Source organism: Micromonospora sp. B11E3, assembly GCF_039871625.1.
In the GTDB taxonomy this organism is placed as follows: Bacteria; Actinomycetota; Actinomycetes; order Mycobacteriales; family Micromonosporaceae; genus Micromonospora.
On the sequence record NZ_JBDPMC010000006.1, the window covers coordinates 56,365 to 114,035 of the forward strand.

At 74.6% G+C, this 57,671-nt stretch carries 45 protein-coding genes and 6 pseudogenes (2 of these 51 only partly in view); 24 read left to right on the forward strand and 27 right to left on the reverse strand.

Annotation, left to right across the window (positions count from 1 at the left end; translation table 11 throughout):
• The 5 genes from ABGB16_RS05190 to folP all read right to left on the reverse strand — a co-directional run.
• On the reverse strand, window positions 1-812 hold the 5' portion of the coding sequence (locus tag ABGB16_RS05190; protein WP_347666799.1) for an ABC transporter permease. 406 nt of this gene lie to the left of the window's left edge; the window shows 812 of its 1,218 coding nt (coding positions 1-812); its start codon is at window positions 810-812; its stop codon lies beyond the left edge, outside the window.
• Between the two features lie 120 nt (window positions 813-932).
• A complete protein-coding gene (locus tag ABGB16_RS05195; protein WP_347666800.1) occupies window positions 933-1,463 on the reverse strand; it encodes a DUF3180 domain-containing protein in 531 nt (176 codons plus the stop codon).
• A gap of 19 nt (window positions 1,464-1,482) precedes the next feature.
• Entirely contained in the window at window positions 1,483-2,010 is a 528-nt protein-coding gene (folK, locus tag ABGB16_RS05200; protein ID WP_347666801.1) for a 2-amino-4-hydroxy-6-hydroxymethyldihydropteridine diphosphokinase, read from the reverse strand.
• Window positions 2,007-2,429 carry a dihydroneopterin aldolase gene (gene folB / locus ABGB16_RS05205; RefSeq protein ID WP_347666802.1) on the reverse strand — a complete coding sequence of 141 codons (423 nt, stop codon included), beginning with the start codon at window positions 2,427-2,429 and terminating at the stop codon, window positions 2,007-2,009. The genes folK and folB overlap by 4 nt, the downstream gene beginning before the upstream one ends.
• Window positions 2,426-3,298: a dihydropteroate synthase gene (gene folP, locus ABGB16_RS05210; protein ID WP_347666803.1), complete on the reverse strand. Its 873-nt coding sequence runs from the start codon at window positions 3,296-3,298 to the stop codon at window positions 2,426-2,428. Before folP ends, folB begins: the two co-directional genes overlap by 4 nt.
• Window positions 3,299-3,651: 353 nt before the next feature.
• Here folP and ABGB16_RS05215 point away from each other — a divergent pair, with 353 nt between their 5' ends.
• From ABGB16_RS05215 to ABGB16_RS05245, 7 genes are read left to right on the forward strand one after another with little or no spacing between them, the layout of a single operon-like run.
• Window positions 3,652-3,966, forward strand: coding sequence for a hypothetical protein (locus tag ABGB16_RS05215; protein WP_347666804.1), 315 nt, complete (start codon window positions 3,652-3,654; stop codon window positions 3,964-3,966).
• A 12-nt stretch (window positions 3,967-3,978) separates the two neighbouring features.
• On the forward strand, window positions 3,979-4,341 hold the full coding sequence (locus ABGB16_RS05220) for a hypothetical protein (RefSeq protein ID WP_347666805.1): 363 nt from the start codon (window positions 3,979-3,981) through the stop codon (window positions 4,339-4,341).
• A gap of 52 nt (window positions 4,342-4,393) precedes the next feature.
• Entirely contained in the window at window positions 4,394-7,717 is a 3,324-nt protein-coding gene (locus ABGB16_RS05225; protein WP_347666806.1) for an ATP-binding protein, read from the forward strand.
• 1 nt (window position 7,718) lies between these two features.
• On the forward strand, window positions 7,719-9,677 hold the full coding sequence (locus ABGB16_RS05230) for an MFS transporter (RefSeq protein WP_347666807.1): 1,959 nt from the start codon (window positions 7,719-7,721) through the stop codon (window positions 9,675-9,677).
• Between the two features lie 6 nt (window positions 9,678-9,683).
• A complete protein-coding gene (locus tag ABGB16_RS05235; RefSeq protein WP_347666808.1) occupies window positions 9,684-10,232 on the forward strand; it encodes a hypothetical protein in 549 nt (182 codons plus the stop codon).
• Entirely contained in the window at window positions 10,229-11,386 is a 1,158-nt protein-coding gene (locus ABGB16_RS05240; RefSeq protein WP_347666809.1) for a M23 family metallopeptidase, read from the forward strand. Before ABGB16_RS05235 ends, ABGB16_RS05240 begins: the two co-directional genes overlap by 4 nt.
• A 13-nt stretch (window positions 11,387-11,399) precedes the next feature.
• Window positions 11,400-11,999, forward strand: coding sequence for a hypothetical protein (locus ABGB16_RS05245; RefSeq protein ID WP_347666810.1), 600 nt, complete (start codon window positions 11,400-11,402; stop codon window positions 11,997-11,999).
• A 4-nt stretch (window positions 12,000-12,003) separates the two neighbouring features.
• Here the strand turns inward: ABGB16_RS05245 and ABGB16_RS05250 are convergent, their stop codons facing one another.
• From ABGB16_RS05250 to ABGB16_RS05260, 3 genes and pseudogenes are all read right to left on the reverse strand, one after another.
• Window positions 12,004-12,564, reverse strand: coding sequence for a hypothetical protein (locus ABGB16_RS05250; RefSeq protein ID WP_347666891.1), 561 nt, complete (start codon window positions 12,562-12,564; stop codon window positions 12,004-12,006).
• 42 nt (window positions 12,565-12,606) lie between these two features.
• Window positions 12,607-13,983: an IS607 family element RNA-guided endonuclease TnpB gene (tnpB, locus tag ABGB16_RS05255; RefSeq protein ID WP_347666811.1), complete on the reverse strand. Its 1,377-nt coding sequence runs from the start codon at window positions 13,981-13,983 to the stop codon at window positions 12,607-12,609.
• Between the two features lie 8 nt (window positions 13,984-13,991).
• A pseudogene (locus ABGB16_RS05260) lies at window positions 13,992-14,455 on the reverse strand (IS607 family transposase); the annotation flags it as partial.
• Between the two features lie 238 nt (window positions 14,456-14,693).
• Between ABGB16_RS05260 and ABGB16_RS05265 the strand changes: the two are divergent.
• Both ABGB16_RS05265 and ABGB16_RS05270 read left to right on the forward strand, forming a co-directional pair.
• Complete coding sequence (locus ABGB16_RS05265; RefSeq protein WP_347666812.1) at window positions 14,694-17,333, forward strand: FtsK/SpoIIIE domain-containing protein; 2,640 nt, start codon at window positions 14,694-14,696, stop codon at window positions 17,331-17,333.
• Window positions 17,334-17,530: 197 nt separating this feature from the next.
• Window positions 17,531-18,040 (forward strand): annotated as a pseudogene (locus ABGB16_RS05270) (hypothetical protein); the annotation flags it as partial.
• Between the two features lie 646 nt (window positions 18,041-18,686).
• On the opposite strand, the gene folE reads toward ABGB16_RS05270, so the two are convergent.
• The 4 genes from folE to ABGB16_RS05290 all read right to left on the reverse strand — a co-directional run bounded on the left by folE (window position 18,687) and on the right by ABGB16_RS05290 (window position 22,627).
• Window positions 18,687-19,349, reverse strand: coding sequence for a GTP cyclohydrolase I FolE (folE, locus tag ABGB16_RS05275; protein WP_347666892.1), 663 nt, complete (start codon window positions 19,347-19,349; stop codon window positions 18,687-18,689).
• Between the two features lie 35 nt (window positions 19,350-19,384).
• Window positions 19,385-21,394, reverse strand: coding sequence for an ATP-dependent zinc metalloprotease FtsH (ftsH, locus tag ABGB16_RS05280; protein WP_347666813.1), 2,010 nt, complete (start codon window positions 21,392-21,394; stop codon window positions 19,385-19,387).
• Window positions 21,395-21,812: 418 nt separating this feature from the next.
• Window positions 21,813-22,388 carry a hypoxanthine phosphoribosyltransferase gene (gene hpt / locus ABGB16_RS05285; RefSeq protein WP_347666814.1) on the reverse strand — a complete coding sequence of 192 codons (576 nt, stop codon included), beginning with the start codon at window positions 22,386-22,388 and terminating at the stop codon, window positions 21,813-21,815.
• A gap of 101 nt (window positions 22,389-22,489) precedes the next feature.
• Window positions 22,490-22,627 carry a hypothetical protein gene (locus ABGB16_RS05290; protein WP_347666815.1) on the reverse strand — a complete coding sequence of 46 codons (138 nt, stop codon included), beginning with the start codon at window positions 22,625-22,627 and terminating at the stop codon, window positions 22,490-22,492.
• A 150-nt stretch (window positions 22,628-22,777) separates the two neighbouring features.
• On the opposite strand from ABGB16_RS05290, the gene ABGB16_RS05295 reads away from it, so the two are divergent.
• Window positions 22,778-23,743 (forward strand): helix-turn-helix domain-containing protein, encoded by a 966-nt coding sequence (locus ABGB16_RS05295; RefSeq protein WP_347666816.1) that lies wholly within the window; start codon window positions 22,778-22,780, stop codon window positions 23,741-23,743.
• A gap of 371 nt (window positions 23,744-24,114) precedes the next feature.
• On the opposite strand, the gene ABGB16_RS05300 is transcribed toward ABGB16_RS05295, so the two are convergent.
• The 5 genes and pseudogenes from ABGB16_RS05300 to dacB all read right to left on the reverse strand — a co-directional run bounded on the left by ABGB16_RS05300 (window position 24,115) and on the right by dacB (window position 29,898).
• Window positions 24,115-25,749: a gamma-glutamyltransferase family protein gene (locus ABGB16_RS05300; protein WP_347666817.1), complete on the reverse strand. Its 1,635-nt coding sequence runs from the start codon at window positions 25,747-25,749 to the stop codon at window positions 24,115-24,117.
• Window positions 25,750-25,925: 176 nt separating this feature from the next.
• Window positions 25,926-26,174 (reverse strand): annotated as a pseudogene (locus tag ABGB16_RS05305) (TilS substrate-binding domain-containing protein); the annotation flags it as partial.
• A 474-nt stretch (window positions 26,175-26,648) separates the two neighbouring features.
• Window positions 26,649-27,221: pseudogene (gene tilS / locus ABGB16_RS05310) on the reverse strand (tRNA lysidine(34) synthetase TilS); the annotation flags it as partial.
• Window positions 27,222-27,231: 10 nt separating this feature from the next.
• Window positions 27,232-28,299, reverse strand: coding sequence for a zinc-dependent metalloprotease (locus tag ABGB16_RS05315; RefSeq protein WP_347666818.1), 1,068 nt, complete (start codon window positions 28,297-28,299; stop codon window positions 27,232-27,234).
• 90 nt (window positions 28,300-28,389) lie between these two features.
• Window positions 28,390-29,898 (reverse strand): D-alanyl-D-alanine carboxypeptidase/D-alanyl-D-alanine-endopeptidase, encoded by a 1,509-nt coding sequence (gene dacB / locus ABGB16_RS05320; RefSeq protein WP_347666893.1) that lies wholly within the window; start codon window positions 29,896-29,898, stop codon window positions 28,390-28,392.
• A gap of 428 nt (window positions 29,899-30,326) precedes the next feature.
• Between dacB and ABGB16_RS05325 the strand changes: the two genes are divergently transcribed.
• Window positions 30,327-30,833 carry an inorganic diphosphatase gene (locus tag ABGB16_RS05325; protein ID WP_347666819.1) on the forward strand — a complete coding sequence of 169 codons (507 nt, stop codon included), beginning with the start codon at window positions 30,327-30,329 and terminating at the stop codon, window positions 30,831-30,833.
• Window positions 30,834-30,925: 92 nt separating this feature from the next.
• On the opposite strand, the gene eccD is transcribed toward ABGB16_RS05325, so the two are convergent.
• Complete coding sequence (eccD, locus tag ABGB16_RS05330; protein ID WP_347666820.1) at window positions 30,926-32,326, reverse strand: type VII secretion integral membrane protein EccD; 1,401 nt, start codon at window positions 32,324-32,326, stop codon at window positions 30,926-30,928.
• A 102-nt stretch (window positions 32,327-32,428) separates the two neighbouring features.
• Between eccD and eccCa the strand changes: the two genes are divergently transcribed.
• From eccCa to ABGB16_RS05350, 4 genes are all read left to right on the forward strand, one after another.
• Window positions 32,429-36,412: a type VII secretion protein EccCa gene (eccCa, locus tag ABGB16_RS05335; protein WP_347666821.1), complete on the forward strand. Its 3,984-nt coding sequence runs from the start codon at window positions 32,429-32,431 to the stop codon at window positions 36,410-36,412.
• 74 nt (window positions 36,413-36,486) lie between these two features.
• Window positions 36,487-37,875, forward strand: a complete 1,389-nt coding sequence (mycP, locus tag ABGB16_RS05340) for a type VII secretion-associated serine protease mycosin (protein ID WP_347666822.1) — start codon at window positions 36,487-36,489, stop codon at window positions 37,873-37,875.
• A 68-nt stretch (window positions 37,876-37,943) separates the two neighbouring features.
• Window positions 37,944-38,753 (forward strand): phosphatase PAP2 family protein, encoded by an 810-nt coding sequence (locus ABGB16_RS05345; RefSeq protein ID WP_347666823.1) that lies wholly within the window; start codon window positions 37,944-37,946, stop codon window positions 38,751-38,753.
• Between the two features lie 30 nt (window positions 38,754-38,783).
• Window positions 38,784-39,509 (forward strand): phosphatase PAP2 family protein, encoded by a 726-nt coding sequence (locus ABGB16_RS05350; protein ID WP_347666824.1) that lies wholly within the window; start codon window positions 38,784-38,786, stop codon window positions 39,507-39,509.
• Between the two features lie 18 nt (window positions 39,510-39,527).
• Here the strand turns inward: ABGB16_RS05350 and ABGB16_RS05355 are convergent, their stop codons facing one another.
• The 6 genes from ABGB16_RS05355 to ABGB16_RS05380 form a co-directional block, all read right to left on the reverse strand.
• Window positions 39,528-40,706 carry a MarP family serine protease gene (locus ABGB16_RS05355; RefSeq protein WP_347666825.1) on the reverse strand — a complete coding sequence of 393 codons (1,179 nt, stop codon included), beginning with the start codon at window positions 40,704-40,706 and terminating at the stop codon, window positions 39,528-39,530.
• A 55-nt stretch (window positions 40,707-40,761) separates the two neighbouring features.
• Window positions 40,762-41,460: a CoA pyrophosphatase gene (locus tag ABGB16_RS05360; RefSeq protein ID WP_347666826.1), complete on the reverse strand. Its 699-nt coding sequence runs from the start codon at window positions 41,458-41,460 to the stop codon at window positions 40,762-40,764.
• 55 nt (window positions 41,461-41,515) lie between these two features.
• Window positions 41,516-42,214: a TlpA disulfide reductase family protein gene (locus ABGB16_RS05365; protein ID WP_347666827.1), complete on the reverse strand. Its 699-nt coding sequence runs from the start codon at window positions 42,212-42,214 to the stop codon at window positions 41,516-41,518.
• Window positions 42,211-42,999, reverse strand: coding sequence for an endonuclease III (gene nth / locus ABGB16_RS05370; RefSeq protein WP_347666828.1), 789 nt, complete (start codon window positions 42,997-42,999; stop codon window positions 42,211-42,213). The genes ABGB16_RS05365 and nth overlap by 4 nt, the downstream gene beginning before the upstream one ends.
• Window positions 43,000-43,083: 84 nt before the next feature.
• Window positions 43,084-44,250 carry a CapA family protein gene (locus ABGB16_RS05375; RefSeq protein WP_347666829.1) on the reverse strand — a complete coding sequence of 389 codons (1,167 nt, stop codon included), beginning with the start codon at window positions 44,248-44,250 and terminating at the stop codon, window positions 43,084-43,086.
• A gap of 56 nt (window positions 44,251-44,306) precedes the next feature.
• On the reverse strand, window positions 44,307-44,978 hold the full coding sequence (locus tag ABGB16_RS05380; protein ID WP_347666830.1) for an adenosylcobinamide amidohydrolase: 672 nt from the start codon (window positions 44,976-44,978) through the stop codon (window positions 44,307-44,309).
• Window positions 44,979-45,145: 167 nt separating this feature from the next.
• Here ABGB16_RS05380 and ABGB16_RS05385 point away from each other — a divergent pair, with 167 nt between their 5' ends.
• The 6 genes and pseudogenes from ABGB16_RS05385 to ABGB16_RS05410 form a co-directional block, all read left to right on the forward strand.
• The gene (locus tag ABGB16_RS05385; RefSeq protein ID WP_347666831.1) at window positions 45,146-45,823 is read left to right on the forward strand and encodes a Crp/Fnr family transcriptional regulator; all 678 of its coding nucleotides are present in this window, start codon (window positions 45,146-45,148) and stop codon (window positions 45,821-45,823) included.
• Window positions 45,824-45,929: 106 nt separating this feature from the next.
• Window positions 45,930-46,673, forward strand: a complete 744-nt coding sequence (locus ABGB16_RS05390; protein WP_347666832.1) for a metallophosphoesterase family protein — start codon at window positions 45,930-45,932, stop codon at window positions 46,671-46,673.
• Window positions 46,674-47,088: 415 nt separating this feature from the next.
• Window positions 47,089-47,694 (forward strand): helix-turn-helix domain-containing protein, encoded by a 606-nt coding sequence (locus tag ABGB16_RS05395; RefSeq protein ID WP_347666833.1) that lies wholly within the window; start codon window positions 47,089-47,091, stop codon window positions 47,692-47,694.
• A gap of 21 nt (window positions 47,695-47,715) precedes the next feature.
• A pseudogene (locus tag ABGB16_RS05400) lies at window positions 47,716-48,012 on the forward strand (maleylpyruvate isomerase family mycothiol-dependent enzyme); the annotation flags it as partial.
• Between the two features lie 23 nt (window positions 48,013-48,035).
• On the forward strand, window positions 48,036-49,724 hold the full coding sequence (locus ABGB16_RS05405) for an acyclic terpene utilization AtuA family protein (protein ID WP_347666834.1): 1,689 nt from the start codon (window positions 48,036-48,038) through the stop codon (window positions 49,722-49,724).
• A pseudogene (locus ABGB16_RS05410) lies at window positions 49,721-49,912 on the forward strand (acyl-CoA dehydrogenase family protein); the annotation flags it as partial. The gene ABGB16_RS05405 and the pseudogene ABGB16_RS05410, both read left to right, overlap by 4 nt.
• A gap of 67 nt (window positions 49,913-49,979) precedes the next feature.
• Here ABGB16_RS05410 and ABGB16_RS05415 read toward each other — a convergent pair.
• Complete coding sequence (locus ABGB16_RS05415; protein WP_347666835.1) at window positions 49,980-50,873, reverse strand: transposase; 894 nt, start codon at window positions 50,871-50,873, stop codon at window positions 49,980-49,982.
• 114 nt (window positions 50,874-50,987) lie between these two features.
• On the opposite strand from ABGB16_RS05415, the gene ABGB16_RS05420 reads away from it, so the two are divergent.
• The 3 genes from ABGB16_RS05420 (at window position 50,988) to ABGB16_RS05430 (ending at window position 55,813) form a co-directional block, all read left to right on the forward strand.
• On the forward strand, window positions 50,988-52,589 hold the full coding sequence (locus ABGB16_RS05420) for a carboxyl transferase domain-containing protein (RefSeq protein ID WP_347666836.1): 1,602 nt from the start codon (window positions 50,988-50,990) through the stop codon (window positions 52,587-52,589).
• Window positions 52,590-52,658: 69 nt separating this feature from the next.
• Window positions 52,659-54,632, forward strand: coding sequence for a biotin carboxylase N-terminal domain-containing protein (locus ABGB16_RS05425; protein ID WP_347666837.1), 1,974 nt, complete (start codon window positions 52,659-52,661; stop codon window positions 54,630-54,632).
• Window positions 54,629-55,813 (forward strand): acyl-CoA dehydrogenase, encoded by a 1,185-nt coding sequence (locus tag ABGB16_RS05430; protein ID WP_347666838.1) that lies wholly within the window; start codon window positions 54,629-54,631, stop codon window positions 55,811-55,813. The genes ABGB16_RS05425 and ABGB16_RS05430 overlap by 4 nt, the downstream gene beginning before the upstream one ends.
• Here ABGB16_RS05430 and ABGB16_RS05435 read toward each other — a convergent pair.
• Both ABGB16_RS05435 and ABGB16_RS05440 read right to left on the reverse strand, forming a co-directional pair.
• The gene (locus ABGB16_RS05435; protein ID WP_347666839.1) at window positions 55,810-56,856 is read right to left on the reverse strand and encodes a hypothetical protein; all 1,047 of its coding nucleotides are present in this window, start codon (window positions 56,854-56,856) and stop codon (window positions 55,810-55,812) included. The genes ABGB16_RS05430 and ABGB16_RS05435 overlap by 4 nt on opposite strands.
• Window positions 56,853-57,671, reverse strand: the 3' portion of a protein-coding gene (locus ABGB16_RS05440) for a transporter substrate-binding domain-containing protein (protein WP_347666840.1). It continues 123 nt past the right edge of the window; only the last 819 of its 942 coding nucleotides appear in the window; the start codon falls outside the window, past its right edge — the gene reads right to left on this strand; the stop codon is at window positions 56,853-56,855. The genes ABGB16_RS05435 and ABGB16_RS05440 overlap by 4 nt, the downstream gene beginning before the upstream one ends.

Here is a 57,671-nt window from a genome sequence, read left to right on the forward strand (position 1 = left end):
AGCACCGTCCAGTCCAGGCCGTCGCCGGGGCCGACCGTGTCCCTGCCGTTGGTGGCGACGAGGATGCCGGCCAGCGCGGCGAGCACGGTGGACACGACGCAGGCGAGCGTGGTCACCGTCGCCGCCACCGCGCCCCGCCGGCGTGCCGGGTCGGCCACCGGCCGGAACCGGCCGACCAGCCGACGTACCGGCCGGATCGCCCCGAACAGCCCGCCGAGGACCGCCACGGCGGCGAAGCCCGCGAAGAGGTAGAACGCGCTGCCCCGCGGGTCGTACCCGCTCTGCACCAGGACCGGCTCGGAGCGGGGCCCGATGTACACCACGACCCCGGCCGCCCCGGCCAGGCTGGCCGCCCAGCCCGGCACGTGCAGGACGGTCACCGCGAGCCCCAGGGCCAGGCCCCCCACGGCGGCCACCGCGGCGGCCTGGCCGAGCGCCAGCGCCACGCCCCGGTCGCCCTGCTCGGCGCAGTGCAGCGCGGCGGCGACCATCACCGGTCCGATCGCCAGGTTCACCGCGGCGGTCCGCAGGCTCAGCCCGGCGGCCAGGGCGAGCAGCCCCAGCGCCACCACGTCCACCAGCAGAACCCGCAGGCCGGGATCGCCCAGGACGGCCGGGTCCGCCCGCCAGAGCAGCCAGATCAGCACGGCCAGGCCGGCAGCCAGCACCATTTCCCAGGCCACGTGCACGGCCAGCCGGTCCCGCCCAGGCTCGCCGTGGGCCGGGTCGTCGAAGACGTTCTCCAGTACCGCCGCGGGCACCCCCGACGAGGGCTCCACCGGGGCGTGCCGGCCCGGATCGTCGTACCCCATGACGCGCGCCCTCCCCAGGTACGGCCGCGACCGGTCCGCCCGGGGCGGACCGGTCGGGGCCGTTGGTCACCGGTCGCCAGGCACGGTACCCCCGCGCCGCGATCGGCGTAACCCCCGTGATCAACGCTGGCCGGGTCGGCTCTCCCGGTGGTCGGGCTCGCGCTCGTCCTCCGGCCGCTCCGGCACCCGGCAGGACCGCTCCAGCCACAGCGCGGCGGCCACCAGCGCGAGGGAGGCGAGCAGGCTCGCCCCGGCGGCCGGGCGGTCCGTCGCCGCGGCCTGGGTGGGCTCGATAAGCAGCCAGCCGGTCAGCCCGGCGGAGAAGCCGGCGAAGATCGCGCCGGCCAGGGCGGACGCCTTGGCCAGCACCACGAACCGGGCCACCATCAGCGGGTTGACCGGGTCGCGACCCGGCCGGCGCTCGATCCGGCCCCGCGTGTTGACCGCGGCGTACCCCTCGAGCACGGCCAGCACGGCGAGGGTGATCACCGGCAGCCAGGGCAGCCGGGGGAACTCCCGGTACGTGCTGCTGATGAGCAGCCAGGCCACGGCGGCGGCGGCCAGGCCGGCGACGACCAGCGTGGAGATCCGGGTGGGGCCCATCCTGAACCGGTCGGGGTCCGTTCCGCGTGGGGACTGCGCCTGGGTCATGCCGGCCGGCTCCACTGGCTCATGCCGACGACTCTAACGCCAGATCGGGCCGCGGGCTCAGTTCCAGCGCGTCGCCGGCCACCGGTTCGGCGTTCAGCAGATCGGTCAGCCAGCCGTGGCCGGGCAGCCGCCCGTACGGCTGGATGTCGATCCACGGCCGCAGCACGAAGGCCCGTAGGTGGGCCCGGGGGTGCGGCAGGGTCAGCTCGGGGTCGTCGCGGAGCACCGGCTCCCCGGCGTCGTCCCAGACCGCGACGACGTCGACGTCCAGGGTGCGGGGGCCGAACCGGCGGGCCGGGTCGCGCTCGCGTCCGGCCCGGCGTTCGGCGGCCCGGGCCCGCTCCAGCCAGTCCTCGGGCGCCGCCGCCGGGTCCTCGACCAGCGCCACCGCGTTCAGGTACGCGGGCTGGTCGGCGTCGCCCCAGGGCGGGGTCTCGTAGACGCCGGAGACGAGCAGGACGGCGTCGCCGAGCCCGGCCACGGCCGTCCGGAGGTGGGCGTGCCGGTCCCCGAGGTTGCTGCCGAGGGAGAGCAGGGCGCGGGTCACCAGGCGCCCCCGTTCCCGGGGGTCTGCTGCCTGGGGCCGGCCGCGCGCTCGCCGGTCTCGGCCCGGCTGCGGGTCATGGTGACCGCCACGTCGGTGAAGGCGTGCGGGACCGGGGCCTCGGGCTTGTGCACGGTGATCGTCGCGCGTGCCACCCGCGGGTCGGCCAGGCAGACCGCCAGGAGCCGGTCGGCGAGCGTCTCGATGAGGTTGACCGGTTCCCCGGTCACCACCGCCACCAGCCGCTCCGCCAGTTCCCCGTAGTGCACGGTGTCGGTCACCTCGTCGGAGCGGGCGGCCGGCGTGAGGTCCAGTTCGAGGGCGGCGTCGACCACGAACTCCTGGCCCCGCTCGCGCTCGAAGTCGTAGACGCCGTGCCGGCCGTGCGCCCGCAGGCCGGTCAGCGTGATCCGGTCGGTCATCGATTCTGCTCCTTTCCCACCAGCTGGGTGGCGACCAGTCGCGGGCTGCCGCTGGCCCGCCAGACGGCCAGCGCGTCGACGGTGTCGAGGACGTCGTGCACGCGTACCCCCCAGGCGCCCGCCGCCACCGCGAGCAGACTCGTGGCGGCGGTGGCCGCCTCCCGGCCGCCGGCCGGCCGGGGGTGCCCGTCCGCGTCGGCCAGCAGCTGGCCGAGGTACGACTTGCGGCTGGCGGCGAACAGCAGCGGGAAGCCGAGTTCCAGCAGCTCGGGCAGACGCGTGCTGAGCTGCCAGTTGTGCTCGGCGGTCTTGGCGAAGCCGAGGCCGGGGTCGATCACGATCCGGTCGGGGGCCACCCCGGCTGCCAGGGCCGCCTCGACCCGCTGGGCCAGCTCGGCCTTCACGTCGGCGACCACGTCGGTGTAGGTGGCCAGCTCGCGCATCCCGCGCGAATGCCCCCGCCAGTGCATCAGCACCCAGGGGCAGCCGGCGTCGCGGACCACCCGGGCCATGTCCGGGTCGGCCAGGCCGCCGGAGACGTCGTTGACCACGGCGGCACCGGCCGCGAGGGCCGCCTCCGCCACCCGCGCCCGGGTGGTGTCGATGCTGACGGTGACGTCGGCGGCGGCCAGCTCCCGGATCACCGGCAGCACCCGGGCCGCCTCGGTCTCCGCGTCCACCCGGTCCGCGCCGGGACGGGTCGACTCGCCCCCGACGTCGACCAGGTGCGCGCCCTCCGCCCGGAGTCGCACCCCGTGTGCGACGGCCGCGTCGAGATCGGCGTACCGACCGCCGTCGGAGAACGAGTCGGGCGTGACGTTGAGGATGCCCATCACCACCGGGCCCTGCGCCCGTACCAGATCGGTCACGACTGCACCGTACCGGTCCGACGGGCGGCTCTCGGCGGCCCGGTCGCAACGTCCCGCAGCAACGCTGACATGCGCATTGGAACAGGTGTACGATCGGTCGCCGGGGTCGTTCCCGGTCGACTCTTCGCGGCTTGTCGCAAAGGAGGGCGGCCCGTACCCTTTGGAATTGCCCAGCAGCGAGACGGCGAAGCCTGGAGGGAGGGCCGAAGCGGGAAAAATCCCCCCAAAGCTCACCACCCTCCGTGGTGGGCACCGAACGCAGCGTTGCGTACCTTGCGCAGAGTGAGCACCATCCCGCCAGGCTTGCCTACTGCACCGCCGCGGCTCCGCCGGCCGCGATTGGGGAGGTTCCAGTGATCGCCATCGAGCTCATGGAGGCGGCGTCGTCCGGCGCCATCCACGCGCTCCACGCCCTGGCGTCGACTCCACTCGCCGAGCCCGCGCCCAAGGGCATCGACACCAGCGGGGTCGTCACGTTCTTCGCGAGCAAGATCGCCCCGATCCTGCTCGCCGTACTCGGCGTCATCTTCATCGGCCGGGCCAGCCGGGGCGAGATCTCCAAGGTGCTGACCAGTTCCGCGATCGCGATCGTCGGGCTGGCCTTCATCGCGGGGGCGGCCACGCTCTTCTTCGTCGGCGACTACCTGATCAACCTGATCTTCGAGTAGGCACGGGCAGAGATGCGGCTGCGGACCGACGACGACATCTACCGGGCCCGCCTGGTCTATCTCGGGCCGCCCGGCTACACCCTGCCCGTCCACCTGCCGTACGCCCAGTACGGCCTGTTCATGCTGCTCGTGCCCCTCTACATGTTCATCCACTGGCTGTTCACGCTGAAGGTCGAGCTGTTCCCGGCCTGGGAGATCGCGCTCGCCATCGTGAGCACCTCGTTCATCTTCCGGCACGTCGACCCGGACCGGCCCGCGCGCATGGTGATCCGCACCGCGCTGACCGACTGGCGACGGACCCGGGAGCCGGCCGCCGAGCTGCGCGATCCGCGCCTGGTGGCGAGCCGGATCAGGATCCGGGAGGAACTGGCATGACCGGGCGTACCCCGACCGGGCGGCAACGACGGCACTCGGGCGAGGCGATGGCATGAGTCGCTCTTCCACGCCGGGTTCCCCGGCCGGACGTCACGCCGCGCCGCACGGTAACCGTGCGCGTTCGTTCGACTACCCGTCGAGCGAGGAGCTGGACGAGGCCGCCGTCGATCCCGCGCTGGCCACCACGCCCGGGCACGGCCGGGTCGGGGTCTTCCAGGCACCGCGGCCCGCTCCCGGGCGCGGCGCACCGAACGCCGACGCCCCCGCCCCGGTGATCCCCGACGGCGCCGACATCGACTCCCCGTTCCTCGACCTGTTCGGGGGCGCCCACCCCGGCGCGTCCCGGCCGGCGCTGCCCGCGCCGCCGCGGCGGGAGCATCCCGCGATCCCGCACCAGCAGCCGCCGGCCGCGCAGCCGCCGGCCGTCGAGCGGCCCGCCCCGTCCGCGGCCCGGACCCGGGTCCCGCAGCAGGCGGGCGACCGGTTGCCGGTGGTGCGCCCGCCAGCCCAGCCGAAGCTGCCGCCCCCGCCGGTGATCCCCCCGCCCGCCGCCGACGACGACGAGACGTACGGCTGGCGCGACGTGGAGCCGCCCGCGTCCTGGGAGTCCGGACGGTCCCCCCGCCGGGATCCCGAGCCGGGCCGGGGGTCCGGGCGCCCCGCGCCCGGGGCCGCCGCGCAGCCCCCGGCGGCCCGCGAGGTCACGCCGCCGCGGCAGCGGACCGTCGACCGGCAGGAACGGCCGGTTAAGCCGGCGAAGTCGGCGAAGGCGGCGAAGGCGACGAAGCCCGCCAGGCCCGTGCGCCCGCCGAAGATCAAGTTCGGGGACCGGGACCCGTCGGTCGAGCTGGCCATCACCGAGATCGCCGGGCACCTCACCTTCACCCCGAACACCGTCACCGCCTGGTACTGGCTGCCGGAGGTGCGCTGGGCGTTCCGGCCGGACGCCGAGCGGGAGGCCCTGCTCTCCGCGATCTCCGAGCAGTACGCCGGCCTCGCCGGCTTCCGGCTGCACCTGCGCCGCACCACCCGGCCCTTCCCGGCCGACGAGTGGGCCCGCACCATCGACGCGCACACCCCGGCCCCGCTGCCCGACGTGGCGGGCACCCCCGGCTGGGGCGACCACCTGGTGGCCGCCCAGCGGCACCTGCTCTCGGTGAACCACGCGGAGGGGCAGACGTACCTCGGGGTCACCTTCGCCCGGCGCTCGCTCGGCGACACGCTCACCGAGCGGCTGCTGCGCACCTTCGGCCGGGGCGTCGCCGGGGGCGAGCGCCGCAAGCTCGGCCGTACCGTCGAGCAGTTCGACGAGGTGCTGGGCGCCTTCGGCATGCGCGGCCGGCGGGTGACCGCGCAGGAGTTGGAGTGGCTGCTGTACCGCTCCGTCGCGCTCTGCATGGCGCCGCCCGGCACCCTCTCGCCGGTCACCAACGGCCGGTGGGAGCGCGGCGACCTGCTCGCCCTCACCGAGCAGGTCGAGCGGTACCGCACCCCGTACGGGTCGACGGTCAAGCTGGTCAACCGGATGACCGGCGAGGAGCGGCACGTGGCCGTCCTCGCGGTCGGCCGCATGGAGCCGCTGGAGATCCCTGAACGGCACGAGCCGTGGCTGCACTTCCACGAGCGGCTGCCCTGGCCGATGGAGATCTCCACCCGGGTCGACATCCTCGGCTCCGGCGACTCCTTCCGGAACCTCGAGCACCGGCTGCGGATGATCCGCTCCCAGCAGCTCGACTACGCCGAGCACGGCATCGACGCCCCGCCGGAGCTGGAGCGGCTGGCCAAGCGGGCCCTGGTGATCGGCGACGAGATGACCACCGGGCTGCCGGTGGACTCCGCCCGCGCGCACGGCTGGCACCGGATCGCCGTCGGCGGCCGTACCCGGGAGGAGTGCCTGGAGCGGGCCCGGCGGCTGATCCAGCTCTACTCCCGCGAGCTGCGCATCTCGCTGCAGCACCCGAAGAACCAGGACTGGCTGGCCCGGGAGTTCATCCCCGGCGAGCCGGTCGCCAACACCGGCTACGTCCGGCGGATGCCCGTCCACCTGCTCGCCGCCGCGCTGCCACAGGCGGCGTCGACGGTCGGCGACCGCCGCGGTGACCTCATCGGGCGCACCGCCGGCACCTGCCGCCGGCCCGTCTTCCTCGACCTGCACTTCCCGATGGAGGTACGGGAGCGGTCCGGCCTGGCGGTCTTCGTCGCCGAGCCCGGCGGCGGCAAGTCCACCCTGCTGGGCGCGCTCGGCTACCTGGCCGCGCGACGCGGGGTGCAGGTGACCCTGCTCGACCCGTCCGGCCCGCTCGCCCGGCTGTGCGACATGCCGGAGCTGCGACCGTACGCGCGGGTGCTCAACCTGACCGGCTCGGAGCAGGGGACGCTGGCCCCGTACGCGCTGATCCCGACCCCGCTGCGCAGCGAGTTCGGCGCCGGCGCGGCGGGCGACCGGGAGTTCGAGATCGCGGTCTCCAACGCCCGGGCCGAGCGGCGGATGCTGGTCCAGGACATCTGCATGATGCTGGTGCCGCCGCAGGTCGCCCGGGAGGCGTCCACCGCGACCCTGTTCCGGCACGCCGTACGCCAGGTGCCGGCGGAGGAGACGTCCACCCTGGACGACGTGGTCGCCTGCCTCCAGGGGTTGGACGACGACGCCGGCAGGGAACTGGCCAACCTGCTGCTGGACACGGCCGAGATGCCGCTGGCGATGCTCTTCTTCGGCCGGCCGCCGGAGGGGCTGCTCGGCGCGGACGCGGCACTCACCGTGATCACCATGGCCGGCCTGCGGCTGCCCGACCTAAAGATCGAACGCGAGTACTGGTCGGCCGAGGAGGCCCTCGCGCTGCCCATGCTGCACACGGCCCACCGGCTCGCGGTGCGCCGCTGCTACGGCGGTTCGATGTCGTCGCGCAAGCTCGTCGGCCTGGACGAGGCGCACTTCATGGAGGGCTGGCGCTCCGGCCGGTCGTTCCTGGTCCGGCTCGCCCGCGACTCCCGCAAGTGGAACCTCGCCGCCCTCGTCGCCTCGCAGAACCCCCGCGACATCCTCGGCCTCGACGTGCAGAACCTGGTCTCCACCGTCTTCGTCGGCCGGATCGCCGAGGACAGCGAGATCGCCTCCGAGGCGCTACGGCTGCTCCGGGTACCGGTCGACGACGGGTACGAGGCCACGCTGGCCTCGCTGTCCATGGCGGACGCCACCTCCGCCACCCGGCTCGGTTTCCGCGAGTTCGTCATGCGGGACGTCGACGGACGGGTGCAGAAGGTCCGGGTCGACGTGTCGTACGTGGACGGACTGCTGGAGCATCTCGACACCACCCCCGCCGCGGTCGCCTCGGCCGCCGGGCAGCTGCCGACCATCCTGCCGGATCTGGAGGCGTGACATGGCGAGGGCCCGGGCACGGATAACGGCGTTCCTGCTCGCGCTCGGCGTACTCGCCGGGGCCACCGTCGCCTGGCCGGCGGTGGGCGGGGGGAGCGCGTACGCGGCGACGCCGGTGGCGCGGGTGCAGGCACGGGCGGATCTGTGCAGCACCCAGGAGTGGCAAGCCGACTTCCGCGCCTGCCTCAAGAAGCTAAAGGAGGTCAGCCAGAACGAAATCGCGTGCCGCAACGCGCCCGTCCCCGGCGCGCCCGATTCGGGCCTGGCTGGCTGGTTCGCCTCCCGCCCCGATTCAGCCAAGCTTCCAGGCCCCCAAGGGCTCTACAGCGACTACGGCTACGCCGGGTACAGCTACACAACGTATGACGTCGACGGCGGCTGCGCCTCGTCCGTGCTCCACCCGGACTACAAGTTCACCACCACAGTCGCCAATGGCGAGTTTATGTTTGCCAACGCCGTCATCGGTGCATCTAACGCCTTGCGCGAACGGGCCTGGGACCCTCGCTCGATGTGGGCTTGGGCAGACCCGCTTGTGGAGCAGGCCACCAAGGCCGTCTACCAGAAGGTGTTCAGCGTCTTCGGCATCATCACGCTCTGCGTGGTTGGTCTCTACCTGCTCTGGCGCTCCCGTCAGTCGGACATGAGCAACGCCATGACCACGGCAAGCTGGGCGTTGCTGGTAATGGTAGTGGTGACCGCCTTGGCCGCCTGGCCGGTAAAGTCGGCGAGCGTCGCCGACAACACCCTGATCACCACGCTCGGCGTGGTACACGACGCCGTCGGCCCGCAGTCCAAGGACATCCCGGCGGACAAGTGCCCATTGCCGAATCCGGACGCCTGCGTCGACAAACGGCCCCCCGCGGTACGGGCTAGCGACACCGCGACGGAGACGATGCTCTACCGGAACTGGCTGAGGGGCTTGCTCGGCTCGGCCGACAGTGAGACTGCCAAGAAGTACGGTCCCGCCCTCTACGATGCCAAGTCGCTTACCTGGGGAGAAGCACAATCGATCCGCGCCAACCCTGCAACTCGTGACGTGGTCATCAAGGCCAAGCAGCAGCAATGGATGACGGTCGCCCAGCAAATCAAGACCGAGGACCCAGAAGCGTACGAGTACCTCAAGGGCGTCCGTGACATGGACCGGATCGGGGCTGGGTTTATCGCGGTACTGGCCGCGCTGCTGTTCGCGATGTTTGATCTCACCGCTTCCCTGCTGGTCCTGCTGGGCTTCCTGATCTTCCGGTGGGCGGTGATCGCGGCACCGATTCTGGGCACGGTCGGCCTGCTGCGGCCGGCGAGCGCAGGGCTCCGGCGGCTCGCCAACGCCGTCGTCGCGGCGGTCTTCAACATCGCGATCTTCGGCACCGGCGCCGCCATCTACCTCTTCGCGGTCGACCTGATCATGAGCACCACCACCCTGCCCGGGTGGCTGCAGGTGGTGCTGGTTTGGCTGTGCGGAGTGGTCGGCTGGCTGCTGCTGCGCCCGTACCGGCGGATCACGCAGCTCGGTGGCAAGGACAGCAGCGAGGCGGTCAGCTCGGCCGGTTCGTGGCACCGCCGGTTCTTCCGCGACATGCGCACGGCCGCACGGCTCGACCTGGCCGAGCCCGGTGGCACCGCCGAGCCGGCCCTGAGCCGGCGCAGGGGCGCCACGCTGGCGCCGAGCAGCCTGCGGCCCGAAGCCCGGGGCGAGGATCCCAGCCAGTCCGGCGTAGCCGCCGCCCAGGCGAGCGAACGGCAGCGGCCCGACGGCCGGGAGCGTCCGGACGAGGCGACCGTGCCGGAGCAGAGCACGGCCGCACGTCCCACCGCGCCGAAGCCGCGTCGCCGCCAGCCGGCGACGTGGACCGAACCGGACGTACCCGAGGAGAGCCCCTCCTTCGTCATCTACCGCCCCGGCACGGCCGAGCCGGCGGCGCCTCGTCCCGCGGCGCCCCGGATCCGCACCGAGGCCCGGTGACAGGCGATGCGGCGGGCGGTGGAGTTCCTGGTCACCAGGTTGTTGCGGTCCCGGCTGGGCGTTGCCCTGGCGATCGCCGTCCTGGTGCTCGGCGTGATCGGCGCGGCCCGACTGGTCTCCGGCCCCGTGGACCCCGGGACCGGTCTGAGCAGCCGGCCGAGCCAGCCGATCACCACCGTCGACCCGGAGGCCGGTGACGACGGCGTGGTCGGCAGCACGGCGCCCCCGCCGCCCAGGACGCGGGCCGGCGCGCTGACGCCGGAGCAGACCGCCGACAGATTCACCGCCGCCTGGCTGGAAGGTCGCGGTGACAGCGCCGAGGAGTGGCACGCCAAGCTGCGACCGCTGTCCACGCCAGAGCTGACCGAGAAGCTGTCCGGCGCCGACCCGGCGGGCGTCCCGGCGCAGCGGACGACCGGTGAACCGAGCGTCCGCCCACGGACAGAGAAATTTGTCGAGGTGCTGATCCCGCTCGACTCGGGGCAGCTCCGCCTCGAACTCGTGGCCCCTGACGGGCAGTGGCTGGTCGACGCGGTGGACTGGGAGCGGACATGAGCAATCACGTACGGGAAGCGGGCGCTCCGCCCCGTCGCCGGCAGCTGCGCCTCGGTGCCCTGGCCACGGCGCTGACCGCCGCCCTGACCCTGCTCTGCTGCACCGGCGGCACGGCCGCGTTCTTCCTCACCGAGCTCAGCGGCGGGGCGGACGACCTGTCCCCCGAGTCCCGGTCCGCCTGCGGTACGAGACACGAGGTGAACATCACCGGAGCCATGCCGCGATTCGCCCAGTACGGCGACAGCCAGATCCGCAACGCCGCGGTGATCATCAAGGTCGGCTCGGACATGAAGGTCCCGCCCCGCGGCTGGGTGATCGCCGTCGCCACCGCCATGCAGGAGTCCGCCCTGCGCAACCTTCCCCACCTCGGGAGCCGCAACGACCACGACTCGGTCGGCCTGTTCCAGCAACGGCCGAGCCAGGGCTGGGGCTCGCCGGAGCAACTGCAGGACCCGGCCTACTCCTCACGGAAGTTCTACGAGAAGCTGGTCAAGGTCCCCGACTGGGAGCGGATGCCACTGACCAGGGCCGCCCAGCGGGTGCAGGTCAGCGCCTTCCCGGACGCCTACGCCAAGCACGAGGAGCTGGCCAGCAAGATCGTTGACGCGTTGGCCGGCGGGGCGGCGCGGACGGCGCAGATCTCCCAGCGCAGCATCTGCAACGCGGCCGCCCGGGGCGCGATCGCCGCCTCCGGTTGGACGGCACCGATTCCGGGCGGCGTCGGCTCCGGGTTCCGGACGGCGGAGCGGCCCAGTCACAACGGCGTGGACATCGCCGCGCCGAAGCACACGCTCATCCGCGCCGCGGCCACCGGCCGGGTGCTGGTCGCACGCTGCGACCCCGACCACAGTGGTCGGCTGAGCTGCGACGTGGACGGCTGGCCGAACAAGGGCGGATGCGGTTGGTTCGTCGACATGCTGCACGCTGGCGGATACATCACCCGGTACTGCCACATGATCGTCAAGCCGAGGGTCGTACCCGGTCAGCTCGTCGAGGCCGGCGAGGTGATCGGTGAGGTCGGGACGAGCGGCAACTCCTCCGGTCCGCACCTGCACTTCGAGGTGCACCGCGACGGGGACCGGTCCAGTCACGGCGCCATCGACCCGGTGCCGTTCATGCGCGACCGCGGCGCGCCGCTGAACGGCAAGGCGTGAGGCGTCCGGACGCATGACGGGGCCGCTTCCCGATCCCTTCGCGGACCAGCCCGACTGGGCGCCCCGCCCACCCCGCCCGATCGAGATCGTGCCCGCGGGCGGCCGGATCGAGCTGCGCGGGCGGCGGGTCCTGGTCGGGCTGCCCGGGTTCGGCTGGCGTGGCGACCTGCGAGCCGACGAGCGGGTCGTGCAGAACAGCCGCACGTACGTGCCCGTCATTTCGGAGCACGAGTGGTATCGGGCCGAATCCGAGCAGGTCGAAGTTTTCGCACCGCTCGTCCCGGTCGAACGGGTGTGGGTGGAGACGCTGGGTGACGCGCGTGACGTCAGCCCCGGCGGAGGGTCGAGCGTCAACCTGGTGTCCCTGGACGCGCCCACCCACCGGTCGCCGACGCCGGTGTTCGAGGCCGATGCCGTCACCGGCCGCCGGGTGGTGCACGTGACGGACTCCGGCGAGCAACGGGACCTGCGGGCCGTGACCGAGACCTACTCGGGCGCGGAGGGGGACATCTGCGTCCGGGTCACGCCGGAACTGGAGTGGTACCGGTGGGCCTGGCGTGGCCAGCCACCCACCACCCTGGAGGTTCCGGTCCACCTGCTCTGGATCGAGTGAGGCCTCAGCCCGCGCGCTTTCCTTCGCAGACCCGCCAGCCAGAACCCAACCGGGTCACGAAGTTCCAGCGCTGCCGGTCGCTTAGCGAAATGCCGTCGACGAAGGTGGAGATGATGAGGTCGACTTGAACCGTGGCGAGGTCGCCCTGCCTCTGCACATCAAGGCTTTCCCAGCTCGCCGAAATCGTTGACCCAAACCGCCTTTCGCGCGCGGCAAGATCCTCACGAAATAGCCGCAGATCACCAAGGTCAGTGTCGCTCTGGCAGGCGAACTCATCTGCCTTTGCGTCGTTGCGATCAACCAGGAAAGCTTGGAGGTAGTTAGCCACCACCACGTCGGGGGCGCTGCGGTCCGGGGTTGTCGCGCGGTTGTACAGGACGAACGCGGCGATGCCGCCGCCGAGAAGGAGCAGAGCGACCACACCGGCGACCACGGTGACGGCGGTCCGCAGCCGACGTGGCGGGCGGGCCGGCGCCGGTGCCGGCGGCGGGGGCGCCAACTGGTCCGGCGGCGGAGTCCGCTGCGCCGGCACGCGGGACACCTGGGAACCGGCGGGGGGATGCACTGATTCCACCCCCTGAGGCTATCGGCTGGACGCCGTTACCGTTCAGTGTGCTCTGGTGAGCACGTGATCGGTAGTCCTACCTTGCGGTGGGACGGTCCCGGTCTGACCCGCCGAGGCGATGCCGGGTTGACGCTTCGTAGCCACCTGCCCGCCGGGGCGGGTCTTACGGTCGGCTCCACGTCCTGCCACCGGGCCACTCCCGGCGGTTGTCTCGGTCGCGAATGCGGCCAGGTTACGGGCGGCGTTGAGGTCCCGGTCAAGGGTCAGGCCGCAGGTGGTGCAGGTGTAGGTGCGTTCGGACAGGGCCAGTTTGGTTTTCACCGTGCCGCAGCCGGAGCAGGTTTTCGATGACGGGTACCAGCGGTCGGCCACGATCAGCCGGCCGCCGTTCCATCCGGTCTTGTAGGCCAGTTGCCGTCGCAGTTCGTTGAAGCCGGCGTCGGCGATGTGTCGGGCCAACCGCCGGTTGCGGAGCATGCCGGTCACGTTGAGGTCTTCGACCACGACCGTGCCGTGCTCGACGGCGAGCCGGGTGGTGAGCTTGTGCAGGCCGTCGCGGCGCAGGTTCGCGACCCGGGCGTGCGCGCGGCCGAGCCGGTTCGCGGCCCGCTGCCACCGGTTCGACGGCCGCCGGCCGGTACACCGGTCGGGGCCGGTCCTACGCGACAAGACGCGGCCGAATGCGCGCAGGCGGCGCTGCGCGCCGGCCAGGTGACGCGGGTTGGGCACCAGTTCACCGGTGGACAGCACGGCGAGGTGTGCGACGCCGACGTCGACACCGACCACCGACATGGGCTCGGCCGGCACCCGGTCGGCGCATTCGACGTCCACGGTGAAGCAGACGTGCCAGCGCCGGCCGTCGCGGCGGACGGTCGCGGACATGATCCGGGCCGTGCCCGCTTCGAGGCGGCGGGCGAGTTTACGGGCCGACTCGTGCAGCTTCAACCGGGCCAGCCGGGGCAGGACCACGTGCATCCGGTCCGGGGCGACACGGATCGTGCCGGTGGTGAACCGCACCGACGGGGTGGTGCGGCGGCGGGACTTGAAGCGGGGAAATCCGACCGGCCGACCGGCCCGTTTACCGGTCCGGGAATCCGACCAGTTCTTCAGTGCACGGGCCAGGGCATCCAGGCCGGTGTTGAACGCTTCCTTCGAGCACTCGGCCCACCACGGCGCGACCTCGACCTTGGCGGCGTTCCACGCCTTCCGCAGCGCGGGAAGCGACCACGACACCGACGGCGTGAGCTGTTCGTCCGGCACGCCGTAGGTGCGTTCGGCGGCCCGCTGGTCCATGACCGCCTTGACCCGGGCAAGCGCCCAGTTGTGAGCGACCCGCGCCGCCCCGGCATGGGCGAGAATCGCCCGCTCCTGCCCAGGACTGAGGTCGAGAGCGAACCGGTACGCCTGAATCGTCTTCACACCGGGCCGTCCACCTCGGCCGGGTCAACCACCAGCAGACGCCGCCCCGCAGCCGCGAGAGCCGCTTCGACGTACTCGACCCCGAACCGGACGACCCGACCCCGACGCTCAACAACGATCGTCGACACGGTCGGATCGCGCAACAGAACCAGGAACTTCTCGCGGTGCCCGTCGAACGCCGACCCGACCTCCGTCACCACCCGCGACACCACCAGCCGCTGGCCCGTAGCCCACGTGACGACCCGAGCGACCTGCCGGTCCAGGTCAGCTTCCTGGCCTGCCGACGGGACGCAGGCATACACCACAACCTGCGCCGCATCAGCGACAGTACCGGTAACCGGCTGCCCAACCATGATCAGACGACCAGACGACCGAGCCGATACGTCGGAACGGGCAGCGTGCCGGACTCGTAACGCCGCCGCGCGGTCGCATACGAAATCCCGGTAGCCGCCGCCCACTCCTTCAAGTTCACACCGTCACCCTAGGCGACCATTGAGCACTAAAGGTAACTGACACGCCAGCAGTTAACTACCCCCTCATCGGGACGCTGATAAGGGCTGGAAGCGGCGCCGGGCGGACGGCGGGCGGACGGCGGGCGACGGGCCGGTGCCGGTAATCACCCGGCGCACCGCCGTGCCGCATCCCGCTGGACGGGCCGGACCTGGGATACCGTCACTGCTCGGGGAGGTTGCCAGCCTCGGGACGAGGGGGTGGACGCGGTGGCCGGTCCGAGGGGACGTACGAACCGCGCCGCTGCCCTGCACCGCCGGGCGGAGGCGACCGCCGCAGCAGCAGCCCACATTCTGGACGAGACCCGGCCCGCGCCCGCCGACCAGCGCCGCCAGTACGAGTTGGCGGATCGGCTGCGGTCGGCCGCCACGCTGCTGGCTCCGGGGTGGGCCGGGGCGCCACTGGAGACGGCCGCGGTCGAGGCTCCCGCTGGCGAGGGTCCGCCACCGTTCGTCCGGGTCGGCACGGCCGCGCCGCTGGAGGACGCGCGCTTTCCCGCGCTGATGCCCCTGCTCGGCACCGGGCACCTGGCGATCGACACCGACGCCCGCGATCCCCGGGTGGCCGGGCTGCTGCGGGCGATTCTCCTGCGTCTGCTCGCCGCGACGCCCACCGGCTGCCTGCTGATCCGCGCCGTGGACGCCATCCCGGCCGACGCCGCCACGGCCCCGGACGCGCGTACCGGCACGTTCGCGGCGTTCGCGGCGCTGGCCGACGCCGGCCTGCTGCCGCCACCCGCGCAGGACGTCGCGGAGCTGCGGGCCGTGCTCACCGAGGCGGAGCAGTGGGTGGCGCCGGGGACGGGCCGGCCGCGCCGCCACGACCGGACGCTGCTGCTGATGATCGCCGGGCTGCCGGAGCCGCTTGGGGCGAGCGACCTGAGGCGGATCGAGGCGCTGGCCGAGCAGGGGCCGGCCGCCGGGCTGCACCTCGTCGTCGCCGGCTGGCCCCCGGCCGGCCCGTACGCCACCCGTCCCGCGTTGCCGCTGGCCACCGCGCTGAGCCTGCGCAACGCGTACGCGCTGCTCGGCGACCCGCCCGGCACCTCGTTCGCCAGCCCCGGGACGGCACCGCCCCCGCGACCAGAGCACGCGGTGGCGGGTCCGCCGAGCAACGGCGGGCTGAACTCGCCCGTCTTCGTCGACGACGACCCGCCACCGGAGCTGGTGAACGTCGTCTGTCGGCGGCTCGCCGAGGAGGTCGAGGCGGGTTCCCGGCTCAGCCTGGCCGACCTGCTGCCCGATCCGGACGCACCGCTGTGGACGGCCAGCTCGGCGGAGGGGATCTCCACCACGGTCGGCGACGCCGGCGGCCGGCCGGTCCCCGTCGGCTTCACGGAGCTGACCCCGCACTGGCTGGTCAGCGGACGGTCCGGCGCGGGCCGGTCGGCGTTCCTCACCAACGTGCTGCTGGGCCTCACCGCCCGGTACGGCCCGGCCGAGCTGGCCCTGCACCTGGCCGACCTGGGCGACGGTGAGTCGTTCGCCGACTTCCTCCAGACCGCCCGGGACCGTTCCTGGGTGCCACAGGTGCGCTCGGCGGGGATGGCCGCCGACCGGGAGTACGTGCTGAACCTGCTCGACGAGCTGGCGGCGGAGGCTCGGCGCCGCGAGGAGGCCGGACAGCGGGCGGGCGGGCAGCGGTTCACTGCGCTGCGGGAGCACCAGGATCTGCCCCGGGTGGTCTGCGTGATCGACAATCTCGCGCTGCTCTTCGCCGAGCGGGACGGGGTGGCGAGCGACGCGGCGGCCCGCCTGGACGCCCTCGCCCGCACGGGCCGCGCGTACGGGATCCACCTGGTCCTGGCCGGCGAGGGTGACCTCGGTGTGGCCGGCGGCCCGACGACCCGCGACTCGATGCTCGGGCAGTTCCCGGTGCGGGTGGCACTGGCCGGCGGCCGCGCCGTGCTGCAACCGGGCAACGACGCCGCGGCCGGGCTGCCGGTGGGCAGCGCGGTGGTGAACACCGCGGGCGGGCTCGGCGGGCCTCGGGGCGCGACCCGGGGCCACGAGCGGACCGTCCGGTTCCCCGACCCCCATGGCAGCCCCGAAAGCATTCAGGAGCTTCGGCAACGGCTCTGGACGGCCCGCCCCGAGCGCTCCGCCCCGCCGGTGGTCTTCGCCGGCTGGGCGCGCCCGCGGCTGCGCAACGATCTCCGCTACCGGGCGGCCTTCGCCGGCCGGTCGAGTGGCCCGGCGGCCCTGCTCGGCCGGGCCGTGGACCTGCCCCGCTCGACGGTGGCGGTGCCGCTCGGCCCGGTCGCCGGCCGCAACCTGGCCGTCCTCGGCTCGACCGCGGCGGCGCCCGCCCTGCTGGCGACCGCGGTCCGCAGCGTCGCCGCGCACCATGCTCCGGGCACCGGGCGGTTCCTGGTGGCGGCGCTGGCCGCCGATGCGGCTCCGGCGGCCGGGGCGCTCGCCGCCGACCTCGCCGCACAGCACCGGGTGGACCGGGTCGACCTGCCGGGGCTGCTCGCGGCGCTCGACGGGGACGAACCGGGCTACCTGGTGGTCTTCGGGCTGGACGGTCCCGCGCCGGCTGACCTGCCCGCGGACCGGCTCCGGAGCCTGCTGCGGGAGGGCCCGCCCGCCGGCCGGCACCTGCTCGGCTGGTGGCGTACGGTGCCGCCGTTCGTGGCGGCGGTCAGCCAGCCTGGGGACGAGGTCGGCAAGCTCGCCGCCGTGGTGGCGGTCGACGTGCCGGGAACCCAGTTGGCGCCGCTGTTCGGGCACCCGGTGCAGTGGCGACCCCGACCGGGCCGGGCCATGCTCTGGGACGGCCCGGTCGAGTCGGGCATCCTCCTCGTGCCGTTCGCCGAGCCCGGGGAGGAAAACTCGTGAGCCCGGAGCAGGCTCGCACCGGCGCGCCGCCCGTGACCGGCCCGCTACGGCAGCGGGCCGCTGACCGCTCCGGCGCCGCGCCGTCCCTTCCCGCCGATGCCGGGGATCCGGGCGCCGGGGCCGCCACGAACGCCTCGGGTGGCGCCGGCCACCACGCCGCCGGAGGCAGCCCGGGCGCCGGGGCCGGCGTCGAGGCCGCCTGGACGGCGTACGTCGCCGCGGCCCGTCAACTCGACGGGGTGCGCCGGGGCGCCGCGGCCGCCGCCACGGAGCAGGCCCGGGCGGTCCAGGCCGCCCGCGAGGAGCTGACCACGGTACGCGAGCGACTCGCCCCGCAACGCTCCCGGCTGCATGAGCTGGGCGTACCGCCGATGGCGCTGGTGCCGACGCCGCCGGAGCTGACGGAGGCGGCCCGGGCCATGGTCGGCGGGCCGACCGCGGTGCTCGCGGCGTTGCGCGCGGCCCGGGGCTGGGCGGACGTGGCGGACGACGTGCTCACCGCGCGGCGCGGGCTCCGCCCGGGCAGTTGGCCGCCGCGGGCGCGCAACCTGCTCGTGTACGGGCCGCTGGCGCTGGTCGTGCCGCTGCTGCAGGTTGCGCTCCACGCGACGTTCGGCACCGGCCCGGCGAGCGTGGCCGCGTTGCTCTGCGGCCTGCCGATGCCGGCGGTCGCCTTCGTCGCCGGCTGGTGGGGCGTCGGCCGCCTGTTCGGCGGGGACTCCCGGGCGGGCGTCGACGGTCCGGCGCGGCCCGACCCGCCGCCCGGCTTCGGCACGGGCGGAGCAACCGGCACGGGCAGCCCACCCAGCACAGGCGGCCCAGCCGACGCGAGCGGCGCAACCGAGGCGAGCGGCGTACCTGAGGCGGACGGCGCCGTGGGCGGCGCACCCGAGGCCGGCGGTGCCGGTGTGGGCGGTTCAGCCGCGCTGAGCGGTGCCGGTGTGGGCGGTTCAGTCGCGGTGAGCGGTGCCGGTGTGGGCGGTTCAGTCGCGGTGAGCGGTGCCGGTGTGGGCGGCGCGGCTGGCGAGCCCGTGCCCGGTGCCGAGGGTCCGAAGGGTCGGGCGGCCTCGTCCGCCGGGACGCCGGATCAGATCGCACCCGGCCTGGCGGCACCGGCCGGCCGGCTGGACCGCACGCCCCGCTGGGGAGCGCTGGTGTGCCTCGTCCCGGCGGTGCTGGCCACGACCGGGATCCTGCTGTCGATGCTCGCCGGCTGACCCGCCGCGACCGGCCCGATGTGACGACGAGCGCGGGGGCGACCCCGCGCACCGACCACCGCCGGCCCCGGTCCGAAGACGGCGTCGCCGGGCCGGGCGGACGCCCGACCCGGCGACGCCGGGGAAGCTCCCGCGGTCAGCGGGGAATGATCAGGGCCATCGCCTCGGCGCGGGACTTGGCGTCGCCCTGGAGCGTGCCGCGTACCGCGGAGGTGATGGTCTTCGCGCCGGACTTCTGGATGCCGCGCATCGCCATGCACATGTGCTCGCACTCCAGCACCACCACGACGCCGCGCGGGGCAAGCCTGTCCATCAGCAGGTCGGCGATCTGCGACGTGAGCCGCTCCTGCACCTGGGGGCGGCGGGCGAAGACCTCGACCAGCCTGGCCAGCTTGGACAGCCCGGTGATCCGGCCGTCCGGCCCGGGGATGTAGCCGATGTGCGCGCTGCCCCGGAACGGGAGAAGGTGGTGCTCGCAGAGGCTCATCACGTCGATGTCCCGGACGAGCACCAACTCCTCGTGGTTGGCCTCGAAGGTGGTGCTGAGCACCTGCGCCGGGTCGACCCGCAGCCCGGCGAACAGCTCGGCGTACGCCCGGGCCACCCGGGACGGGGTCTTGACGAGCCCGTCGCGGTCCGGGTCCTCCCCGACCGCGATCAGGATCTCGCGGACCGCCTTCTCGATCCGGCCCAGGTCGACGGACTCCTCCACCGGCCGCCCGGTCAACCGGCCGTTGACCAGGCGCGCGGCGAGGTAGTCCAGTTCGTCGGTGTCGGGCTCGGTGGAGGAGGCGGCCAGCGCCGCCCCCTCCTGGCCGACTGTCGATTCGGTGCTCAGTGCGTACCGTCCGAGTTGTTGGGGCTGCCGCTGCTGACGGCCGCGCCGTCGGCCTGGGCCTGCGCCTTGAGTGCGTCCTTCTCCGCCGGCGTGAGCACCGGGGGCTCGGTGGACGGCTGGCGCTTGCCGAACCCGTTGTACGGGGCCATCGGCGGGCGCTTCACCACCCGGTCGCAGATGCGGGCCATGTCGGCGGTGGAGAGGGTCTCCTTCTCCATCAGCTCCAGGACGATGTTGTCCAGGACGTCCCGGTACTCGACCAGGATCTCCCAGGCCTCGTCGTGCGCCAGCTCGATGAGCGCCCGCATCTCCGCGTCGATCTCGGCGGCCACCGCGTCGGAGTAGTCCCGCTCGTGGCCCATGTTGCGGCCGAGGAACGGCTCGTCGCCGCTGGTGCCGTACTTGATCGCGCCGAGCTTGGAGCTCATGCCGTACTGGGTGATCATCGCGCGGGCCAACTGGGTGGCCTTCTCGATGTCGTTGCCGGCGCCGGTGGTCGGCTCGTGGAACACCAGCTCCTCGGCGGCCCGGCCGCCGAGCGCGTACGCCAGGGTGTCGACCATCTCCGCGCGGGTCTGGGTGTACTTGTCCTCGGTCGGCAGGACCAGGGTGTGGCCCAGCGAACGGCCGCGGGACAGGATCGTCACCTTGTGCACCGGCGCGGCGTGCGGCAGCGCCCAGGCGACCAGCGCGTGCCCACCCTCGTGGTACGCGGTGATCTTCTTCTCCTGGTCGCTCATCACCCGGGTCCGGCGCTGCGGACCGGCGATCACCCGGTCGATCGACTCCTCCAGGGAGTCGTTGGTGATCGCGCGCTGGTCCTTGCGGGCGGTCAGCAGCGCGGCCTCGTTGATCACGTTGGCCAGGTCGGCGCCGCTGAAGCCCGGGGTACGCCGGGCCACCGAGTCGAGGTCGACGTCGGGGGTGAACGGCTTGCCCTTGGCATGCACCCGCAGGATGGCCTTGCGGCCCTCCATGTCGGGGGCGTCCACCGGGATCTGCCGGTCGAACCGGCCCGGACGCAGCAGCGCCGGGTCGAGGATGTCCGGCCGGTTGGTGGCGGCGATCAGGATGACGCCGCCCTTGGTGTCGAAGCCGTCCATCTCGACGAGCAGCTGGTTGAGCGTCTGCTCGCGCTCGTCGTGACCGCCGCCCATGCCGGCACCGCGGTGGCGGCCGACGGCGTCGATCTCGTCGACGAAGACGATCGCCGGGGCGTTCGACTTGGCCTGCTCGAACAGGTCACGGACCCGGCTGGCGCCAACGCCGACGAACATCTCGACGAAGTCCGAGCCGGAGATCGAGTAGAACGGCACCCCGGCCTCGCCGGCGACGGCGCGCGCGAGCAGGGTCTTGCCCGTTCCGGGCGGGCCGAAGAGCAGCACGCCCTTCGGGATCTTGGCGCCCAGGGCCTGGTACTTCGCCGGGTTCTGCAGGAAGTCCTTGATCTCCTGCAGCTCCTCGACGGCCTCGTCCGCGCCCGCGACGTCCGCGAAGGTGGTCTTCGGCGTGTCCTTGGTGATCATCTTGGCCTTGGACTTGCCGAAGTTGAGCACCCGGGAGCCGCCGCCCTGCATCTGCGACATGAAGAACAGCAGCAGCAGCACGAGCAGCGCGATGGGCAGCAGGTTGACCAGCAGGCTCACCCAGACGCTGTCGCTCGACACCTTGGTGTCGGCCGGGCCGGTGATCCGGTTGGCCGCCTTGGCGGCGAGGACCTCGTTCCAGACCTGCTCGCCGGCCTGGTACGGGAACTGCGCCTCGATCCGGTCGGTGGTCGTGTCGTCGAACTTGGTCTTGCTCTCCAGGTCGAGCTGGAGCGTCTGCTCCTTGTCCTGGTAGATCGCCTTCTTGATCTTCGCGGTATGCAGTTGATCGAGCGCAACGGACGTGTCCACGCGGTGGTAGCTGGGACCAGCGGTGAACAGCTGACTGAGCACAACGGCGCCGAGGATGACCAGGATGATCCAGACCACCGGTCGGCGGAAGAAACGCGTACGTTCCATACTGTCGTCGGGCGAAGAGACGCCCGCATCCTCCTGATCGACGTCCTGACCGTCTTCAATGGCGTTTGCCGCCGTGGCGGCGGCCGGAGCCGCCGTGCGGGCCGGCCTCGACCCCGGGCGCGTCACTTCCGCGCCACGGTCATTCGACGGTACACCGTGTGCGCGAGATGTGAGCTTGCGAGCCCAGCAGTTACGCGTACGGCGAACCGGGACGGCCGGCGTGCCGGGAGCTCCGCGCCCGACCATCCGACCGCCCGGTCACGCGGTTCGAGGGGTCGGGCAGGGAGAAAGCCTCCACGTCACCGGCCCCTACCGTAGTCCCGTTGGCTGAGAGCGCGCTGAACGTCGGCTTGACGCGAGCCGGGCGTGGGCCGGGTGTGGGCCGGGCCGAGCGGGTCCGCGGCCGCGTCGGCCGTGCTCACGCCCGCGCGTAGACCTCCGGTTTGAGCACGCCGACGTAGGGCAGCTCGCGGTAACGCTCGCCGAAGTCGAGGCCGTAGCCGACGACGAACTCGGTCGGGATGTCGAACCCGACGTACTTCACCGGGACCGAAACCTTGACCGCGTCCGGCTTGCGGAACAGGGCGACGACCTCGACGCTGGCCGCCGACCGGGACTCCAGGTAGCGCAGCAGCCAGGACAGGGTCAGCCCGGAGTCGACGATGTCCTCGACGACGACCACGTGCCGGCCGGCGATGTCCCGGTCCAGGTCCTTCAGGATCCGCACCACACCCGAGGAGGTGGTGCCCTGGCCGTACGACGAGATGGCCATGAAGTCCAACTCGGCGGGCGGGCCCTGCCGCCCGAGCGCCCGGGCGAAGTCGGCCATGAACATGACCGCGCCCTTGAGCACGCAGACGAGCAGGAGGCCGTCCTCGACGTGCGCGTAGTCCGCGGACACCTGCTTGGCGAGTTCCGCGGTCTTGTCGCGGATCTGCGCCTCCGAAATGATCACGTGGTCGATGTCGGCGTCGTACCAGGAGCCGTCAGCCATAGCTCCTAGCCTGCCGTACGCCGGATGCCCCCCGTCGGCGGGGCCGCCCCTTTCGGCGCGTCCCCGCCCAGGATTTTCTAGTACGAAGGGAGCGAATCGGGTCAGCAGGTGCGGGACGCCCATCGCCGGCCCTCCTCGGTGGGCTTCCAGTCCGCCGAGTCCCTGGTGTCGGTGGCGAGGCCGGCCGCCGAGGCGACCGCGAGGATGAGCAGGAAGAGCAGGAGCAGCAGGAATTCCATGACGAGCTCGCTTTCGCGTGGCTTTGAATGGTTTTCGCCGCTGGTGCGCACCGGGCTGCACCCAGTCTGCGCGGCGCCCGAACCGGCGGACAGTGGCAGCAATGCCACGGGGCATCGATTTCCTGCCAATCGCCGGGTTACCCTCGTCACATGCTCCGCTCGGTCGCCGTCGTCGCGTTGGATCAGGTCGCCGCGTTCGAGCTGGGGGTGCTCGCGGAGGTGTTCGGCACGGACCGCACCGCCGACGGCTTCCCCGGTTACCAGTTCGCCGTCTGCACCGTCGACGGCGGCCCCGTGCAGACCGGCTCCGGGTTCCACCTCACCCCGCACGCGGGCCTCGGGCCGATCGAGGACGCCGACCTGGTGGCCGTGCCGGCCCACGGCAAGGACGGCGCCGCCGTTCCACCCCCGGTCCTGGACGCGCTGCGCCGGGCCGCCGCCCGGGGCGCATACGTCATGAGCGTCTGCTCCGGCGCGTTCGTGCTCGGCGAGGCCGGGCTACTCGACGACCGGGAGTGCACCACCCACTGGCGGCACGTCGACGAGTTGCAGCGCCGCAACCCCCGCGCGCGGGTGCGCTGCAACTCGCTCTACGTGGCCGACGGCCGGCTGCTCACCAGCGCGGGCACGGCGGCCGGCATCGACGCGTGCCTGCACCTCGTACGGCAGGAGCACGGCTCGGCCACCGCCACCCGGCTGGCCCGCCGGATGGTCGTGCCGCCGCACCGCGACGGCGGCCAGTCCCAGTACGTCGAGGCACCCATCCCGAAGGCCCCCGAGGCGCCGACGCTGGAGCCGGTCCTCGCCTGGCTGATGGGGCGGCTGGACCGGCCGGTGACCGTCGACGACCTGGCCGCCCGGGCCGGGATGTCCCCGCGCACCTTCGCCCGCCGGTTCCGGGCCGAGACCGGAACGACGCCGCACGACTGGCTGACCAGCCAGCGGGTGCTGCTGGCCCGGCGGCTGTTGGAGGAAACGGGGCTGAGCGTGGAGAGCGTCGCCGGGCGGGCCGGCTTCGGCGACGCGGCGGCGCTGCGGCACCACTTCACCCGCCGCGTCGGCACCACCCCGAACGCCTATCGAGCCACCTTCCGCGACCGCGTCGGAGCCCACTGATGCCGCGACCGTCCCTGCGAAGCCGGCCGCCACAGCGGCACGGCGGCACGACACCACAGCGCCACATCGGCACGACGCCACAACGGCACGGCGGCACGACACCACGGCACCACACCGCCATACCGCCATACCGCCACAGCGCCACGACGCCACAGCGGCACGACGCCACGACGCCACGGCACGCCGGCAGAAAGCGCTGGCACTCCGGCAGAAGGGCTGGCACTCCGGCAGAAGCGCTGGCACTCCGGCAGAAGCGCTGGCACTCCGGCAGAAGCGCTGGCACTCCGGCAGAAGCGCTGGCACGCCGGCAGAAGCGCTGGCACGCCGGCAGAAGGGCTGGCACGGCGGGAGCCGTGACGGGGACGGCCGGGTCAGCAGCCGACGGCGGCACCGTCCACCCGGGGCTCGGTGCCCGCCACGTAGCCGCCGGCCGGCGACCGCCACAGCGCCTGCCCGTACCCGAAGACCGCGGGCTCGTCGGCGACGGTGATCTCGTGCCCCCGGGCGCGCAACCCCGCGACCAGGCTGGGCTCGGCCGCCAGCTCCGGCTCGACGAGCAGCGACCGGCCGGCGTGCCAGTACCAGCGCGGGGCGCCCAGCGCGGCCTGCGGGTCGAGCCTTCCGTCGAGGGTCGCCGAGACCAGCTGGACGTGCCCCTGCGGCTGCATGTGCCCGCCCATCACCCCGAACGGACCGATCGGCTCGCCGTCCCTGGTCAGGAAGCCGGGGATGATCGTGTGGTACGGCCGCCTGGCCGGGCCGACCGCGTTGGGGTGACCGGGGTCGACCCGGAAGCCGAGGCCCCGGTTCTGCAGGGCGAAGCCGTGCCCGGGCACCACCACGTGCGAGCCGAACGCCAGGTACGTGGACTGGATCAGGCTCACCATCATCCCCCGGGCGTCGGCGGCGCAGAGGTAGACCGTGCCGCCGCGCTCCGGGTCGCCGGCCGTGGGGCTGCCGGCCCGATCACCGACCAGGGCCCGGCGGGTCTTCGCGTACGCCGGGGACAGCAGCGCCTCGGTGGGCACCCGCGCATGGTCCGGGTCCGCCACGTGGGCGTGCGCGTCGGCGAAGCCGAGCTTGACCGCCTCGATCTGCCAGTGCAGCCGTTCCTCGGGCGGGAGCGCGGCGAGGTCGACCCCGTCGAGGACGCCCAGCGCGAGCAGTGCGGCGAGCCCCTGCCCGTTCGGCGGCAGCTCCCACACCTCGTGCCCCCGGTAGCGGACGCTGACCGGGCGCACCCAGGTCGACCGGTGCCGGGCCAGGTCGTCGGCCGTGACGAGCCCGCTGGTGCGGGCCGCGTGCGCGGCCAGGGCCTCGGCGATCCGGCCCCGGTAGAAGTCCTCCCCACGCGTGGCGGCGATCCGGCGCAGGGTGGTGGCGGCGTCCGGGTTGCGCCAGCGCTCGCCGGGCCGGGGCGCCCGGCCGTCGATCGTGAACACCCGGCCGAATTCGGCGTACTCCGGCCCAGCGAGGCCGGCGTGCCCCGCCACCCCGCGCGCCCAGGTCGCCGCCGCGCCGGGGCTCACGGGGTGGCCGTGCTCGGCATAGCCGATCGCGTCGGCGAACAGGTCGGCGAACGGCAGGGAGCCGAACCGGTCGTGCAGGTCCCGCCAGCCGGCCGGGGCGCCGGGAACCGTGACCGGCAGCCAGCCCCGGGCCGGCATGGCCGGGCCGGCGGCCTGGTCGCCGCCGAGCGCGTCCACCGGCTCGGCGCCCTGGCCGCCGGTCGCGGCGAGCACCGCCTCGCGGGTGAGCGCCGCTGGGGACCGGCCGGAGGCGTTCAGCCCGTGCAGCCGCTCGCCGTCCCAGACGATGGCGAAGAGGTCGCCGCCGATGTCGTTCGACGGCGGTTGCACCACGGTCAGCGTGATAGCGGTGGCCAGCGCGGCGTCGACGGCGGTGCCGCCGCGCCGGAGCGCGGCCAGGCCGGCCGCGGCGGCCAGCGGGTGGCTCGTCGCCACCGCGCCGTTCGGGGCGTGGAGCGGCTGTCGGGGGTACGCCATCCGCCATGTCTACCGCGCCGGGCGCGGCGGCGGGAGCCCGCGCCGGCAGGCGCTCCACCATGTCGCCGACATAGCGCATTGCGGGGCCAGGGAGGCCGCCATGTCGGCGATGTGGCGGTATCCCAGTACCGGGGACCCCGTCATGTCGGCGACATGGCCGGGCCCCGCCAACCGCGCTACCGCCCGCCGTCGACCACCAGCCGGCCGGCGCGGCGGACAACCTGGATCCCGCCGGGAAGGTGGGCGGGCCCCTGCCCGCGCCAGCCGGTGACCAGCGCGTCGAGTGCGGCGACGTGCCGGTGTGACAGCGCGGCCGGCGACGCGCCAAGTTCCCGGGCCCAGGCGTGCAGCACCCGGGTCCGGACCGCGGGCACCAACCCGGCCAGCGCCGCGACCGACAGCCCGCCGCCGCCGGCCCGCACTCCGGCTGGAGGCTCGCTCCGCACCGTGAGCGCCGCCACCGACACCTCGTCGGCCCCCGCCCGCACCCCGACTGGAGGCTCGCTCCGCACCGTGAGCGCCACCGCCGACACCTCGTCGGCCCCCGCCCGCACCCCGACTGGAGGCTCGCTCCGCACCGTGAGCGCCACCGCCGACACCCCGTCGACCCCGGCCCCCACCCCGGCCGGCCGCTCGCCCTCGGCGGCTGGCGGCGGAACGGCGGCCGGCGGCGGAACGGGGGCCGGCGGCGGAACGGGGGCCGGCGGCGGAACGGCGGCCGGGCCAGCCGCGAGGGCGGCGGCGGCCAGGTCGTCGAGGGCGGCGGTGTCGGCGGCCACCAGCCGGGCGGTGCGCGCCAGGTTGTCCACCACCGCGGGACCGAGCGCCCGGATCAGCGCGGGCAGCAGCTCCGCCCGGACCCGGGCGCGGGCGTACGAGGGGTCGGTGTTGTGCGGGTCCTCCCATGGCGTCAGCCCGAGCGCCGCGCACGCCTTGCGGGTCTGCTCCCGGCCGACGTCGAGCAGGGGCCGCAGCAGCGGCACGCCGGACAGGTCCCGCCGGGGCGGCATCCCGGCCAGCCCGCGCGGGCCGGCGCCCCGGGCGAGCGCGAGCAGGACGGTCTCCGCCTGGTCGTCGCGGGTGTGCCCGGTGAGCAGGGCGGCGGCGCCGTGCCGCCGGGCCGCCTCGACCAGCGCCTGGTAGCGCGCCTGGCGGGCGGCCGCCTCCGGGCCGCCCGGGCGGCCGGCGACCTCGACCCGTACCGCCTCCGCCGGCGCGAACCCGGCGCCGGCGGCCCAGGCCGCGACGTCGGCGGCCCGCCGGTCGGAGCCGGCCTGGAGGCCGTGGTCGACGGTGATCAGCCCGGCCCGCCGGCCGAGCCGGGGCGCCACGAACGCGGTGGCGGCGGCCAGGGCGAGCGAGTCGGCCCCGCCCGAGCAGGCGACGAGCACCGGGCCGTCCCCGGTCAGCCCGGTGAGCGCCCGGCGGACGGCGGCCCGCAGCGCGGCGACCGGCGGGGAGAGCGCGGCCATCGGCGTACGGTCAGCCGACGGTGGGGGTGGCGCCGGTCGGCCCGTGCACCCGGGCCACCCAGGCGTCCGGGTCGCCCAGCTCCTCCAGCCGGGGCAGGGTGAGCGGCGAACCGAAGACCTTGTTGAAGCCGTCCATGCCGACCCGCTCGACCACGCCGTGGACGAACTTGCGGCCCTCGGCGTACTGGCGCATCTTGACCTCGACGCCGAGCAGCCGGCGGACCGCCTTCTCCAGCGGGTTGCCGGCCTCCCGGCGCCGGTTGAACGCGGCCCGGATGCGCTCGACGCTCGGAATCACCTGCGGCCCGACGCCGTCCATCACGAACTCGGCGTGCCCCTCCAGCAGCGTCATCAGCGCGGTGAGCCGGTCCAGCACGGCCCGCTGGGCGGGGGTCTGCACGAGGTCCAGGACGCTGGTCCGGCTCTCCGGGTCCCGGATCGCGTCGGAGAGGGTGGCCACGCCCCGGCGCAGCCGCTCCAGCAGGTGCTCGCCGCCCTGCGAGGCGTCCACGAACGCCTGCACCTCGCCGAGGAAGTACGCCCGCATCCAGGGCACGGCGGTGAACTGCGTCCGGTGGGTCACCTCGTGCAGGCAGACCCAGAGCCGGAAGTCGCGCGGGTCGGCCTGAAGCTTTCGCTCGACCTCGACGATGTTCGGGGCGACCAGCAGCAGCTGGCCCGGGTCGCCGGAGAAGACCTCGTACTGGCCGAGGACCCGGCCGGAGAGGTACGCCAGCACGCTGCCGGCCTGCACCCCGGTCAGCCGGGAGCCGATCGCCTCGGTGAGCGGGCCGGGCCGCTTGTCCCCGGCGAGGCGGCTGACGAGCGGGGCGATCACCTCGCGCAGCCCCGCGATGTTGGTCGCCGCCCAGTCCCGCCGATCCACCACCCGCACGGGCGGGTGGTGGACCTGGGAGTGCAACCCCGTGTAGTCGGCCACGTGGCCGGCCGCCTCGTCGGTGAGCCGCCGCAGCTCGGCGACGACCTCGGTGGCCTCCGCGTACGACACCCGGGGGCCCGACTTACCCAGTGCCCCCGCGGTCGCGGCGGCCAGATCCCAGTCGACGAACTGCGCCATGGACCCACCGTACCCGCGCCGGAACACCTCGCCGGCCGGCGACCAGGCCCATACCGCCCCCAATCACCGCCAACTCGCCCCGTATCGGGGTCAGCGGCAGCCGCAGGCGGCCAGGGCGGAGGTGATGCGGTCGAGAGCGCGGCGGGTCTCGTCCGGCGTGCCGGCCGGGGCCTCGTCGGTGAGCACGGCGAAGGTGAGCAACCGCCCGTCCCTGGTGGTGACCAGTCCCGCGATGGCGTGCACCCCGGTCAGCGTCCCGGTCTTCGCCCGCACCACGCCGGCCCCGGCCGTGGTGCCCGTCGCCTGGTACCGGCCGTCGAGGGTGCCGGACCAGGCGGCGACGGGCAGGCCGCCGAAGATGGCGGCCAACTCGGGGTGGCTGCCGTTGCCGGCGAGCGTGACCAGGTCGGTGAGCAGGGAGGGGCTGATCCGGTTGGCCCGGGACAGCCCGCTGGCGTCGGAGAGGGTGATCTCATCGGCCGGCAGGCCCAGCTCGCCGATCACCGCGTCCATGGCCGCCGCGCCGCCGGCGAACGACCCCGGCTGGTTGCGGGCCAGCGCCACCTGCCGGGCCAGCGCCTCGGCGATCACGTTGTCGGAGTCGCTGATCATGATGTCGACCAGCCGGATCATCGGCAGCGACTCGACCCGCCCCAGTTCGGCGCCGGGCGTGACGGTGCCGGCCGGGGCCCCGTTGGCCGCGGGCGCCCTGCCCCGCCTCACCTCGGCGGCGTCCCCGGAGAGCCCGAGCAGCCTGGCGAACGCGCCTCCGGCGGCCAGGTCCGGCTGCGCCGACCGCTGCGCCCAACCGTGCATGTCGTCGAAGTTCTTCCGCGCGGCCTCCGGGTCCGTACGAGCGCCGTCCGTCATCAGCGCGGTGATCGCCGCGCCGAAGCCGCCGGTCGGGATGTCGGAGTCCCAGCCGGGCCCGTGCACCGGGCCGGGGAAGAGCGAGGAGTCGACGGTGACCTTGGTCGGCTCCGTACCGCCGAGGGCGTGCTTGACCTGCTGCGCCAGGTCGTCCAGGCGGGCCGCCCCGGGGTAGAAACCGTCGCCGTCGACCGCCAGGGTCGGGTCGCCGCCGCCCACCAGCACCACCTCGCCCGGGTTGGTGCCGGCCACCGCCCGGGTCGGGATGCGGTAGCTGGGGCCGCGGGCGGCCAGCACAGTCACCGCGGTCGCCAGCTTGGTCACCGAGGCGGGCACGGTGCCGTCGTCGCCGCCCCGGGCGTAGAGCGAGCCGCCGTCCGCCACGTCCGCCACCGACACGTTGACCCGGCTGCCGAGTTCGGGAGCCCGGACCAGCGGGTCCAGCGCGGCGCGGACCCCGTCGGGGGTCGGTGCCGGCGCCCCCGGGTCCGCGCCGGCGAGCACCGGCACGGGGGCGGGCTCCGCGGCGTCGGCGGTCGCCTCCGGTGCGACCCGGTCCGCGCCGAGCCAGCCGGCCACCGGGCCGGGCCGGACCACGGCCAGTCCGGCCCCGACCAGGACGAGCAGCAGCACCGTGGCCAGCACGGCGAGCGGGAGCCGCCGGCGGCGCCGGGCGGGAGCCGGGAGGACGCCGGGCGGCGGGCCGGGCGGCGGCGGGACGGCCGACACCGGGGGCGGGGTGCCGAGCGGGATACGCGAGGCGTCGGTGAGGCCGACGTACCGGTCGGCGGCCGTCGGGCCGGTCGGGGGCGCCCACGCCGGCGGCGGTGGCAGGTCGCTCGGCGCGGTCAGGGCGCCGCCCGGGGGCGCGGCGGCGGGATCGGGCCTACGGGGCAGATTGGCCCCGGGCACCGGAAAACGGCCGTTCACCCTCCCGGAAGGCGGGCGTCCGTTCTCCCGTCCGTCAAGCCCCTCCGGGCGGTAGTGTGAATCTTCCCTCCCCACGGCCCCCTCCTCCCGGTGTGGAAAACAGCTTGGGTGACACTACTTCGGTCCGAACACTATGCGGCGGCCGGAGCCCGCGGGTGCATTCACCCGTACGGGAGCGGCGTCACTTGTTTCCGTCAGCCAGCGTGGGCAACGAGGGAGCGTGGGAGATGGATTTCGACGTCACGGTTGAGATCCCCAAGGGTCACCGCAACAAGTACGAGGTGGACCACGTGACCGGCCGCATCCGGCTGGACCGCACCCTCTTCACGTCCACGCAGTACCCGGCGGACTACGGGTTCATCGAGGGCACCCTGGGCGAGGACGGCGACCCGCTGGACGCCCTCGTGCTGGTCCCCGAGCCGACCTTTCCGGGCTGCCTCATCCGCTGCCGCACCATCGGCATGTTCCGGATGACGGACGAGAAGGGCGGCGACGACAAGGTCCTCTGCGTGCCCTACGAGGACCCGCGCCAGGAGCACCTGCGGGACATCCACCACCTGGGCGAGTTCGACCGGCTGGAGATCCAGCACTTCTTCGAGGTGTACAAGGACCTGGAGCCGGGCAAGTCGGTCGAGGGCGCGACGTGGGTCGGCCGGGTCGAGGCGGAGGCCGAGATCCACGCGTCGTTCCGGCGCGCCAAGGAGGCCGAGGAGCGCGGCGAGTCCGCGCACTGATCCCACCCGGGGGGAGCGCGGCGCGACCGGGCGCCGGGACCGCGCGCGAGCGCGCCGGAAACCACCTGACGTCGACGGGCCCGCCGGGCCGCTCAGCCGAGCAGCCCCCGGGCCCGTTCGTACAGGTCGAGCACCGCGCAGGCGACCGGCACGACGGCCACCACCAGCGCGGTGTCGGCCAGGTCGGCCGCCCGGCCGACGTACGGCGAGACGGGCCGCCGGGCGTAGGCGGTGCCGGCCGCCACGGCGGTCAGGGCCACGGCGAGCCCGCCGGCGGCCAGCAGCAGCCGCCCGGCCGGCCCGGAGTCCGCGGCGAGCACCCCGCCCAGCAGGGCGCACCCGGCCAGCCCGGCGACCACCGCGGGCACCCGCTGGCGCACCGCCACGAAGAGTCGGGAGCGCAGCAGCAGCACGGCGGAGACGACGGCCACGAGCAGGCGTCCGGCCAGCCCGCCCGCCGTGGCGAGCACCGCCGCCGCCCCCACCACCAGCACGGCGTGCCCGAGCAGCATGCCGGTCAGCATCTCCTCGGTCCGGGCCACCGCCGCGTGCACCCGGGCCCGATCCGGCAGGTCCCGGGCCGCCGCCGCCCCCGGCGTCGGGTCGCCGGGCAGGGTGATCGGCGGCAGCGGCAGCTTGCCCAGCCGGATGGCGACCAGCGGCAGCGCGCCCAGCGCGAACACCAGGGCGCACAGCAGCACCGCCGCGGCGCCCTCCGGCGGCAGCGCCAGCGCGCCCAGGGCGGCGAGGGCGGCGCTCAGCCCGACCGTCGCGCCGGCCACGAAGACCCGTACCCGGCTGGCCACGCCGAGCAGCCCGAGGACCGCCGCCAGCAGCAGCGCGACCGCGCCGGCCAGCAGCTCGGGGGCGCCCAGCCAGGGCAGCGCCCGGACCGGGCCGACCGGGTCGCCGGAGCTGACGGCCAGGGCGCCGGCCGCGGCGGCGTACGGCAGGGCGTAGCCGCCGAGGGTCGCGCCGGCCGCGCCGTCGGCGTACGCCCGGGAGGCGGCCGTGCCGGCGAGCGTGAGCAGCAGCGCCACCGCGACCGCGACGGGCCAGCCGGACCGGTACCCCGGCCCGGCGGTGAGCAGGGCGAGCAGCCCGACGGCGAGCGGCACCCCCGCTCCGGCCAGGGCGGCGGCGCGGGTGGCGGCGGGCGACCAGGCGGCGCCCCGGCGGCGGGCGCCGTCCACGATCGCCTCGACCACGTCGTCGTACTCCAGCTCCGGCCACTCGGCGCGGGCCGGCACCAGGTGCAGCACCTCACCGTCGCGCACGCCCTGCGGCAGCAGCGCCTGGGCGGTCAGCAGCGCGGCCCCGTCGGCGCGCCGCAGCACCCAGCCGCCGTGCCGCTCCCCGTCGTCGGCCAGGCCCTCCCCCGCGTGCCGCAGCACCTCGGGCAGCAGCTCGGCCAGCGGCACCTGCTCCGGCAGGGCGACGTCGACCCGCCGCCGGGGGGCGCTGATCGTGACGCGGGCGAGCCCGGTTGCCATCGACGTGTCTCCAATGTCAGGCGGGGAGTGGTACGGCGCGGACGACAGGACTTTACCTACGATGAGCCAGGCTCGGGTTACCGAGCGCTGTGGGGAGGCCGAGTGTCCACTGTCGTCGTCAAGCGACCGCCCCGGCGTCCGGCGCCGGACATCCTGGTGGGCGAACTGCCCGTCGACGGGCCGCCGGAGATCCCCGCCGTCGCCGGCGGGCGCTGGCAGCAGGCGCTGATGCTGCTGCCCATGCTCGGCGGCACGGTGGCCATGGCGATGATGTTCGGCCGCGGCGGCGGGGCGTACTCGTACGTGGTCGGCGGTCTGTTCGGGCTCTCCTCGCTGGCGATGCTGGTGACCTCGTGGGGCAGCGCGTCGGGCACGCCGAAGAAGTCGGAGATGATGGCGGCCCGGCGTGAGTACCTGCGGCACCTCACCACGCTGCGCCGCCGGGTCCGGCAGACCGCCGGGCAGCAGCGGGCGGGGCTGTACTACCGCCACCCGGACCCGGGGCGGCTCTGGTCGACCGTCGACAGCCACCGGGTCTGGGAGCGCCGGCCGGCCGACCCGGACTTCGCGGTGGTCCGGGTGGGCGTCGGGCCGCAGACGCTGGCCACCCCACTGGTTCCCCCGGTCACCCGGCCGTTGGAGGAGCTGGAGCCAATGACCGCGGGCGCGCTGCGCCGGTTCCTCGACGCGTACTCGGTCGTGCCCGACCTGCCGGTGGCGCTGTCGCTGCGCAGCTTCGCCCGGGTGTACGTGCGGGGCGGGCCGGCCCGGCAGGGGGCGGACGGGACCGTCCGGCCCGGCACCGGGTCGCCGGACGCGCAGGCGCTGGCCCGGGCCGTGCTCGCCCAGCTCGCGGTGTTCCACGCCCCCGACGAACTGCTGATCGCGGTCTGCGCCGGCCCGGAGCGCCGACCGCTGTGGGAGTGGGTCAAGTGGCTGCCGCACGCCCAGCACCCGACCCGCTCCGACGCCCTCGGCCCGGTCCGCCTGGTCACCAGCTCCGCCGTGGAGCTGGAGGGGCTGCTCGACGAGGTGCTGTCCAGCCGGTCGCGGTTCAGCCCGGCCGGCCCGGCCACCGACGGCCCGCACGTCGTGGTGGTGCTCGACGGCGGCGACCTCACCGGCGCGACCGACCTGGTCGGCGACGGCGGCATCGACGCGGTCACCGTCGTCGACCTGGACACCCCGCCGCCCCGCCTGCTCGACCGGTACGCCCTCCTGCTCGACCTGCGCGGCGGCCGGCTGCACTCGCACTCCGCCGACGGGGCCGCCGAGGTCGGCACCCCCGACCGGTTGGCACCGGCCGACGCCGAGGCGGTCGCCCGCCGGCTGGCCCCGCTGCGGCTCGCCACCGCCGTACGCGGGCCGGACGCCCCGGTCAACGCCGAGCTGGGCCTGCCCGAGCTGCTGGGCATCGGCGACCCGGAGAACTTCACCGCCGAGCAGGGCTGGGCGCCCCGCTCGGCGCGGGACCGGCTGCGGGTGCCGATCGGGGTGGGCACGGACGGCGGCGCGATCGAGCTGGACCTCAAGGAGTCCGCGCAGGACGGCATGGGCCCGCACGGCCTGCTGATCGGGGCGACCGGCTCCGGCAAGTCCGAGCTGCTGCGCACCCTGGTGCTCGGGCTGGCCGCCACGCACAGCTCCGAGCAGCTCAACTTCGTGCTGGTCGACTTCAAGGGCGGGGCGACGTTCGCCTCCTTCGAGCGGCTGCCGCACACCGCCGCGGTGATCACCAACCTGGCCGACGCGCTGCCCCTGGTCGACCGGATGGTCGACGCGATCAACGGCGAGCTGGTCCGCCGCCAGGAGCTGCTGCGCCGGGCCGGCAACTTCGCCAGCCTGCGCGACTACGAGCGGGCCCGGGCGGCGGGCGCCCCACTGGCCCCGCTGCCGTCGCTGCTGCTGATCTGCGACGAGTTCTCCGAGCTGCTGTCGGCCAAGCCGGACTTCATCGACCTGTTCGTGCAGATCGGCCGGCTCGGCCGGTCGCTCGGCGTGCACCTGCTGCTGGCCTCGCAGCGGCTGGAGGAGGGCCGGCTGCGCGGGCTGGACACGCACCTGTCGTACCGGATCGGGCTGCGCACCTTCTCGGCGCTGGAGTCCCGGACGGTGCTCGGGGTGCCCGACGCGCACGAGCTGCCCCGCTCGCCCGGCCACGGCTACCTGCGCTTCGGCACCGAACCCCTGGTCCGCTTCAAGGCCGCGTACGTCTCCGGGGCGCTGCGCCGCACGGGCGGCGCGGCGGGGGCCGGCGGGTCGGGCGCGCCCCGGCTGCTCGCCTTCTCCACGCACGTCGTGCCGGTCCCGGAGCCGGTCACCCCGACCCCACCCCCCGCCGAGGCGGAGACCGGCGTGGCGAGCCTGCTCGACGCGCTGGTGGGCCGGCTGGCCGGGCAGGGCCCACCGGCGCACCAGGTGTGGCTGCCGCCGCTGGACGAGGCGCCGACCCTGGACGAGCTGCTCGGGCCGGTCGGCACCGACCCGGCGCGCGGGCTGACCGTCGCCAACCCGGAGCTGCACGGCGCCCTGCAGGTGCCGGTGGCCGTCGTCGACAAGCCGTTCGAGCAACGTCGGGACCTGCTCTGGCTGACCCTCGGCGGGTCGGCGGGGCACGTCGGGGTGATCGGCGGCCCGCAGAGCGGCAAGTCCACCCTGTTGCGCACGCTGGTCTGCGCGCTGGCGCTGACCCACACCCCGGCCGAGGCGCAGCTCTACTGCCTCGACTTCGGCGGCGGCGGGCTCGGCGCGCTGCGCGACCTGCCGCACGTCGGCGGGGTGAGCGGCCGGACCGACCCGACCGCCGTCCGGCGGACCGTCGGCGAGCTGGTCACCCTGCTCGCCGACCGGGAGCGGCGCTTCGCCGAGTTGGGGGTGGACTCGATGGGCGCGTACCGGCAGCGGCGCGCCGCCCTCGCCGCCGCCGGTCAGCCGGCCACCGACCCGTTCGGCGACGCGTTCCTGGTGGTGGACGGCTGGGACGCCCTGCGCAAGGAGTACGAGGACCTGGAGCCCCTGGTCACCGAGCTGGCCACCCGGGGCCTGTCGTACGGGGTGCACGTGGTGGCCACCGCCCACCGCTGGACGGACTTCCGGCCGGCGGTCCGGGACCTGTTCGGCTCGCGCGTCGAGCTGCGCCTCGGCGATCCGACCGACTCGCTGCTGGTACGGCGGAACGTCGCGGCGAGCGTGCCGGAGCGGACGCCGGGCCGGGGGATCACGGCGGAGAGCCAGCACTTCCTCGCCGCGCTGCCCCGCCTGGCCGGGCTGGGCGGGGAGACCGCCGACCTGGTCAAGGCGGTCGCCGCGGCGTGGACCGGCCCGGCCGCGCCCGCCGTCCGGCTGCTCCCGCCCGTGCTGCCGTACGCGGAGCTGGACCTGACCGCGGCGACGGGGCTGGCGCTGCCGATCGGGATCGCCGAGGCCGACCTGCGGCCGGTGGCGCTCGACTTCGCCACCGAGCCGCACCTGCTGGTCTTCGGCGACGCCGAGTGCGGCAAGTCGTCGTTCCTGCGGGCGCTGGCCGCCACCATCGTCGGCCGGTTCACCCCCGACCAGGCCCGGGTGATCCTGGTGGACTACCGGCGCAGCCTGCTCGGCGCCATCGAGACGGACCACAACATCGGGTACGGCATCGACGCCGCCCACACCACCACCCTGGTCGAGTCGGCCGCCGGGTACATGCAGCTCAGGCTTCCTGGCGGGGACATCACCCCGGCACAGCTGCGGGAGCGGTCCTGGTGGTCGGGGCCGGAGCTGTTCGTGCTGGTCGACGACTACGACCTGGTCGCCAGCGCCCCGGTCAACCCGCTGCGCGCGCTGGAGGAGTACCTGCCCCAGGCGCGGGACATCGGCCTGCACCTGGTGCTGGCCCGCCGCGCCGGCGGCACCGGCCGGGGGTACGACCAGTTCCTCCAGCGGCTGAAGGAGCTGTCCACCCCGGGGCTGGTGATGGCCGGCAGCCCCGAGGAGGGGCCGCTGGTCGGCCAGATCCGGCCCGGCCCGCTGCCTCCGGGCCGCGCCCGGCTGGTCACCCGGCGGGAGGGCGTACGGCTGGTGCAGCTCGCCCACCTGCCTCCGCAGTGACCGCTGTTCGCGGTTCGCCCCGTCGCGGACGGGGGAACCGGTAATCTCCGAGCAGCATGTGTCCAGGGCGACGAATGGCGGGGGATGTGACTGGGGTTCGGCACGGCCGCCCGCCGAAGGGGCTACGGCGCACCGGCCGCGCGCTGCTCGGCGCGACGGTGGTCGCGGTGTCGGTCGCCGGTCTCGCGCCGCTGCCGGCCCACGCCGCCGACCTCGCGTCGATCACCGCCCCGCCAGCCCACGCCGCCGACCTCGCGTCCGTCGCCGCTCCGACGGCCCTGCCGGCGGCCCGGCGGGCCGCGCCGGTCGACACGCCGGCGCGCACCGACCAGATCCGCGACGAGCAGTGGCAGCTCGACGAGCTGCGGGCGGCGACCGCCTGGCAGTCCTCGACCGGGCGCGGGGTCACCGTGGCGGTGATCGACTCCGGGGTGGACGGTTCGCACCCGGACCTGGCCGGTCAGGTGCTGCCCGGCATCGACCTGGTCGGCGACGGCGACACCGACGACGGGGCGGACCCCGTCGGGCACGGCACGACCGTGGCCGGCCTGATCGCCGGGCGCCGCGACGACAGGCGGGGCGTGGTCGGGCTCGCCCCCGACGCCAGGATCCTGCCGGTCCGCGTCCTGGACGACAAGAACCGGTACGACGACGCGATGATCGTCGCCAAGGGCGTGCGCTGGGCGGTCGACAACGGCGCCCGGGTGATCAACCTTTCGCTCGGCGGCAGCGGTGACAGCCCGGCCCTGGCGGCCGCGCTGGACTACGCGTTCGTCCGCGACGTGGTGGTGATCGCCTGCACCGGCAACCTGGCCACCTCCTCCGACGTCAGGGTCTGGTACCCGGCGCGGGAGCCGGGCGTCGTCGCGGTCGCCGGTCTGGAGCAGGCCAGCGAGAACCTCTGGGCCGGCTCGATCACCGGCCGCGCCACCGTCCTCACCGCACCGGCGACCGGCCTGGTCGGCGCCCGGCCGGGCGGATACTGGCGGGTGCAGGGCACCAGCTTCGCGTCCCCGCTGGTCGCGGCGACCGCCGCGCTGATCCGGGCCCGCTGGCCGCAGATGTCGGCCGGCGAGGTGGTGAACCGTCTGATCAGCACCGCCCGGGACATCGGCCCCACCGGCCGCGACGACCGCTTCGGGTACGGCCTGGTCGACCCGGTCGCCGCGCTCACCGCCGACGTACCAGCGGTGTCGCACAACCCGCTCGACGACCGCTCGTCCCCCGGCGTGGTCGGCTTCGGCCCGGCACCCGGCGTCCCCGAGCACGACCGGCTGACCGCCACGGACAGCGCCCCGCCCGGCCTGACCACCGCCGAACAGCGCAGCGGGTGGTTGGCGCAGCCGGCCGGCGGCGGGCACGACTCGGACCGGGAACGGCTGTGGGCGGGGATGGTCCTCGCCGTCGCCGTCGTCACCGGAACCGCGCTGATGGTCCGCCGCCTGCGGCGATGGGGCCGCTGACCGGCCCGCGTCGGTCCCGTCGCAGCCGCCCGGTCTGATCGGGTGCTGCGCGGGGTAGGGATGCGAGCATGAACAGGCCAGGTCGCACAGAGCTGTCAACCCGCCCGCCGTGGCCGGTCCGCCGGCTCGACCCCGACGCGTCCCTGGGGCTGCGGCTGACACTCGCCGCCACCGCGGCCTTCCTGGTCCTGGTGCCGTTCGCTCTGCTCGCCGTGCTGGTCGTCGGAGCCTGGCCGCCGCTGCACCGGCTGGACGCCGCGGTGACCGACGCCCTGCACGGGTACGCCCTCGGCCATCCGGCCTGGGTGCGCTTCATGACAGTGTGGACAAACGTCTTCGGCCCGGGACCGCTGCGGCTGGCCGCGCTCGCGGTGGTGGTCTGGCTGTTCCGCCGGGGCGCGCACCGGCTGGCCTGGTGGGCGGTCACCACGATGGTGGTCGGTGGCCTGCTCGGCCCGCTGCTCAAGCTGCTGGTCGGCCGCCACCGGCCGGACCTGCTCGACCCGGTGGCCTCGGCCGCCGGCTACGCGTTCCCCTCCGGGCACGCGCTGAACGCCGCCCTGGCCGCCGGGGCGCTGCTGCTGGTGTTCCTCCCGTACGCCCGGGGGCGCCCGGCCGCGCGGTGGGCACTGTGGGCCGGAGCCGTGCTGCTCGCGGGGCTGACCGGGCTGAGCCGGGTGGCGCTGGGCGTGCACTGGGTCAGCGACGTGGTCGGCGGCTGGCTGCTCGGCACGGCGACCGTGGCCGCGACGACCGCCGCCTTCCGCACCTGGCGGGCCCGGACGGGCCGGCGGCCGGGGCACCCGGTCACGGAGGGCGTCGAGCCCGAGTTGGCCGACCGTGGGGAGCCGCGCCGGCCGGACGACGGCCGCGCGTAGTTCGGCGCGCGCCGGGGTAATGGGCGGGCCATGTCCGATTTCGCGGTGCGGGCTCTCCGCTGGGTGGTGCTGCCGGTGGCCCTGCTTCTGGCGGTCATGGTCCTACTGGGGGTCCTCGTCACCCGGGTGTTCGACCGGACGTGGCCGTTCACCGTGGAGGACGCGGTCAACCGCGAGCTGGCCGCCGACCGGACCGAGGGCTGGAACAACGTCTCGCTCGTGTTCAGCACCCTGGCCAGCACGCAGGTGATCGTCGTGGTCACCGTGCTGGTGGCCCTGGTTCTCTTCCTGGTGCTGCGCCGCTGGCGGGAGCCCATCTTCCTGTGCGCGGCGGTCAGCGCCCAGGCGCTGGTCTTCCTGCTGACCACGATCGCCATCGACCGGCACCGCCCGGCGGTCGAGCACATGGACGCCTCCCCACCCACCTCCAGCTTCCCGTCCGGGCACACGTCGGCGGCGGTGGCGCTCTACGTCGGCGTCGCGGTGCTGCTCGCGGTGCGGTCGAGGAGCACCGGGGCGAAGGTCGCCTGGTGGACCCTGCTGCTGGTGGTGCCGGTCGGCGTCGCGCTCACCCGGATGTACCGGGGCATGCACCACCCGAGCGACGTGGTCGCGTCCTTCCTGAACGGCGGCACCTGCGTGCTGATCATGGCCCGGGCGGTGCTCGACCGTGGGGTGCGGTGGGGGCGGGGGAAGCTGTCCACCGTCACCGGCCGGACAGACGAATCGGCCCGGGCCACCACTCCCGCCTCCTGACCTCGGCTCGGGCGTCGGTCAGGTGCACTTGCCGGTGCTGACGGGGCGGGTCCGCTCGGCACCGGCGAGGGCCACCGGACGGGCCTCGGCGGCGGTCACCGCGAAGCCCGTGTGCGGGTCGTCCGCCGCCGCCGCGAAGATCACCCCGAGCACGAGCCCGTTCGAGGAGACCAGCGGACCGCCGGAGTTGCCGCTGCGGACCCACGCCCGGATCGTGTAGATCTCCCGGGTGACGTCCCCCGAGGAGTAGATGTCCGGCCCGGTGATCCGGTCGACGTCCCGGACCCGGGCCGACTGGGCGTTGTACGGCCCGTCGAGCGGGAAGCCCAGCACGACGGCGTCCGCACCGCTGCCCGCGCTGCCGGCGGCGAAGCGCAGCGACGGGCCGGGCAGCCCCGGCACCCGGAGCACGGCCAGGTCCCGGTCCGGGTCGTAGACCACCACCTCGCCGTCGTACCGGTCGCCGTCGAGCTCGACCGACACCGAGCGGGTGCCGGCGACGACGTGGGCGTTGGTCATCACCCGGTCGTCGGCGTACACGAAGCCGGAACCCTCGATGCGGCGCGCGCAGCTCGGCGCGGAGCCCAGCACCTTGACGACCGAGCGCCGGCCGTCGGCCACCACCTCCGAGCCGGCCAGCGCCGGGTCCGGGGGTTCGACCTGCCGGGCGCGGGTCGGCGCGAGGTCGCCGAAGACGTCCGGGAAGCCGTTGGTGTCGACGGTGTCCCGCAGCGCGTTCGAGACCTGCTTGGCCCGCTCGGGCATCACCTCGTCGACCACGCTCAGCAGGGCGCTGTTGCGCACCGAGGCGGCGAGCCAGGGCAGCGACGACGAGCCCAGCGGCGCCACCACCAGCCAGGCGGCCAGCAGGACGGCGACGGCCGAGACGAACACGCCGCCGATGTCGTCGGCGTGTCTGCCGATCTCGCTGGTGATCGTCTTGCGCAGGTGGGAGCCGACCCAGCCCGCCAGCGCCTGCCCCGCCACCGCCAGTCCGAAGACCGCGGCCAGGGAAACCAGTACGCGCGTGCCGGGTTCGGCGAACTGCCGGGCCAGCAGCGGCCCGGCCTGGAGGCCCACGAGGACCCCCAGGAAGAAGCCGGACAACGACAGCAGCCCGATCACGAAGCCCTGGTGGTATCCGCTGATCGCGAACACGAGCATGAGCAGGAGCAGGACGACATCCACGGCGGACACGGATCAAGGGTACGGCCACGGCGCTCGGCTGGCCGTCGCTCGCGGAACGTGACGGTCAGGTCAGCGGGCCGGCCATCTCGTCGACGGCGTCCGTGCCGGCCGACGGCGCCGGGGCCGCCCCGGTCGGCGGCAGGTCGACGACCCGGTCCCGCGGCCACGGGCGGGCCCAGCCACCCATCTCCAGCAGTGTGGCGAGCACGCCGGCGGTGAAGCCCCAGACCAGCATCCCCCGTACGGAGAAGGCGGGGCCGATCCAGCCGCTGGGATGGCGTACCCGCATCCGGTTGCCCGGGTCGACCAGCTCGGCGACCGGCAGCCGGGCGACGTGCGCGACCTCGGCCGGTTCCCGGGGGTGCACCGGGTGCGGCCGGTGCCACCAGGCGAGCACCGGGGTCACCACGAAGTCGCTGACCGGGATCCACAGCTTCGGCAGTTCGGCCAGGACGGTGACGCTGGCCGGGTCGAGGGCGACCTCCTCGTTCGCCTCGCGCAGCGCGGTGGCGGCGGCGTCGGCGTCCTCCGGGTCGGCCGCCCCGCCGGGGAACGCCGGCTGCCCGGCGTGGTTGCGCAGGGTCGCGGCGCGCTGCAGGACCAGCACGTCCGGGCCGGCCCCCGGCTCCTCGGCGAGCAGGACCAGCACGGCGCTCTCCCGCCCGCCGCTGGCCGGGGTGGCGATCCGGGTGAAGTCCTCGGCGCGGGCGGTGCCGAGCCGGGCCAGCAGCGGGTCCAGCCACGGCGGCGGCTGCCGGGTCATGACCCGCCCTCGGTGCGCGACAGCGCGCCTCGCGAACCCGGCCCGCTCCACGCGCTCATGGCTCCACCGCCACGCCCAGGTGCTCGCGGACGAGGGCGGCGAGGCGGGCGTCGTCCAGCGCGCCGGAGGTGTCCACGTGCCGGATCCGGCCGTCGCCGTCGACCAGCACGGTCAGCGGGATGGCGTTGCGCTCCAGCCCCCGCCGCAGGCTCTCCCCCTGGTCGAACAGCATCGAAAAGCGGATGCCGAAGTCCTCGCCGATCGACTGTGCCGCGTCCCGGCTGTCCCGGGTGTTCACGCCGACCACCTGGAGCCGGCCGGCCGTACGCTCGCTGAGCCGCTGGAACGCGGACAACTCCTTGCGGCAGGGCGGGCACCAGGACGCCCAGAGGTTGATCACCGCCGGCCCCCGGATGTCGCGCAGCGCGACCGGTTCGCCGCCGGTGAAGCAGGGCAGCGCCAGGTCGGGCAGCACCGCGCCGACCGGCGCGACGCCGGACGCCGTCCCGGCCGCGCCGGGCGCGGCCGAGGAAGAATCCGCGGGTGCCGCCGAGACGGAACCCGCAGGCGCGGCGGAAGCGGATCCCGCGGGCGCGGCCGAGGCCGGCGGCACCGCCAGGTCCGCGCAGGCGGCGAACGGCGACGGCCGGGTGTTCTTCCGGGGCGCGGTGGCCGACGGCTCCTCGGCGGTCGCGGTGCAGGCGGCGGTCAGCAGGGCCACCGGCAGGAGCAGGGCGGCGAGGCGGCGCTTCACGGCACCTCCGCCACGACCGCCTGCTGCGGCACGAGCGCCGGATCGACGCCGGCGGCGACGGCCAGGTCCCGGGCCCGGGGGCCCTTGAGCAGCTTCGCGGCCGCGGCCGCCTCGGTCGGCCCGGTCCCGTACGACGGGCAGAGCCTCGCCAGTGTGCACGCGCCGCAGGCCGGCTTGCGGGCGTGACAGACCCGCCGGCCGTGGAAGATGATCCGGTGCGACAGCATCGTCCAGTCGCGCTTCGGGAACCGCGCGCCGACGGCGTGCTCGATCTTGACCGGGTCGGTCTCGGCGGTCAGCCGCCAGCGGTGCACCAGCCGCTGGAAGTGGGTGTCGACCGTGATGCCGGGGACGTCGAAGGCGTTGCCGAGGATGACGTTGGCGGTCTTGCGCCCGATCCCGGGCAGCGTCACCAGGTCGGCGAGCTTTCCCGGCACCCGCCCGCCGTACCGCTCGACGAGGGCCTGGCCCAGCTTGATCAGCGAGTCCGTCTTGTTCCGGTAGAAGCCGGTCGGCCGGATCAGTTCCTCCAGCTCCGCCCGGTCCGCCCCGGCGTAGTCCGCCGCCGTCGGGTAGCGGGCGAACAGCTTCGGCGTGACCTCGTTGACCTTCTTGTCCGTGCACTGCGCGGAGAGGATGGTGGCGACGGCCAACTCCAGCGGGTTGGCGTGGTCAAGCTCACAGTGCGCGTCAGGATGGGTGTCGGCCAGCATCCGGCCGATCTTCCGCGCGCGCCGGGTGCGGCCGAGATCGGTCTCGGTGGCTCGGGAGGGACTGGTGGTCACGACGGCCAGCCTACGTCGGACCGCCCGCGGACCGGCGGGTCCACGGGCGGCACGCCTAACCCTGCGTGATCCGGCCCCGGTCGCCTAACCCTGCGTGATCCGGCCCCGGTCGTCGAAGCGGGCGCCGGTCTCCGGGAAGTCGCTGCGGCTGAGCTGCCGGACCAGGCCGAGGCCCCGGTCGTCCGGGTCCATCGTCGGCTTGCCGATCGAGTTCATGTACGTCGAGGTGAACGACCCGCCGGCCCAACTGCCGTCCGGGTTGAGCGACACCTTGAGGACGCCACCCCAGCCGAGCCGGCCGTTGCCGCTCAACTGGTTGCCGCCGCCGGCGAAGTTGCCGAGGCTGTACGCGATCAACCGGCCCTTGTAGAACTCCATGCCGCGCAGCACGTGCGGGCCGTGCCCGACGATCAGGTCCGCCCCGGCGTCGATCATGGCGTGCGAGAACCTGACCGGATCGCCCCGGTTCTCACCCAGGAACATCTCCGTGCCGGGCCGCACCCGGGTCTTGTCGGCGCCCTCGCCGCCCATGTGCACCTGGACGACGACGAGGTCGGCCATGGTGGCCGCCTTCTTGATCACCTGCCGGGCGGCGGCGATGTCGACGAGGCTGTTGGACCAGACGTACGACGAGAAGCCGGCGACCGCGACCTTGACGCCCTCGACCTCGACGACCGTGATCTGGTCGGGCGCGCCGGTGTGCTGGAGGTCGTACTTCTCCAGCGCCCGCTGGGTGTTCTCGTACCCCTTGGGGCCGTAGTCGTAGCCGTGGTTGTTGGCCTGGTTGAGCAGCATGAAGCCGGCGTCGCGCAGGTGCGCGGCGTACTCCGGCGGGGCCCGGAACTGGAAGCAGCGGGTCGAGTTGGCCCCGCACTTGCCGGTGCCGGTGTCCACCGTCAGCGGCTCCTCCAGGTTGCCCATCACCAGGTCGGCCTTGAGCGCGCCCTTGACGGAGTCGAAGAAGCCCTTGCCCCCGTTGGGCGGGAGCCGGTTCGGGGCGTTGCCCATGATGATGTCGCCGGTGGCCGAGAGCGAGATGCGCTTCGCCTCGGCGGCCGGGGTGGTGGCGGCGGGAGTCGGGGAGCCGGTGGCGCCGGTGGCGCCGGTGGCGCCGCCCTCCGGCCCGGACTGCCAGACGGGGTCATCGCCGGACCCGGTGCAGCCGGCGGTGAGCAACGCGGTCAGTAGCACGCCGAGCGCGAGCGCGAGGCGGCGGCGCGGGCGGTTTCCGGAGCGGACGGAAGCGGACATCGAGCGCGACGCTACCTGTTATCAGGCGCGTGGACGATGACCGATCGGTCGGAGTTTCATCCCGCCCAACGGTCCGACCACGGGACGACCGTGCCGGCTCCACCGGCCAGCACTGCGGCGTGCACGGCCCGGGCGAGCGGCGCCCCCCAGGTCGAGCGCGGCCCGCCGTACGCGACGGGCGGGCCGTCGGCCGGGCACAGGACGGCGACCGCGTCGGTGGGCGTGCCGGTGGCGGTCAACCCCAGCTCGCGGATCGCCTGAGTCTTCGCCTCGGTCGCGGTGGCCACGGCGTTGACCAGCGCCGCGTCGCCGAGCCGGGCAGGCACCTGGACCACGATGTTGACCGTGCCGACCCGGGGCGTGGGGCACCCGGCCGGCTCGGGCTCCGCGGCGGCGGCCTGGACCGGGGTGCCCAGCCCGACGGTCGCCCAGACGTGCACGCCGCCGTCCGCGCGGGTGACCACCTCGGCGACGTCGACCCCCGTGAGCAGGCCGACGCCGGGCCCGTCCAGGCCCAGCTGGTCGGCCAGTTCGGCCAGGTGGTCGGCCGGGTCGTCCCGGTGGTACGACATCGGCACGGTCGCGTTGACGACCCAGTTCCGTACGCCGATGCCGCCGCCGAGCGGGGCGGAACTGACCGCCAGCAGCGGCCGGCCGGGGCGCCAGACGAGCAGCGGAACCTCCCGCCCGTCCTCGCGGCGGCTGGTCAGGGTCGGCTCGGTCAGCACGGGCCGACCCTACGTCCCGGTCCTCGGGGCGGGTGTGCAGGTCCCGGGGGATGGCGAGGATCAGGGGTGGACCTCTGATTACCGTTCACGTGCGCCTAGACTGGCCACGCGCGAGGGATCAGCGGACGGCGGAACCGACGGACGGTACGCGCAGGCGGAGGTGCGGGATGGACGAGGTACTGGCTCGCAGCGGGATCTTCCAGGGCGTCGACCCGGAGGCTGCCGAGGCGCTCGCCAAGGAGATGGAGACGCTCGAGGTTCGCAAGGGCGAGGTCATCTTCAACGAGGGCGAGCCCGGCGACAGTCTCTACATCGTCCTGGCCGGCAAGATCAAGCTCGGCCGTCGCGCGGCCGACGGGCGGCAGAACCTGATCTCCGTCATGGGCCCGTCCGACATGCTGGGCGAGCTGTCGCTCTTCGACCCCGGCCCGCGTACGGCGACCGCCACCGCGGTGACCGACACCCGGCTGGTCCGGCTGCGCAAGCAGGCGCTGCGGCCGTGGCTGAACAACCGGCCGGAGATCGCCGAGCAGCTGCTCCGGGTGCTGGCCCGCCGGCTGCGGCGGACGAACGACTCCCTGGCCGACCTGATCTTCACCGACGTGCCGGGCCGGGTCGCCAAGAACCTGCTCCAGATGGCCGGCCGGTTCGGCACCCGCGACGGCGGGGTGCTCCGGGTGACCCACGACCTGACCCAGGAGGAGATCGCCCAGCTCGTCGGCGCCTCCCGCGAGACGGTCAACAAGGCGCTGGCCGACTTCGCCTCCCGGGGCTGGCTGCGGCTGGACGGCAAGAGCATCATCATCCTCGACCCGGAGCGTCTGGCCCGCCGCGCCCGCGTCTGAGCCGCCGCGCGTCGCGCCCGGGCCCTCCGCGTCCGGGCCGGGCGCGGCGCTCTGCCGGGCGCAGAATCGCTGGACGGGGGCGGCCGGCGGGCGGGACGGTGGGGCGATGCTGGAACGTGTCGCCGTCCTCTCCGACGTCCACGGTGCGCTGCCCGCGCTGGAGGCCGTCCTGGCCGAGCCGGACGTGGCCGCCGCCGACCTGATCGTGCTCACCGGCGACATCGCCGCCGGCCCGCAGCCGGTCGAGGTGCTCGACCTGCTCGCCGGCCTGGGTGACCGCGCCTGCTGGGTGGGCGGCAACGCCGACCGGGAGCTGGTCGAGGCGCGGGCCGGCAAGCCGTGCCCCGTCGAGGTGTCCGAGTGGGCCGCCGGCCAGCTCCGCGACGACCAGGTCGCCCGCCTGGCGGCGCTTCCGCTGACGGTCACCCTGCCGGTCGCCGGGCTGGGCGACGTCCTCTTCTGCCACGCCACCCCTCGCGACGACGAGGAGGTGGTCCTCGTCGACACCCGGATGTCCCGGTGGGCGGAGGTCTTCGCCGGCCTCCCGGCCGAGGTCACCACGGTGGTCTGCGGCCACACCCACATGCCGTTCACCCGGCTGGTCGACCGCCGGCTGGTGGTGAACCCGGGCAGCATCGGGATGCCGTACGGCGGGGCGGGCGCGTGGTGGGCGCTGCTCGGGCCCGGGGTGCAGTTGCGGCGTACCCCGTTCGACGTGGACGCGGCGTGCGCCCGGGTCGCCGCGGAGTCGGCCTACCCCGACGCCGCCGCCTGGGCCGACGAGTACCTGCGTTCCCGGCACAGCGACGCCGACGCGCTGGCCGTCTTCGGCCCTCGCGACGGCCGCTGACCTGGCCGGCGGGCTGACCGCTGACCTGGCCGGCGGGCTGACCGCTGACCTGGCCGGCGGGCTGACCAGCGGGCTCGACCGTGTCTCACTCGCGCGCTGTGGAGCTGCCCCGCGCACGCTCCCGCCCGAGGGGCGAGGCGCGCCGGACCTGCGACTCGGGGCGCGGCGAGCCGAGGCGGAGTGGGCCGTCCGCGGTTGCCCCGTCCGTGCGGGCAGCTCCACAGCGCCGCCGACAGCCGCCGCCGGGTGGCGGGAGATCGTCATTGGCCTCGACGCCGTCCGTGCGGGCAGCTCCACAGCGCCGCCGACAGCCACCCGGCCCCGGCCGCGAAGCGGCGGCGGGCGCGAAACGGCGGCGGGCGGGGCGAAAAAGTCAGGCTTGACTGTTTGTTTTTCGCGGGAGCACGCTGTCCCCGTGCCCACCGCATCGACCCGCGTCGCTCAACAGGAGCGCAGCCGCGCCACCCGGGCCCGGCTCCTGGAGGCGACCGTCGAGTGCCTGGTCGAGCACGGCTGGGCCGGCACGACCACCACCGTCGTGGCCGCCCGGGCCGGCGTCTCCCGGGGCGCCCAGCTGCACCACTACCCCACCAAGGCCGCCCTGGTCACCGCCGCCGTCACGCACCTGACCGAGCGTCGGGCGGCGGAGCTGCGCGCCGAGGCGGAGGCGCTGCCCGCCGGCCCGCAGCGGCTCGACGGGGTGATCGACCTGCTCGGCGCGGCGTTCACGGGGCCGCTGTTCGTCGCGGCGCTGGAGCTGTGGGTCGCCGCCCGCACCGATTCGGAGCTGCGGGCGGCCCTGGTCCCGCTGGAGGCCCGGGTGGGCCGGGAGATGCACCGGCTGACCGTGGCGCTGCTCGGCGTCGACGAGCGCCGCCCCGGCGTCCGGGAGGCCGTGCAGGCCACCCTCGACCTGCTGCGGGGGCTCGGGGTGGCGAACCTGCTCAGCGACGACTCCACCCGGCGCACCGCCCTGCTCGCCACCTGGAAACGACAGCTCGCCACCCTGCTCGCCCCCTGACCGGCCCGCCCTGGAGGCACCATGGTCGACGACCGCACCGACCTGCTCACGGAGCTGCTCACGGACCTGACGGCCGAGTCCGAGCAGCTGGACGCCCTGGTCGGCCCGCTGCCGCCGGAGAGCTGGGCGCGCCCGACCCCGGCCCCCGGCTGGACCGTCGCCCACCAGATCGCGCACCTGGCCTGGACCGACCACGTCACCCGGCTCGCGGCCACCGACGTCGAGGCGTTCCTCGCCTCGGCGGCCTCGGCCCCGGACGTGACCCGGCTCGTCGAGAGCGGCGCGCAGGCGTTCCTGGCCCCGCCGGCGGAGCTGCTGGGCACGCCGTCGGGGGTGACCGCGTGACCGGGCCGCTGCGGGTCGGCAACGCGTCCGGCTTCTACGGCGACCGGTTCAGCGCCTGGCGGGAGATGCTGGACGGCGGCGAGCTGGACGTGCTGACCGGCGACTACCTGGCCGAGCTGACCATGCTGATCCTGGGCCGGGACCGGGTGCGCGACCCGGGCCTCGGCTACGCGCGGACGTTCCTGCGGCAGCTGGAGGGCTGCCTCAGCACGGCGCTGGAGCGCGGGGTGCGGATCGTGACCAACGCCGGCGGCCTGAACCCCGCCGGGCTGGCCGCCGCGATCGGCGCGCTCGCCGACCGGCTCGGCCTCACCGCCCGGATCGGGTACGTCGAGGGCGACGCCCTCGACCGCCCGGACGCGCTGACCGCGAACGCGTACCTCGGGGCGTTCGGGATCGCCGCCTGCCTCGACGCCGGGGCGGACGTCGTGGTCACCGGCCGGGTCACCGACGCGTCCCTGGCGGTCGGCCCGGCGATCGCCCGGTTCGGCTGGGGCCGGGGCGACCTGGACGCGCTCGCCGGCGCGACCGTCGCGGGTCACCTGATCGAGTGCGGGGCGCAGGTCACGGGCGGCAACTTCAGCTTCTTCACCGAGCTGCCGGACGGCGGCCACCGCCCCGGCTTCCCCGTCGCCGAGATCCACCCGGACGGCTCGGCGGTGCTCACCAAGCACCCCGGCACCGGGGGTGCGGTCACCGTCGAGACGGTCACCGCCCAGCTCCTGTACGAGGTGGGCGGCCCGGAGTACCTGGGGCCGGACGTGGTGGCCCGGCTGGACACCGTCGAACTGAGCGCGGACGGCCCGGACCGGGTACGGGTCGCCGGGGTCCGGGGCGCGCCGCCGCCGGCCACGCTCAAGGTCGGGGTCACCAGCCTCGGCGGGTTCCGCAACTCGATGACGTTCGTCCTGTGCGGGCTGGACGTCCCGGCGAAGGCGGAGCTGGTCCGGGGCCAGCTGGAGGCGGCGGTCGGCAAGGACGGGCTGGAGTTCACGCTGGCCCGCACCGACCACCCGGACGCGGTCGACACGGAGACGGCGAGCGCGCTGCTGCACGTACACCTACGCGACGGCGACCGGGCGCGGGCCGGGCGGGCCTTCTCGGCCGCCGCGGTGGAGCTGGCCCTGGCCTCGTACCCGGGCTGCACGCTGACCACCCCGCCCGGCGACGCCACCCCGTACGGGGTGTTCACCGCCGACGCCGTGCCGCAGGAGGCGGTCGAGCACGTGGCGGTGTTGCCGTCGGGCGAGCGGGTCGTGATCGCTCCCCCGCCGGTGACCCGACCGCCGGCGGCTCCCGAGCCGGCGGAGCCGCCGACCGGAGGCGCCGCGCCGGGGGCCACCCGGCGGGGGGCGCTCGGCGAGCTGGTGGGGGCGCGGTCGGGGGACAAGGGCGGGGACGCCAACCTCGGCGTCTGGGCGCGCACCGACGCGACCTGGGCCTGGCTGCGCGGCTGGCTCACCGTGGAACGGCTGGCCGAGCTGCTGCCGGAGACCGCCCCGCTGACCGTCGAGCGGTACGAGCTGCCGAACCTGCGCGCGGTCAACTTCGTGATCCGCGGGCTGCTCGGGCCGGGGGTGGCCGGGTCCACCCGGTTCGACCCGCAGGCCAAGGCGCTCGGCGAGCTGCTGCGTGCCCGGGTGGTCGACCTGCCGGCCGGCCTGACCGCCGGGGGTGCCGCGTGACCATCGTCGACACGCCGGAGCGGCGGCAGCTGCGGGAGCTGACCCGGGCGTTCGTGACCCGGGAGGTGCTGCCCCACCTGGACGACTGGGAGCGGGCCGGCGAGGTGCCCCGGCAGCTGCACGCCACCGCCGCGAAGCTGGGCCTGCTCGGCATCGGGTTCCCCGAGTCCGTGGGCGGCAGCGGCGGCTTGGCGGGCAACCGCACCCACGCCCGTCCCCCGACGGCGACCACTACATGTTGGCATCCTCCCCCGCCTAGAGGCGGGGGATTCCCACCCTCGCGGGTTGGGGTTCCTGGTTCACCGCAGACTGCGCGGAAGGAGGTCCTTCGTGTCTGACGTCCGCTCCGCAGGCGTTTTGTGTCTCGGCCAGCCCGGCCGCGACGGCGATGTTCTTGGCGGCGTTGACGTCCCGGTGATGCCGGGTGCCGCACCTCGGACACGGCCAGTGGCGTGTGCCGAGGGAGAGGGTGGCGAGCAGGCGCCCGCACGCCGAGCAGGTTTTCGACGACGGGTACCAGCGGTCCACGACGGCGAGGGTGCGGCCGTCGCGGTGCGCCTTGTAGGTGAGCAGGTTACGGAACTCGGCCCAGCCGGTGCGGGAGATGGATCTGGCCAGGGAGCGGTTGGCGGAGCCCTTCTGTTTGCGGGCCATGATCCGCTGGTAGCGCCTCAACCGGCGCTCCCGGCGTTCCATGTGCCTCGGGTGGGGGATGCGTTCGCCGGTGGACAGCACCGCGAAGTCGGTCAGGCCGAGGTCCCCCAGCGACAGATTTCCGCCGCGCAGGCGGAACCCCGACCGGGTGAAACTGGCGGACTGGCGGCCGTGCCGGGACTTGTACCGCGGATACCGGGCCCGCTTGGCGAAGAACGCGGTCATGGCGGTGTGCTGGTGCCGCAGGGTCTGCTGCAACGGCACCGACGACACCTCGGCCAGGAACGCCAGATCCGGCTGCTTCTTCATCTCCGTCAACGCCCGATCCGTCTCCGGATAGGACGTGGACTTCCGCTCGGTGCGCCAGCGGGCGTGACGGGCGGCGAGAGTGCGGTTCCAGACGACACGTACACACCCGAAGGTGCGGTTCAGCACCGCCGCCTGCTCCGGGGTCGGATACGCCCGACACCTGTACGCCGTCCGCACAGGACCCATCCAACCAGAAAGGACAGACAATAGTGGCTGACAACGCGTCCGCCATTCCTCCCCGCCCTGAAGGACGGGGCATCCTGGCGGTAGTCCGGTGATCGTCGCGAAGGGGATGGGCCTGTGACCACCCTCGTCAGCGCCGTCGACCCGGCCGCGCCCGCCTTCCGGGCCAACCGGGAGGCGCTGCTGGACCGCCTCGCCGAGCTGGAGGCGGCGCTCGACCAGGCCCGCGCGGGCGGCGGCGAGAAGTACGTGACCCGCCACCACGCCCGGGGCAGGCTGCTGCCCCGGGAGCGGATCGAGCTGCTGCTCGACCCGGACAGCCCGTTCCTGGAGCTGTCGCCGGTCGCCGCGTACGGCACGGACTTCCCCGTCGGGGCCAGCGTGGTGACCGGGATCGGCGTCGTCGAGGGCGTGGAGTGCCTGGTCGTCGCCAACGACCCGACGGTACGCGGCGGCGCGGTGAACCCGTGGTCGCTCGCCAAGACCCGGCGGGCCGGCGAGATCGCCCTGGCGAACCGGCTGCCCATGATCAACCTGGTGGAGAGCGCCGGCGCCGACCTGCCCACCCAGGCGGAGATCTTCATCCCGGGCGGCCGGGTGTTCCGCGACCTGACCCGGCTCTCGGCCGCGAGGATCCCCACGGTCAGCGTGGTGTTCGGCAACGCCACGGCCGGCGGCGCGTACGTGCCGGGGATGTCGGACCAGGTGGTGATGATCCGGGAACGGTCGCAGGTCTACCTGGCCGGGCCACCGCTGGTGAAGATGGCCACCGGCGAGGTCACCGACGACGAGTCCCTCGGCGGGGCGGCCATGCACGCCACGAGGTCCGGCCTGGCCGACTTCCTCGCGTCCGACGAGCGGGACGCGATCCGGCTGGCCCGCCGGTGCGTACGCCGGCTCAACCGGCGCAGGCAGGGCCCGCCGCCGCGCACCCCGCTGCCCGCCCCACCCAGGTACGACCCGGAGGAGCTGCTCGGGATCGTCAGCGCCGACCTGAAGGTGCCGTTCGACCCGCGCGAGGTGCTGGCCCGGGTGCTGGACGGCAGCGAGTTCGACGAGTTCAAGCCCGGCTACGGCAGCGCGCTGGTCACGGGGTGGGGCGAGCTGCACGGGTACCCGGTCGGGGTGCTCGCCAACGCCCGGGGCGTGCTGTTCAGCGAGGAGGCGCAGAAGGCGGCCCAGTTCATCCAGCTCGCCAACGCCGCCGACACCCCGCTGGTCTTCCTCCAGAACACCACCGGCTACATGGTCGGCACCGAGTACGAGCAGCGCGGCATCATCAAGCACGGCGCCCTGATGATCAACGCGGTGTCGAACTCCACGGTGCCGCACCTGACGGTCAACCTCGGCGCCTCGTACGGGGCCGGCAACTACGGGATGTGCGGCCGGGCGTACGAGCCGAGGTTCCTGTTCACCTGGCCGAACGCGAAGTCGGCGGTGATGGGGCCGGCGCAGCTCGCCGGGGTGCTGTCGATCGTCGCCCGGCAGGCCGCGCAGGCCCGGGGGCGGGAGTACGACGAGGACTCCGACGCCGCGATGCGGGCGATGGTGGAGCAGCAGATCGAGTCGCAGTCCGGTGCGCTGTTCCTCTCCGGGCGGCTCTACGACGACGGGGTGATCGACCCCCGGGACACCCGCACCGTCCTCGGGCTCTGCCTGTCGGCGGTGCACAACGCACCGGTCCGGGGCGCCGAGGGCTTCGGCGTCTTCCGGATGTAGGGGGCTACCTGTGAGCGCGAGGAACGCAGCGAAGCGGAGTCCCGCAGTCGCGAACGAAAGGCGGGCTCAGTGATCACGCGACTGCTGGTCGCCAACCGGGGGGAGATCGCCCGGCGCGTCTTCGCCACCTGCCGGGCGCTCGGCGTCGAGACGGTCGCCGTGTACTCGGACGCCGACGCCGACGCGCTCCACGTCGCCGAGGCCGACCGGGCGGTCCGGCTGCCGGGGAACAGCCCGGCCGAGACGTACCTGCGGATCGACCTGGTGCTCGACGCGGCCCGCCGGTCCGGCGCGGACGCCGTGCACCCGGGCTACGGCTTCCTCGCCGAGAACGCGGCGTTCGCCACGGCGGTGACCGACGCGGGGCTGACGTGGGTCGGGCCGCCCGCCAAGGCGATCGCCGCGATGGGCGACAAGGTCGAGGCGAAGGCGCTGCTCGCCGAGGCGGGCGTGCCGATGCTGCCGACCTGGACGGAGGCCGACCGGATCGCGGAGTTCCCGGTGCTGGTGAAGGCGGCGGCGGGCGGCGGCGGGCGGGGCATGCGGATCGTCCGGGACGCGGCCGGCCTGGCCGAGGACCTGGCCTCCGCCCGCCGGGAGGCGGCTGCGGCGTTCGGCGACGGCACGGTCTTCGTCGAGCGGTACGTCGAGCGGGGCCGGCACGTCGAGGTGCAGATCCTCGGCGACGCGCACGGCACGGTGCTCGCCCTCGGTGAGCGGGACTGCTCGATCCAGCGCCGGCACCAGAAGATCGTCGAGGAGGCCCCGGCGATCCTGCCCGACGGGGTGCGGACGCGGCTGCACGAGGCGGCGGTCGCGGCCGGCCGGGCGGTCGGCTACGTCGGGGCCGGGACGGTGGAGTTCCTGCTCGCCCCGACCGGGGAGTTCTTCTTCCTGGAGATGAACACCCGGCTCCAGGTCGAGCACCCGGTCACCGAGGCGGTCACCGGCCTGGACCTGGTCCGGCTGCAACTGCTGGTCGCCGAGGGCGCGCCGCTGCCGCTGGCGGCGACCCCGCCGGCCACCGGCCACGCGATCGAGGTACGCCTCTGCGCCGAGGACCCGGCCCACGGCTTCCGGCCCGCCACGGGAATCCTGCACCGGTTCGCCGTCCCCGGGGTGTCCGGCGAGTTCGCCCCGACCCGGGGGCTGCGCCTGGACTCCGGGGTGACGGACGGTTCGACGGTGAGCGTGCACTACGACTCGATGCTCGCCAAGCTGGTCGCCTGGGCGCCGACCCGGGCCGAGGCGGCCCGGGTCCTCGCGGGCGCGCTGGCCCGCGCCGAGCTGCACGGCGTGGCCACGAACCGCGACCTGCTGGTCCGGGTGCTGCGCGGCCCCGAGTTCGGCGCGGCGCGGGTCGACACCGGCTTCCTCGACCGGCACCCGGAGGTCTTCGCCCCGCTGGTGCCGGCGGACGGGGTGCCGCTGGCCGCCCTGGCCGCCGCGCTCGCCGCGGCGGCGGCCCGCCGGGCGGCGGCGACCGTGCTCGCCAGCCTCCCCTCCGGCTGGCGGAACGTGCCGGCGTTCCCGCAGGTCGCCCGCTACGCGGGGCCGGGCGGCGAGATCGAGGTGCGGTACCGGCTGGACCGGACGGGGGCGCTGGCCGGCTGGTCCACCGACCCGGCGACGGAGCGGACGGTGGCGCTGGTCGAGGCCGCCCCGGACGGGGTCGTGCTCGACGTCGACGGCGTACGGCAGGCGTACCGCGTGTCCCGGGTGGGGTCGGCGGTGTTCGTGGACGGCCCGGACGGGTCGACGGCCCTGGCGGAGCTGCCGCGCTTCCCGCCGCCGGCCGCGGAGCTGGCCGCCGGCTCGCTGCTCGCGCCGCTGCCCGGCGCGGTCGCCCGGGTGCACGTCGAGGTCGGCCAGCGGGTCGCGGCCGGCGACGCCCTGCTGACCCTGGAGGCGATGAAGCTGGAGCACCCCGTGCTCGCGCCGGCCGACGGCGTGGTCGCCGACCTGCCGGTGCCGGCCGGCGGCCAGGTCGAGGCCGGCACCGTGCTGGCCGTGGTCAACCCCGTCGAGGAGGCCCCCGCATGAACTTCGACCTCACGCCCGAGCAGGAGCAGCTGCGCGACGCCGTCCGCGCGCTGGGCCGGCGGTACGGCCACGGCTACTTCGTCGGCAAGGCCAAGGCCGGCGAGCACACCACCGAGCTGTGGGACGAGGCCGGCCGGCTTGGCTACCTCGGGGTCAACATCCCCACCGAGTACGGCGGCGGGGGCGGCGGCATCACCGAGCTGGCCCTCGTCTGCGAGGAGCTGGCCGCGGCCGGCTGCCCGCTGCTGCTGCTGGTGGTCTCCCCCGCCATCGCCGGCACGGTGCTCGCCAGGAACGGCACCGACGAGCAGCGCAAACGCTTCCTGCCCGGCCTCGCCGACGGGTCGACGAAGATCGTCTTCGCGATCACCGAGCCGGAGGCGGGGTCGAACTTCCACCGGCTCGGCACGGTGGCCCGGCGCGACGGCGACGACTGGGTGCTGTCCGGCCGCAAGTGCTTCATCTCGGGCGTCGACGAGGCGCGGTACGTGCTGGTCGTGGCGCGGGTCGCCGTCGGAGACGGAAGCTCAGCGGAGGCCGCGCCGCGCAAACTCAAGCCGGCGCTGTTCGTCGTGCCGACCGACGCGCCGGGGTTGACCCGCTCCAAGCTGGACATGGAGATCGTCTCCCCGGAGCATCAGTTCCTGCTCTACCTGGACGACGTGCGGGTGCCCGCCGACGCGCTGGTCGGCGGGTCGCTGGACGCCGGCCTGCCGGCGCTCTTCTCCGGCCTCAACCCGGAGCGGGTCACCGTCGCCGCGATGGGCGCCGGCACCGGCCGGTACGCCATCGAGCGGGCGTCGGAGTACACGGCGACCCGCCGGGTCTGGGGCGGCCGGAGCATCGGCTCGCACCAGGGGGTGGCCCACCCGCTGGCACATGCGGCGGTGCAGGTGGAACTGGCCCGCCTGATGATCTACAAGGCGGCGAGCCTGTACGACGCCGGCCGGGACCTGGAGGCCGGGGTCTCCGCCAACATGGCCAAGTACGCGGCCGGCGAGGCGGCGGCGCTGGCCGTGGACACCGCCGTGCAGGTGCTGGGCGGGGCCGGCATGACCACCGAGTACGGGGTGGCCACCCTGCTCGGCGGGGTACGCGCCGGCCGGATCGCCCCGGTGAGCCGCGAGATGATCCTCAACTTCGTCGCCCAGCACGTCCTCGGGCAGGAGAAGTCGTACTAGGCGGTGGTGCGGCAGCCGGCGTCGATGCGGTGCACGGGGCGTACGCGCCGGCCCAGCGCCTCCAGCAGCGAGTCCTCCACGTGGAAGTCGTGGACGCGCAGCCGGTGTCGGGGCAGTTCCTCCTCGCTCGGGCAGAGCACCTGACCCTTCACCTGGTCGATCGGCACGTACCGGACGCCGCCGCGCTCCTGCAGGAGCACCAGGTTGACATCGTCCACGACCACCACGTGGCCGCGAACTTCCTCGATGGCGCCGGGAGCGGTCTCCACGGTGGTGACGGTCAGCGGCAGCACCGGCGTGGTGATCACCGGCAGTGCCGCCCACACGAGCATGGCGAGCACGGCGGCCTCGGTGATCGAGGCGAGCGGCCGGATCACCGCCCCGGGCAGCGGCCCGGCGATGGCGGGCGCCAGCACCGGCGGCGCGAGGAGCAGCGCCAGGACCAGGTACTCCCGCTGGTGCCAGGCGTCCAGCAGGGTCGGCATCAGGAGGAAGAGGTACCCGCCGAGCAGGGCGGCGACGATCAGCACCCGGGCCGGCATCAGCTCGTGCAGCCGCTCCGGGCGGAGCTGGAACGCGGCGACGAACGCGGGCAGCAGCAGCGGCAGGTACAGCAGCTGCCACGTGACCAGCGCCAGCAGGAAGCTCGCCACCACGAACCAGGCCGGGGTGACATCGGCCCAGCGGGCGAACAGCGGGCGGCGGTGCCCCGGCAGCCGGTCGACGCTGACCCCGAGCACCGCGCCGAGGGCGAAGACGGCGACGAGGCCGGTGGAGAGCAGCCGGGCGGCCGTCGTGAGGAACCCGGCGAGCAGGTTGACCGGCCCGACGTTGGCGACCAGCAGCAGGGTGGTCTGAAGCTCGCCGCCGGCCTCCACGCCGAGCCGGAGCACCGAGAAGACGGCGGGCACGCCGACCACCGCCGTCCAGAAGGACTGGCTGGCCCGGGCCCGGCGCTCGTCCGTGGCGAATGCCGGGGCTGGTGGGGGCGCTGGCGGGTCCGCGTCCGCGCCGCTGCCGCCGGTGGCCGCCGGCGCTGTCATTTCCGGGGTGCCTTGTCGTCGAAGTCGACCAGCTTCGGCACGTTCAGCGTCGGCGGCTGGACCTTCGGCGTGCGCATCCACGGCCCGAGGGTTCGGTGGTACGCGGTGAGCCAGGGGCTGGTGACCCCCTGGCGCCCCTGCTGGTAGCTCTTGTCGAGGAAGAACGCGACGAGGTCGCGCAGCGCCGGGTCGCTGATCGGTACGCCGACGCCGATCTGCTCGCTCGTGCCGAAGGGCATGTCGACGATCGTGAACTCCTTCGGGTGCCGGGAGAGGAAGCCGGCGAGGATGGTCTCGTCGGAGCTGACCGCGTCGTACCGGCCCTGGAGGATGCCGTCGACGCAGTCGCCGACCTCCTTGACCACGAACACCCGGATCTGGTGCCTGCCCAGTTCGGCCTCGGTGGTCGAGCCGCCGCTGGTGCAGACCTTGTAGCGGGGGTCCCGCAGGTCCTCGATGGTGCGGATGTCGTCCTTGAGCCGGGTCGGGACCATCGCCTCCTGTGTGGTCACCAGGTACGGGCCGGCGAAGCTGACCAGCTTGGCGCGGTCCTCGGTCATCGAGAAGGTGGAGACGACCAGGTCGACGGAGCCGCCCTGGAGCGCGGGAATGCGATCCTCGGTGGACACCGGCACCCACTCGATGCGCCGGTCGCCCTCGTAGCCGAGCTGGCCGGCGATGTACCGGGCGATCTCGACGTCGAAGCCGGTGTACGTGCCGCCGTGCAGCTCGCTCATCAGCGGGCCGGTGGTCGAGACGCCGATCTTCAGCGTCGGCTGGCCGTAGATGTGCGTCTCGCGGAGCTTGTCGTTGAC

Coding starts and splice junctions, on each gene's coding strand:
- ABGB16_RS05245 (WP_347666810.1), top strand. CDS start 11,400: ATGACGGGGCCGCTTCCCGATCCCTTCGCGGACCAGCCCGACTGGGCG.
- ABGB16_RS05290 (WP_347666815.1), bottom strand. CDS start 22,627: ATGGAATTCCTGCTGCTCCTGCTCTTCCTGCTCATCCTCGCGGTCGCC.
- ABGB16_RS05225 (WP_347666806.1), top strand. CDS start 4,394: ATGAGTCGCTCTTCCACGCCGGGTTCCCCGGCCGGACGTCACGCCGCG.
- ftsH (WP_347666813.1), bottom strand. CDS start 21,394: ATGGAACGTACGCGTTTCTTCCGCCGACCGGTGGTCTGGATCATCCTG.
- ABGB16_RS05385 (WP_347666831.1), top strand. CDS start 45,146: ATGGACGAGGTACTGGCTCGCAGCGGGATCTTCCAGGGCGTCGACCCG.
- ABGB16_RS05390 (WP_347666832.1), top strand. CDS start 45,930: ATGCTGGAACGTGTCGCCGTCCTCTCCGACGTCCACGGTGCGCTGCCC.
- folB (WP_347666802.1), bottom strand. CDS start 2,429: ATGACCGACCGGATCACGCTGACCGGCCTGCGGGCGCACGGCCGGCAC.
- ABGB16_RS05295 (WP_347666816.1), top strand. CDS start 22,778: ATGCTCCGCTCGGTCGCCGTCGTCGCGTTGGATCAGGTCGCCGCGTTC.
- ABGB16_RS05325 (WP_347666819.1), top strand. CDS start 30,327: ATGGATTTCGACGTCACGGTTGAGATCCCCAAGGGTCACCGCAACAAG.
- ABGB16_RS05415 (WP_347666835.1), bottom strand. CDS start 50,873: ATGGGTCCTGTGCGGACGGCGTACAGGTGTCGGGCGTATCCGACCCCG.
- ABGB16_RS05435 (WP_347666839.1), bottom strand. CDS start 56,856: ATGACAGCGCCGGCGGCCACCGGCGGCAGCGGCGCGGACGCGGACCCG.
- ABGB16_RS05345 (WP_347666823.1), top strand. CDS start 37,944: ATGAACAGGCCAGGTCGCACAGAGCTGTCAACCCGCCCGCCGTGGCCG.
- ABGB16_RS05230 (WP_347666807.1), top strand. CDS start 7,719: ATGGCGAGGGCCCGGGCACGGATAACGGCGTTCCTGCTCGCGCTCGGC.
- ABGB16_RS05220 (WP_347666805.1), top strand. CDS start 3,979: ATGCGGCTGCGGACCGACGACGACATCTACCGGGCCCGCCTGGTCTAT.
- ABGB16_RS05315 (WP_347666818.1), bottom strand. CDS start 28,299: ATGGCGCAGTTCGTCGACTGGGATCTGGCCGCCGCGACCGCGGGGGCA.
- ABGB16_RS05430 (WP_347666838.1), top strand. CDS start 54,629: ATGAACTTCGACCTCACGCCCGAGCAGGAGCAGCTGCGCGACGCCGTC.
- ABGB16_RS05350 (WP_347666824.1), top strand. CDS start 38,784: ATGTCCGATTTCGCGGTGCGGGCTCTCCGCTGGGTGGTGCTGCCGGTG.
- ABGB16_RS05240 (WP_347666809.1), top strand. CDS start 10,229: ATGAGCAATCACGTACGGGAAGCGGGCGCTCCGCCCCGTCGCCGGCAG.
- ABGB16_RS05235 (WP_347666808.1), top strand. CDS start 9,684: ATGCGGCGGGCGGTGGAGTTCCTGGTCACCAGGTTGTTGCGGTCCCGG.
- hpt (WP_347666814.1), bottom strand. CDS start 22,388: ATGGCTGACGGCTCCTGGTACGACGCCGACATCGACCACGTGATCATT.
- ABGB16_RS05375 (WP_347666829.1), bottom strand. CDS start 44,250: ATGTCCGCTTCCGTCCGCTCCGGAAACCGCCCGCGCCGCCGCCTCGCG.
- ABGB16_RS05195 (WP_347666800.1), bottom strand. CDS start 1,463: ATGACCCAGGCGCAGTCCCCACGCGGAACGGACCCCGACCGGTTCAGG.
- ABGB16_RS05300 (WP_347666817.1), bottom strand. CDS start 25,749: ATGGCGTACCCCCGACAGCCGCTCCACGCCCCGAACGGCGCGGTGGCG.
- ABGB16_RS05360 (WP_347666826.1), bottom strand. CDS start 41,460: ATGACCCGGCAGCCGCCGCCGTGGCTGGACCCGCTGCTGGCCCGGCTC.
- mycP (WP_347666822.1), top strand. CDS start 36,487: ATGGCGGGGGATGTGACTGGGGTTCGGCACGGCCGCCCGCCGAAGGGG.
- eccD (WP_347666820.1), bottom strand. CDS start 32,326: ATGGCAACCGGGCTCGCCCGCGTCACGATCAGCGCCCCCCGGCGGCGG.